Annotated in this window: 50 protein-coding genes (1 of these 50 running past the window's edge); 22 read left to right on the top strand and 28 right to left on the bottom strand. The window is 57.2% G+C overall.

Annotated elements, in window-relative coordinates:
• Window positions 1-1,893, top strand: partial view of a YccS/YhfK family putative transporter gene (locus QQF33_RS11575; RefSeq protein ID WP_285157852.1) — the 3' portion only. It extends 195 nt beyond the left edge of the window; only the last 1,893 of its 2,088 coding nucleotides appear in the window; the start codon falls outside the window, past its left edge; its stop codon occupies window positions 1,891-1,893.
• Window positions 1,894-1,926: 33 nt separating this feature from the next.
• Here QQF33_RS11575 and argD read toward each other — a convergent pair whose 3' ends face one another.
• From argD to ppiA, 5 genes are all read right to left on the bottom strand, one after another.
• On the bottom strand, window positions 1,927-3,150 hold the full coding sequence (gene argD, locus QQF33_RS11570; RefSeq protein WP_285157845.1) for a bifunctional acetylornithine/succinyldiaminopimelate transaminase: 1,224 nt from the start codon (window positions 3,148-3,150) through the stop codon (window positions 1,927-1,929).
• A gap of 86 nt (window positions 3,151-3,236) precedes the next feature.
• Window positions 3,237-3,800: an aminodeoxychorismate synthase component 2 gene (gene pabA, locus QQF33_RS11565; protein ID WP_285157844.1), complete on the bottom strand. Its 564-nt coding sequence runs from the start codon at window positions 3,798-3,800 to the stop codon at window positions 3,237-3,239.
• A gap of 32 nt (window positions 3,801-3,832) precedes the next feature.
• The gene (locus QQF33_RS11560; RefSeq protein WP_285154735.1) at window positions 3,833-4,435 is read right to left on the bottom strand and encodes a putative adenosine monophosphate-protein transferase Fic; all 603 of its coding nucleotides are present in this window, start codon (window positions 4,433-4,435) and stop codon (window positions 3,833-3,835) included.
• Window positions 4,425-4,592 (bottom strand): YhfG family protein, encoded by a 168-nt coding sequence (locus tag QQF33_RS11555; RefSeq protein ID WP_095283698.1) that lies wholly within the window; start codon window positions 4,590-4,592, stop codon window positions 4,425-4,427. The genes QQF33_RS11560 and QQF33_RS11555 overlap by 11 nt, the downstream gene beginning before the upstream one ends.
• A 106-nt stretch (window positions 4,593-4,698) precedes the next feature.
• Window positions 4,699-5,271 (bottom strand): peptidylprolyl isomerase A, encoded by a 573-nt coding sequence (ppiA, locus tag QQF33_RS11550; RefSeq protein WP_095283699.1) that lies wholly within the window; start codon window positions 5,269-5,271, stop codon window positions 4,699-4,701.
• 277 nt (window positions 5,272-5,548) lie between these two features.
• Here ppiA and tsgA point away from each other — a divergent pair, with 277 nt between their 5' ends.
• Complete coding sequence (gene tsgA, locus QQF33_RS11545; protein WP_285157843.1) at window positions 5,549-6,733, top strand: MFS transporter TsgA; 1,185 nt, start codon at window positions 5,549-5,551, stop codon at window positions 6,731-6,733.
• Between the two features lie 4 nt (window positions 6,734-6,737).
• On the opposite strand, the gene QQF33_RS11540 is transcribed toward tsgA, so the two are convergent.
• Window positions 6,738-8,054: a cytosine deaminase gene (locus QQF33_RS11540; protein ID WP_285157842.1), complete on the bottom strand. Its 1,317-nt coding sequence runs from the start codon at window positions 8,052-8,054 to the stop codon at window positions 6,738-6,740.
• Between the two features lie 240 nt (window positions 8,055-8,294).
• On the opposite strand from QQF33_RS11540, the gene nirB reads away from it, so the two are divergent.
• The 4 genes from nirB to QQF33_RS11520 all read left to right on the top strand — a co-directional run bounded on the left by nirB (window position 8,295) and on the right by QQF33_RS11520 (window position 12,997).
• Window positions 8,295-10,838 (top strand): nitrite reductase large subunit NirB, encoded by a 2,544-nt coding sequence (nirB, locus tag QQF33_RS11535; RefSeq protein ID WP_285157841.1) that lies wholly within the window; start codon window positions 8,295-8,297, stop codon window positions 10,836-10,838.
• Window positions 10,835-11,161 carry a nitrite reductase small subunit NirD gene (gene nirD, locus QQF33_RS11530; protein ID WP_285157840.1) on the top strand — a complete coding sequence of 109 codons (327 nt, stop codon included), beginning with the start codon at window positions 10,835-10,837 and terminating at the stop codon, window positions 11,159-11,161. Before nirB ends, nirD begins: the two co-directional genes overlap by 4 nt.
• Window positions 11,162-11,300: 139 nt before the next feature.
• A complete protein-coding gene (gene cysG, locus QQF33_RS11525; protein ID WP_282493508.1) occupies window positions 11,301-12,674 on the top strand; it encodes a siroheme synthase CysG in 1,374 nt (457 codons plus the stop codon).
• A 149-nt stretch (window positions 12,675-12,823) separates the two neighbouring features.
• Entirely contained in the window at window positions 12,824-12,997 is a 174-nt protein-coding gene (locus QQF33_RS11520; RefSeq protein ID WP_282493509.1) for a YhfL family protein, read from the top strand.
• Window positions 12,998-13,144: 147 nt separating this feature from the next.
• Here QQF33_RS11520 and trpS read toward each other — a convergent pair whose 3' ends face one another.
• The 12 genes from trpS to QQF33_RS11460 form a co-directional block, all read right to left on the bottom strand.
• Entirely contained in the window at window positions 13,145-14,149 is a 1,005-nt protein-coding gene (gene trpS / locus QQF33_RS11515) for a tryptophan--tRNA ligase (RefSeq protein WP_282493510.1), read from the bottom strand.
• Complete coding sequence (gene gph, locus QQF33_RS11510) at window positions 14,142-14,903, bottom strand: phosphoglycolate phosphatase (protein WP_285154731.1); 762 nt, start codon at window positions 14,901-14,903, stop codon at window positions 14,142-14,144. The genes trpS and gph overlap by 8 nt, the downstream gene beginning before the upstream one ends.
• Window positions 14,896-15,573: a ribulose-phosphate 3-epimerase gene (gene rpe / locus QQF33_RS11505; RefSeq protein ID WP_282493512.1), complete on the bottom strand. Its 678-nt coding sequence runs from the start codon at window positions 15,571-15,573 to the stop codon at window positions 14,896-14,898. The genes gph and rpe overlap by 8 nt, the downstream gene beginning before the upstream one ends.
• 41 nt (window positions 15,574-15,614) lie before the next feature.
• Window positions 15,615-16,430 carry an adenine-specific DNA-methyltransferase gene (gene dam / locus QQF33_RS11500; protein WP_285146163.1) on the bottom strand — a complete coding sequence of 272 codons (816 nt, stop codon included), beginning with the start codon at window positions 16,428-16,430 and terminating at the stop codon, window positions 15,615-15,617.
• A 67-nt stretch (window positions 16,431-16,497) separates the two neighbouring features.
• On the bottom strand, window positions 16,498-17,790 hold the full coding sequence (gene damX / locus QQF33_RS11495; RefSeq protein WP_285157839.1) for a cell division protein DamX: 1,293 nt from the start codon (window positions 17,788-17,790) through the stop codon (window positions 16,498-16,500).
• A 92-nt stretch (window positions 17,791-17,882) separates the two neighbouring features.
• Entirely contained in the window at window positions 17,883-18,971 is a 1,089-nt protein-coding gene (gene aroB, locus QQF33_RS11490) for a 3-dehydroquinate synthase (protein WP_285157838.1), read from the bottom strand.
• Window positions 18,972-19,028: 57 nt separating this feature from the next.
• Window positions 19,029-19,550, bottom strand: coding sequence for a shikimate kinase AroK (aroK, locus tag QQF33_RS11485; protein WP_010436374.1), 522 nt, complete (start codon window positions 19,548-19,550; stop codon window positions 19,029-19,031).
• 297 nt (window positions 19,551-19,847) lie between these two features.
• Window positions 19,848-21,047, bottom strand: coding sequence for a DNA uptake porin HofQ (gene hofQ, locus QQF33_RS11480; RefSeq protein WP_390888472.1), 1,200 nt, complete (start codon window positions 21,045-21,047; stop codon window positions 19,848-19,850).
• Window positions 20,998-21,402 (bottom strand): HofP DNA utilization family protein, encoded by a 405-nt coding sequence (locus QQF33_RS11475; RefSeq protein ID WP_285157836.1) that lies wholly within the window; start codon window positions 21,400-21,402, stop codon window positions 20,998-21,000. The genes hofQ and QQF33_RS11475 overlap by 50 nt, the downstream gene beginning before the upstream one ends.
• Window positions 21,392-21,853, bottom strand: a complete 462-nt coding sequence (locus QQF33_RS11470; protein ID WP_285157835.1) for a HofO family protein — start codon at window positions 21,851-21,853, stop codon at window positions 21,392-21,394. Before QQF33_RS11470 ends, QQF33_RS11475 begins: the two co-directional genes overlap by 11 nt.
• A 3-nt stretch (window positions 21,854-21,856) precedes the next feature.
• Window positions 21,857-22,354 carry a PilN domain-containing protein gene (locus QQF33_RS11465; RefSeq protein ID WP_285157834.1) on the bottom strand — a complete coding sequence of 166 codons (498 nt, stop codon included), beginning with the start codon at window positions 22,352-22,354 and terminating at the stop codon, window positions 21,857-21,859.
• Window positions 22,347-23,129, bottom strand: coding sequence for a type IV pilus biogenesis protein PilM (locus QQF33_RS11460; protein ID WP_285157833.1), 783 nt, complete (start codon window positions 23,127-23,129; stop codon window positions 22,347-22,349). Before QQF33_RS11460 ends, QQF33_RS11465 begins: the two co-directional genes overlap by 8 nt.
• A gap of 119 nt (window positions 23,130-23,248) precedes the next feature.
• Between QQF33_RS11460 and mrcA the strand changes: the two genes are divergently transcribed.
• On the top strand, window positions 23,249-25,807 hold the full coding sequence (mrcA, locus tag QQF33_RS11455) for a peptidoglycan glycosyltransferase/peptidoglycan DD-transpeptidase MrcA (RefSeq protein ID WP_285157832.1): 2,559 nt from the start codon (window positions 23,249-23,251) through the stop codon (window positions 25,805-25,807).
• An 89-nt stretch (window positions 25,808-25,896) separates the two neighbouring features.
• Here mrcA and nudE read toward each other — a convergent pair whose 3' ends face one another.
• A complete protein-coding gene (nudE, locus tag QQF33_RS11450; protein WP_285154723.1) occupies window positions 25,897-26,457 on the bottom strand; it encodes an ADP compounds hydrolase NudE in 561 nt (186 codons plus the stop codon).
• Between the two features lie 321 nt (window positions 26,458-26,778).
• Between nudE and QQF33_RS11445 the strand changes: the two genes are divergently transcribed.
• From QQF33_RS11445 to pckA, 5 genes are all read left to right on the top strand, one after another.
• Window positions 26,779-28,917 carry an intracellular growth attenuator family protein gene (locus QQF33_RS11445; protein ID WP_285157831.1) on the top strand — a complete coding sequence of 713 codons (2,139 nt, stop codon included), beginning with the start codon at window positions 26,779-26,781 and terminating at the stop codon, window positions 28,915-28,917.
• Between the two features lie 62 nt (window positions 28,918-28,979).
• The gene (yrfG, locus tag QQF33_RS11440) at window positions 28,980-29,663 is read left to right on the top strand and encodes a GMP/IMP nucleotidase (RefSeq protein WP_285157830.1); all 684 of its coding nucleotides are present in this window, start codon (window positions 28,980-28,982) and stop codon (window positions 29,661-29,663) included.
• Window positions 29,660-30,061: a ribosome-associated heat shock protein Hsp15 gene (gene hslR, locus QQF33_RS11435; RefSeq protein ID WP_282493525.1), complete on the top strand. Its 402-nt coding sequence runs from the start codon at window positions 29,660-29,662 to the stop codon at window positions 30,059-30,061. Before yrfG ends, hslR begins: the two co-directional genes overlap by 4 nt.
• Window positions 30,062-30,084: 23 nt before the next feature.
• Complete coding sequence (gene hslO, locus QQF33_RS11430; protein ID WP_100778598.1) at window positions 30,085-30,963, top strand: Hsp33 family molecular chaperone HslO; 879 nt, start codon at window positions 30,085-30,087, stop codon at window positions 30,961-30,963.
• A gap of 330 nt (window positions 30,964-31,293) precedes the next feature.
• Window positions 31,294-32,910 (top strand): phosphoenolpyruvate carboxykinase (ATP), encoded by a 1,617-nt coding sequence (gene pckA, locus QQF33_RS11425; protein ID WP_282493526.1) that lies wholly within the window; start codon window positions 31,294-31,296, stop codon window positions 32,908-32,910.
• Between the two features lie 151 nt (window positions 32,911-33,061).
• Here pckA and envZ read toward each other — a convergent pair whose 3' ends face one another.
• Complete coding sequence (envZ, locus tag QQF33_RS11420; protein WP_282493527.1) at window positions 33,062-34,408, bottom strand: two-component system sensor histidine kinase EnvZ; 1,347 nt, start codon at window positions 34,406-34,408, stop codon at window positions 33,062-33,064.
• Window positions 34,405-35,124 (bottom strand): osmolarity response regulator transcription factor OmpR, encoded by a 720-nt coding sequence (gene ompR, locus QQF33_RS11415; protein WP_001157751.1) that lies wholly within the window; start codon window positions 35,122-35,124, stop codon window positions 34,405-34,407. The genes envZ and ompR overlap by 4 nt, the downstream gene beginning before the upstream one ends.
• A 232-nt stretch (window positions 35,125-35,356) precedes the next feature.
• Between ompR and greB the strand changes: the two genes are divergently transcribed.
• The 5 genes from greB (at window position 35,357) to feoC (ending at window position 41,409) form a co-directional block, all read left to right on the top strand.
• Entirely contained in the window at window positions 35,357-35,830 is a 474-nt protein-coding gene (gene greB, locus QQF33_RS11410; RefSeq protein ID WP_285157829.1) for a transcription elongation factor GreB, read from the top strand.
• An 87-nt stretch (window positions 35,831-35,917) separates the two neighbouring features.
• Window positions 35,918-38,245, top strand: a complete 2,328-nt coding sequence (locus tag QQF33_RS11405; protein ID WP_285157851.1) for a Tex family protein — start codon at window positions 35,918-35,920, stop codon at window positions 38,243-38,245.
• A gap of 338 nt (window positions 38,246-38,583) precedes the next feature.
• A complete protein-coding gene (gene feoA / locus QQF33_RS11400; protein WP_282493529.1) occupies window positions 38,584-38,811 on the top strand; it encodes a ferrous iron transporter A in 228 nt (75 codons plus the stop codon).
• 30 nt (window positions 38,812-38,841) lie between these two features.
• Entirely contained in the window at window positions 38,842-41,160 is a 2,319-nt protein-coding gene (gene feoB / locus QQF33_RS11395) for a Fe(2+) transporter permease subunit FeoB (RefSeq protein ID WP_285157828.1), read from the top strand.
• 12 nt (window positions 41,161-41,172) lie between these two features.
• Window positions 41,173-41,409, top strand: a complete 237-nt coding sequence (feoC, locus tag QQF33_RS11390; RefSeq protein ID WP_285146150.1) for a [Fe-S]-dependent transcriptional repressor FeoC — start codon at window positions 41,173-41,175, stop codon at window positions 41,407-41,409.
• Between the two features lie 40 nt (window positions 41,410-41,449).
• On the opposite strand, the gene QQF33_RS11385 is transcribed toward feoC, so the two are convergent.
• Together QQF33_RS11385 and bioH are read right to left on the bottom strand one after the other, a co-directional pair.
• Complete coding sequence (locus tag QQF33_RS11385) at window positions 41,450-41,719, bottom strand: YdgH/BhsA/McbA-like domain containing protein (protein WP_100780800.1); 270 nt, start codon at window positions 41,717-41,719, stop codon at window positions 41,450-41,452.
• A 111-nt stretch (window positions 41,720-41,830) separates the two neighbouring features.
• Window positions 41,831-42,604: a pimeloyl-ACP methyl ester esterase BioH gene (bioH, locus tag QQF33_RS11380; protein ID WP_285157827.1), complete on the bottom strand. Its 774-nt coding sequence runs from the start codon at window positions 42,602-42,604 to the stop codon at window positions 41,831-41,833.
• A gap of 37 nt (window positions 42,605-42,641) precedes the next feature.
• Here bioH and gntX point away from each other — a divergent pair, with 37 nt between their 5' ends.
• The 3 genes from gntX to gntT all read left to right on the top strand — a co-directional run bounded on the left by gntX (window position 42,642) and on the right by gntT (window position 45,686).
• Window positions 42,642-43,325: a DNA utilization protein GntX gene (gntX, locus tag QQF33_RS11375; protein WP_282493533.1), complete on the top strand. Its 684-nt coding sequence runs from the start codon at window positions 42,642-42,644 to the stop codon at window positions 43,323-43,325.
• 61 nt (window positions 43,326-43,386) lie between these two features.
• Entirely contained in the window at window positions 43,387-43,962 is a 576-nt protein-coding gene (gene nfuA, locus QQF33_RS11370; protein ID WP_095283731.1) for a Fe-S biogenesis protein NfuA, read from the top strand.
• 407 nt (window positions 43,963-44,369) lie between these two features.
• Complete coding sequence (gene gntT, locus QQF33_RS11365) at window positions 44,370-45,686, top strand: gluconate transporter (protein ID WP_282493534.1); 1,317 nt, start codon at window positions 44,370-44,372, stop codon at window positions 45,684-45,686.
• A 139-nt stretch (window positions 45,687-45,825) separates the two neighbouring features.
• On the opposite strand, the gene malQ is transcribed toward gntT, so the two are convergent.
• Complete coding sequence (gene malQ / locus QQF33_RS11360; protein WP_285148693.1) at window positions 45,826-47,904, bottom strand: 4-alpha-glucanotransferase; 2,079 nt, start codon at window positions 47,902-47,904, stop codon at window positions 45,826-45,828.
• A 9-nt stretch (window positions 47,905-47,913) separates the two neighbouring features.
• Window positions 47,914-50,307, bottom strand: coding sequence for a maltodextrin phosphorylase (gene malP / locus QQF33_RS11355; protein ID WP_285148694.1), 2,394 nt, complete (start codon window positions 50,305-50,307; stop codon window positions 47,914-47,916).
• Between the two features lie 588 nt (window positions 50,308-50,895).
• On the opposite strand from malP, the gene malT reads away from it, so the two are divergent.
• Window positions 50,896-53,601 (top strand): HTH-type transcriptional regulator MalT, encoded by a 2,706-nt coding sequence (gene malT, locus QQF33_RS11350; RefSeq protein ID WP_282493537.1) that lies wholly within the window; start codon window positions 50,896-50,898, stop codon window positions 53,599-53,601.
• Window positions 53,602-53,653: 52 nt separating this feature from the next.
• On the opposite strand, the gene QQF33_RS11345 is transcribed toward malT, so the two are convergent.
• The 3 genes from QQF33_RS11345 to glpE are packed head-to-tail and all read right to left on the bottom strand — an operon-like array spanning window position 53,654 to window position 55,639.
• Window positions 53,654-54,412, bottom strand: coding sequence for a DeoR/GlpR family transcriptional regulator (locus QQF33_RS11345; RefSeq protein ID WP_282493538.1), 759 nt, complete (start codon window positions 54,410-54,412; stop codon window positions 53,654-53,656).
• A gap of 16 nt (window positions 54,413-54,428) precedes the next feature.
• Window positions 54,429-55,259 (bottom strand): rhomboid family intramembrane serine protease GlpG, encoded by an 831-nt coding sequence (glpG, locus tag QQF33_RS11340; protein WP_282493539.1) that lies wholly within the window; start codon window positions 55,257-55,259, stop codon window positions 54,429-54,431.
• 47 nt (window positions 55,260-55,306) lie between these two features.
• Window positions 55,307-55,639 (bottom strand): thiosulfate sulfurtransferase GlpE, encoded by a 333-nt coding sequence (glpE, locus tag QQF33_RS11335; RefSeq protein ID WP_282493540.1) that lies wholly within the window; start codon window positions 55,637-55,639, stop codon window positions 55,307-55,309.
• A 320-nt stretch (window positions 55,640-55,959) separates the two neighbouring features.
• On the opposite strand from glpE, the gene glpD reads away from it, so the two are divergent.
• Window positions 55,960-57,468, top strand: coding sequence for a glycerol-3-phosphate dehydrogenase (gene glpD, locus QQF33_RS11330; protein WP_285146143.1), 1,509 nt, complete (start codon window positions 55,960-55,962; stop codon window positions 57,466-57,468).
• The last annotated feature ends 203 nt before the right edge of the window (window positions 57,469-57,671 follow it).

Genomic DNA, 57,671 nt, shown 5'->3' with positions numbered 1-57,671 from the left:
GGCGGCTGCCTGTTTGCCGGATGCAGCCTCGCCGTGCAGCTGCTGCTGGCGCGCGATATCCCGCTGCCGCTCATTCTGACCGTGCTGGCGATGACGCTGGGCGTCACGGCGGAGATCAGCGCGCTTCACGCCCGCCTGCTGCCCGCATCGCTCATTGCCGCCATTTTCACGCTGAGTCTCGCCGGAAATATGCCCGTCTGGGAGCCGCTGCTGATCTATGCCGCCGGCACGCTGTGGTACGGGCTGTTTAACTGGTTCTGGTTCTGGATGTGGCGAGAGCAGCCGCTGCGCGAATCCCTGAGCCTGCTCTACGTCCAGCTCGCCGAATATTGCGAAGCCAAATATACCCTGCTGACGCAGCACGCGGACCCGGAAAAGTCCCTGCCGCCGCTGCTGTCGCGCCAGCAAAAAGTGGTCGATCTCATCAGCCAGTGTTATCAGCAACTGCACATGCTGGCGGCCAATAAAAATCATGAATACAAACGCCTGCTGCGCGTCTTCCAGGTCGGGCTGGATCTGCAGGAGCATATCTCCGTCAGCCTGCATCACCCGCAGGAGGTGCAAAAGCTGGTGGAGCGCAGCCACGCCGAGGCGGTGATCCGCTGGAACGCCCAGACGGTCGCGACTCGCCTGCGCGTGCTGGCGGACGATATTCTGTATCACCGCTACCCGACGCGCTTTACCATGGATAAGCAGCTGGGAGCGCTGGAGAAAATCGCGCGCCAGCATCCGGATAACCCGGTCGGACAGTTCTGCGCATGGCACTTTAGCCGCATCGCGCGCGTGCTGCGCACCCAGCGTCCGCTCTACTCCCGCGACCTGATGGCCGATAAGCAAAAACGTCTGCCGTTGCTGCCTGCGCTGAAAAGCTATCTGTCGCTGAAATCCTCCGCCCTGCGCAACGCCGCACGCATCAGCGTGATGCTAAGCGTGGCGAGCCTGATGGGCGTCGCCCTGCACTTACCGAAGCCCTACTGGATCCTCATGACCGTGCTGTTTGTCACCCAGAACGGCTATGGCGCCACGCGAGTGCGCATTCTTCACCGGGCGCTCGGGACTTTTGCCGGGTTAGTGATTGCCGGGGTGACGCTGCACTTCCACGTTCCCGACGGCTACACCCTCGCGGGAATGCTGGTGATAACGCTGGTGGGCTATCTGATCATCCGTAAAAACTACGGCTGGGCGATGGTCGGGTTTACGGTGACGGCGGTATATACCCTGCAGCTCCTGACGTTGAACGGCGAGCAGTACATTGTCGCGCGGCTGGTGGATACGCTGATTGGCTGTCTGATCGCCTTCGGCGGCATGGTCTGGCTGTGGCCGCAGTGGCAAAGCGGCTTATTACGCCAGAACGCCCACGACGCGCTCGAAGCCGATCAGCAGGCGATTCGTTTGATACTGAGCGACGATCCCAAAGCCTCGCCGCTGGCCTATCAGCGCATGAAGGTCAACCAGGCGCACAACGCGCTGTTTAACTCCCTTAACCAGGCGATGCAGGAGCCGGGCTTTAACTCGCACTATCTGGCGGATATGAAGCTGTGGGTGACGCACAGCCAGTTTATCGTCGAGCATATCAACGCCATGACCACGCTGGCGCGCGAGCATACGATGCTGACGCCGGATCTGGCGCAGCGGTATTTGCAGTCGTGTGAAATTGCGTTGCAGCGCTGTCAGCAGCGTCTGGAATATGACGCGCCGGGAGAATCGGGGGATTCAAACATTCTGGAAGCGCCAGAGACGCTGACCCACGGGCCGATGAGCACCCTCGAGCAGCATTTACAGCGGGTATTAGGGCATTTGAACACCATGCACACCATTTCGTCGGTGGCATGGCGTCAGCGTCCGCATCACGGGATTTGGTTGACGCGGATTTTGCGGCGCAAAGAGTCGTGAGTTTTGCCGGGTGGCGGCTTCGCCTTACCCGGCCTACAAAACCTGAACGATCTTCTTCACCGCACTCGCAAAACGGTTCATGCCGTCGTCGATATCCTGGCTCTCCACCACCAGCGACGGCGCAAAGCGCATCACATCCGGCCCCGCATTAAGCACCATCACCCCTTCGTGGGCGGCGGCGTGGAGGAAATCACGCGCGCGGCCTTTGTACTGCGGTTTCAGCTCCGCACCCACCAACAGCCCCATGCCGCGAATATCACTGAACACATCATACTGGGCGTCGATCTGCTGAAGATGCTGCACAAACTGCTCGCGCTTCGCGCTCACACCGTTCAGTACTTCAGGGGTATTGATGATATCAAACGCCGCCCCGGCGATAGCGCACGCCAGCGGGTTGCCGCCGTAGGTGGAACCATGCGAACCGACGTGGAAGGCCGACGCGATCTCCTGCGTGGTCAACACTGCGCTGACAGGGAAACCGCCGCCGAGCGCTTTGGCACTGGTGAGAATATCCGGCGTCACGCCGTAGTGCATATAGGCGAACAGATCGCCGGTACGCCCCATGCCGCTCTGCACTTCATCAAACACCAGCAGCGCCTGATGTTCGTCGCACAGCTCGCGCAGGCCTTTCAGGAACTCCGGCGTCGCGGCCATCACGCCGCCCTCGCCCTGGATTGGCTCAACCACCACCGCGCAGGTGTGATCGTCCATCACCGCTTTCACTGCATGCAGATCGTTAAACGGCACGTGGATGATATCAGCTGGTTTCGGGCCGAAACCGTCGGAATACTTCGGCTGCCCGCCTACGGAAACGGTGAAAAGCGAACGACCATGGAAGGCGTTATGGAAGGCGATGATTTTGGTTTTGTACGGACTGTGACGTGTGGAGGCGTAGTAGCGCGCTAGTTTGAAAGCCGTTTCATTGGCTTCGGTGCCGGAGTTCATGAACAGCACGCGCTCGGCAAAGGTGGCGTCAATGATCTTACGGCCCAGGCGGAGCGCCGGTTCGTTAGTGAACACGTTGCTGGTGTGCCACAGGGTTTTACCCTGGGTTTTCAGGGCTTCCACCAGCACCGGATGACAGTGTCCCAGCGCCGTCACCGCAATCCCGCCCGCGAAATCAACGTACTCTTTGCCCTGTTGATCCCAAACCCGACTGCCTCTCCCTTTCACCGGGATAAACTCCGCCGGTGCATAAATCGGCAGAATCACTTCATCGAATGTTGCGCGCGTAATTGCAGGTTGTTCAGTTGCCATGTCATGCCCGTCCGTTTTATGTCACATTGATTGTGAAAATATAATCACAAAATATGCATAAAAAATCACAGCAAGGCAATAAAAATTCAGCGATGGAGGAAATTGGCCAGAAGCTGGTGACCCTGCTCGCTCAGAATGCTCTCCGGGTGGAACTGCACCCCTTCGAGATCCCACTCGCGGTGGCGAATGCCCATGATCTGTTGGGTGTCGCTCCAGGCGGTGACTTCAAAACAGTCGGGAAGCGTGGGCGGGTCGATGACCAGAGAGTGATAGCGGGTGACCGTCAGCGGATTATTCAGTCCGCGAAACACGCCGGTTCCGGTGTGCGTGACAGGCGAGGTTTTGCCGTGCATCACCCGTTCGGCACGGACGATGGTCGCCCCGAACACCTGAGCGATAGCCTGATGCCCCAGACAGACGCCGAGGATCGGCAGTTTTCCGGCGTAGTGGCGGATGACATCAAGCGAAATGCCCGACTCATCGGGCGTGCAGGGTCCCGGTGAAATAACGATTTTCTGCGGGGCCAGCGCGTCGATATCAGCAAGCGTAATGTCGTCGTTGCGCCGGACGATCACCTCTGCCCCCAGTTCACAAAAGTACTGGTAAAGGTTCCAGGTAAAGGAATCGTAGTTATCAATCAGCAGGATCATGGCGGCTCCGGGACAAAAATAGCCGCCCTATTCTACTCAGTTTCCCGCGCTTCGCTCACTACTTTGGCAAAGATGGCGGTGAGCGCGGTCAAATCGCCCATCGCCCCGCTCTGGTTAGCCGCTGCCCATTCGTCCGGGTCGATGCCTCGCCAGCTCAGCTGATAGCCCGCGTGGATCGCCAGTTGCTCGAAGAAGACGCGCTGGGCGATGCCGTTGCCAATCCGGAACGGGTGCAGGACGTTGATCTCACAATAGTAGTGGCTGAGGCGGGCAATGAACTCCTCACGATCGAGACCCACCAGGTAGCCTTCCTCTTCCAGGTCCTGCATCAGGGCGTTGCCCTCTTTTTCGATGTAGGCAAAGTGGCAAAAACGGGTGTCGCCCTGGTAGATATCGACCTCACGAATAGCCCCGGCCCAGCTGAAAATATCCTGATAGAGATGGCGATGAATGGCGCAGAGATGCGGCAAACCGCGCGCCGGAGGGCCGAGAGGCAGCGTGGCGGCACGTAGCGCCGTCAGTTCGTAAGAGGCCTGCGCCAGTCGCTCCGCCTGGCGGATACTGAGCGCATTGCGCATCACATTCAGGCCGGGATAGAGGTACGGGTCGCGGTCGTCGCCAATTTTATCGCTCATAGTGCCTCCTGAGTTCCTCAAGACGCACTTCAGCTTCCTGCGCGCTGAGCGTGACTAACGGGCTGTCGACCCCTTCGAGGCGTCGGCTGGCCTGGAAATTGGCATTTCGCTGTTGCTCCCAGAGACGGGACTTTTGTTTATCGGTGAGTTTTTTCACTTAACGCCTCCCTGAATATGTCCGTTTGCCACAAGTATAAGCAGCAAACTGCGCTTTCGCAGGGAGGAGCAAGCAATGCGGGCGAGGAGACCCGCAGAGGAGAAACTTACGGCAGCACTTTTGCGGAGAGGATAACGACCGGTTTTGTCGGAACATTTTGGTATGGACCGACGTCATGGGTCTGCACCTGAGAGATCTTGTCAGCCACGTCCATCCCTTTCACAACTTTACCGAATACCGCATAACCAAAATCACGCTGGCCGTGATCGAGGAAGGCGTTGTCGGCCACGTTCAGGAAGAACTGGCTGGTCGCGCTGTCTTTATCCGCGGTGCGCGCCATAGAGATGGTGCCACGGGTATTGCGCAGGCCGTTGTCGGCTTCGTTTTTAATCGGCGCGTTAGGCTGTTTCTGCTGCATCTGCTCGTTGAAGCCACCGCCCTGGAGCATAAAGCCCGGGATCACGCGGTGGAAAGTGGTGTTGTTATAGAAACCACTGTTCACGTAGTCGAGGAAGTTCTTCACAGAAACAGGAGCTTTCTGGCTGTTCAGTTCCAGCTCAATATTCCCGGCAGAGGTTGTCAGCAAAACATGGGGATCACCTTTCGCTGCCAGAACAGCAGGAGAGACAGCAGAAAGTGCAAACACAGCTGCGACAGCCGCCAGAGTTGATTTGAGCATGAGAATTCCTTAAGAAAGCGCAGTAAATAAGGCAAGTGCCTTGATTCTAAAGAGCAGTATGGACGGAGGCCAGCCTTTTACCTAATTTTACGAATTTGAAACAGTTGTAACCGGCCAATCAGTTGAATCCAGGGGGTAAAAAGGTGATTTACCTCATAAGAAAAATTGCAACGAGGATCATAATTTTCAGAAAAGATTTAAATAGATCACTTTAATGACTAAAATCTGCCCGCACTCGGCGCGGTCAACGCGCTTTACGTACCTAAATAAGGCAGACATGACTAACAGCAATCGCATCAAGCTCACATGGATCAGCTTCTTCTCCTACGCCCTCACCGGCGCACTGGTGATCGTCACCGGGATGGTAATGGGCAATATTGCCGATTATTTCCAGTTACCGGTTTCCAGCATGAGCAATACCTTTACCTTCCTGAACGCCGGGATCCTGATCTCTATCTTCTTAAACGCCTGGCTGATGGAAATCGTGCCGCTGAAAACGCAGCTGCGTTTCGGCTTTGTGCTGATGGTCGCCGCCGTGGCGGGTCTGATGGTCAGCCACAGCATCGCCCTGTTCTCGGCGTCGATGTTCGTACTCGGCCTGGTCAGCGGGATCACCATGTCCATCGGGACCTTCCTGATTACCCATATGTATGAAGGCCGCCAGCGCGGCGCGCGTCTGCTGTTCACCGACTCATTCTTCAGCATGGCGGGGATGATCTTCCCGATGGTTGCCGCCGTTCTACTGGCGCGCAGCATCGAGTGGTACTGGGTTTATGCCTGTATCGGCCTGGTGTACGTGGCGATCTTTATTCTGACCTTCGGCTGTGACTTCCCGGTGCTGGGCAAAAAAGCCGAGCAGAGTGCCGAGCCGGTGGTGAAAGAGAAATGGGGCATCGGCGTGCTGTTCCTCTCCGTTGCGGCTCTGTGCTACATCCTTGGCCAGCTGGGCTTTATTTCCTGGGTGCCGGAATACGCCAAAGGTCTGGGCATGAGCCTGAACGACGCGGGCAAACTGGTGAGCGATTTCTGGATGTCGTACATGTTCGGCATGTGGGCATTTAGCTTCATCCTGCGCTTCTTCGATCTGCAGCGCATCCTGACCGTGCTGGCAGGCCTGGCGACCGTGCTGATGTATCTGTTCATCAACGGATCACCGGAGCATATGCCATGGTTCATCCTGACCCTCGGCTTCTTCTCCAGCGCGATTTACACCTCGATCATTACGCTCGGCTCCCTGCAAACCAAAGTGGCCTCGCCGAAGCTGGTCAACTTCGTGCTGACCTGCGGGACCATCGGCACCATGCTGACCTTCGTGGTGACCGGCCCGATCGTCGCCCACAGCGGTCCGCTGGCGGCCCTGCACACGGCGAACGGCCTGTACGCGGTAGTGTTCGTGATGTGTCTGATTCTGGGCTTTGTGACCCGCCACCGTCAGCACAATACGGTAGCGGCTTCTCACTAAGTCTCTACGCCCCTTTGCTACCGGCAAAGGGGCTGTTTCGGGTAAAGTTCACTTCCTCTCCCCCGCTATCCGTCTGGATCCACGTCTGCGCCAGCTGCGTGGTGGCAATGACTCTTCCCTGACGAATCGACCAGCGTACCGGCACCTGGCAGCGCACCGCTTCAAACCCACTCTCCGCAGGCAAAATAATCAGGTTCGCCGGATTGCCCGTTTCGATCCCGTAATCCTTCAGGCCAAAGGTTCTGGCGCTGTTGTGGGTGATCAGGTTGAGACCGCTGTCGATCTGCCCATAGCCCATCATCTGACAGACGTGCAGCCCCATGTGCAACACCTGCAGCATATTGCCCGTACCCAGCGGATACCACGGGTCAAAGACGTCATCGTGACCGAAGCAGACGTTGATGCCCGCCTCCTGCAGCTCCTTCACGCGGGTGATACCCCGACGCTTCGGATAGTCGTCAAAACGTCCCTGCAGATGAATATTCACCAGCGGGTTAGCGACAAAGTTGATGTTGGACATCTTCAGCAGGCGGAACAGGCGCGAGGTGTACGCCCCGTTATAAGAGTGCATCGCCGTGGTATGGCTGGCGGTCACGCGATGGCCGATGCCCGCCTCGTACGCCAGAGTGGCGACGGTTTCAACGAAGCGCGACTGCTCGTCGTCGATCTCATCGCAGTGAATATCCAGCGGACGGTCGTATTTTTTCGCCAGCTCGAAAGCAATGTGCAGGGACTGGACGCCATACTCGCGGGTGAATTCAAAGTGCGGGATCGCCCCGACCACATCCGCGCCCAGTTTTAATGCCTCTTCCAGCAGCGCCGCGCCGTTGGGATAAGAGAGAATTCCCTCCTGCGGGAAGGCCACGATTTGCAGCGTCACCCAGGGCGCGACTTCCTGTTTCACCTCCAGCATCGCTTTCAGGGCGGTGAGCGTCGGGTCGGAGACATCCACGTGGGTGCGCACGAACTGGATGCCGTTGGCAATTTGCCATTTCAGCGTCTTCCACGCGCGGGCTTTCACGTCTTCGTGACTCAGCAGCGCCTTACGCTCCGCCCAGCGCTCGATGCCTTCAAACAGCGTGCCGGACTGGTTCCAGCTCGGTTCGCCCGCAGTCTGGGTCGTATCGAGATGAATATGCGGCTCGATAAACGGCGGGATCGCCAGCCCGCCGCGGGCGTTGAGCACTTCGTAGCTTTCGTCGTGCGCGTCGCTCATCGGGGTGATCTCAGCAAAACGGCCATTCTCAATGCCGATCTGCCATAACCCTTCCCGGCCCGGTAACCGAACATTCTGAACGAGCCAAAGCGGTGTTGTCGTCATACCTTTCTCCCGAAAAACGCGGCTGAAATTAAGGGGTACGTCATCTTAATCATTAGGCCCCTAATTTGTATAGAAAATAGACGCTCGCGAAAAGCGTGCTATTTCCGAGACTTATAAAAATCCTGACAAATCAGCGATATACCCACTAAGGAGTAGTTAAAGGCGTATTTGATTTGTATCAATAAGTGCCCCTGCTGAATCGTTAAGGTAGGCAGTAATAGAAAAGAAATCGAGGCAAAAATGAGCAAAGTCAGACTCGCTATTATTGGTAACGGCATGGTCGGCCACCGCTTTATTGAGGATCTTCTCGATAAAGCTGACGCTGCCCAGTTCGATATTACCGTCTTCTGTGAAGAACCCCGTCAAGCATACGATCGTGTCCACCTCTCTTCCTACTTCTCCCATCACACCGCTGAAGAACTTTCTCTGGTGCGTGAAGGTTTCTACGAGAAGCATGGCGTCAAAGTGCTGGTGGGCGAACGCGCTATCACCATCAACCGCCAGGAAAAGGTGATCCACTCCAGTGCCGGACGTACCGTTTTTTACGATAAGTTGATCATGGCGACTGGCTCTTACCCGTGGATCCCGCCTATCAAGGGCTCAGAAACACAGGATTGCTTCGTTTATCGTACCATTGAAGACCTCAAAGCGATCGAATCCTGCGCGCGTCGCAGTAAACGCGGCGCGGTCGTCGGCGGCGGTCTGCTCGGCCTCGAAGCGGCAGGCGCGCTGAAAAACTTAGGCGTCGAAACCCACGTCATCGAATTTGCCCCGATGCTGATGGCCGAACAGCTCGACCATATGGGCGGCGATCAGCTGCGCCGTAAGATCGAGAGCATGGGTGTGAAAGTTCACACCAGCAAAAATACCAAAGAGATCGTTCAGGAAGGCACCGAAGCGCGTAAAACCATGCGCTTCGCCGACGGCAGCGAGCTGGAAGTGGACTTCATCGTCTTCTCCACCGGTATCCGTCCACGCGACAAAATGGCGACCCAGTGCGGTCTGGCCGTGGCGCAGCGCGGCGGGATCATGATTAACGACTCCTGTCAGACCTCCGACCCGGACATCTACGCCATCGGCGAATGCGCCAGCTGGAGCAACCGCGTGTACGGCCTCGTGGCACCGGGCTACAAAATGGCGCAGGTCGCCGTGGACCACATCCTCGGTAACGAAAATGCCTTCACCGGCGCGGACATGAGCGCCAAGCTGAAACTGCTCGGCGTAGATGTTGGCGGGATCGGCGATGCCCACGGCCGCACGCCGGGCTGTCGCAGCTACGTGTACCTCGACGAAAGCAAAGAGGTCTACAAACGTCTGATTGTCAGCCAGGACAACAAAACCCTGCTGGGTGCGGTGCTGGTGGGCGATACCACGGATTTCGGCAACCTGCTGCAGCTGGTCCTGAACGCCATCGAGCTACCGGAAAACCCGGACGCGCTGATCCTGCCTGCTCATGCCTCCAGTGGCAAACCGTCTATCGGCGTGGATAAACTGCCGGACAGCGCGCAGATCTGCTCCTGCTTCGACGTGACCAAAGGCATGCTGATCTCCGCGATCAACAAAGGCTGCCACACCGTTGCGGCGCTGAAAGCCGAAACCAAAGCCGGGACCGGCTGCGGCGGCTGTATTCCGCTAGTCACTCAGGTGCTGAACGCCGAACTGGCGAAACAGGGCATCGAAGTGAACAACAACCTCTGTGAGCACTTCTCTTACTCACGTCAGGAGATTTACCACCTAATCCGCGTGGAAGGCATCAAAACCTTCGACGAGCTGCTGCAAAAACACGGCCAGGGCTACGGGTGCGAAGTGTGTAAACCGACCGTCGGTTCCCTGCTCGCCTCCTGCTGGAACGACTACATTCTGAAGCCAGAGCACACGCCGCTGCAGGACACCAACGACAACTTCCTCGCCAACATCCAGAAAGACGGCACCTACTCAGTGATTCCACGCTCTGCCGGTGGCGAAATCACCCCGGAAGGTCTGGTGGCCGTGGGCCGCGTGGCGCGCGAATTTAACCTGTACACCAAAATTACCGGTTCCCAGCGTATCGGTCTGTTTGGTGTGCAGAAAGATGATCTGCCGGAAATCTGGCGTCAGCTGATCGAAGCGGGCTTCGAAACCGGTCACGCGTATGCCAAAGCGCTGCGTATGGCGAAAACCTGCGTGGGTAGCACCTGGTGCCGTTACGGCGTGGGCGACAGCGTGGGCTTCGGCGTTGAGCTGGAAAACCGCTACAAAGGTATTCGTACCCCGCACAAAATGAAGTTCGGCGTCTCCGGCTGTACCCGTGAATGTGCGGAAGCGCAGGGCAAAGACGTGGGAATTATCGCCACCGAGAAAGGCTGGAACCTGTACGTCTGCGGTAACGGCGGGATGAAACCGCGTCACGCCGACCTGCTGGCCGCCGATCTTGACCGCGAAACGCTGCTGAAATACCTCGACCGCTTCATGATGTTCTACATCCGTACCGCCGACAAACTGACCCGTACAGCCTCCTGGCTGGATAACCTGGAAGGTGGCATCGAATACCTGAAATCGGTCATCATCGACGACAAACTCGGTCTGAACGAGCATCTGGAAGAAGAGATTGCCCGCCTGCGCGAGGCGGTGATTTGCGAGTGGACGGAAACCGTCAACACGCCAGCCGCACAGGTGCGCTTCAAACACTTTATCAACAGCACCCAGCGCGATCCGAACGTCCAGGTGGTGCCTGAGCGCGAACAGCATCGTCCGGCCACGCCGTACGAGCGTATTCCGGTGACTCTGGTGGAGGAAAACGTATGAGCCAGTGGGTAAACATCTGCAAAATCGACGACATCATTCCGGCAACCGGCGTCTGTGCGCTGCTGGGCAACGAGCACGTGGCAATCTTCCGCCCGCGCCACGACGAACAGGTTTTCGCCATCAGCAACATCGACCCGTTCTTTGAGGCCAGCGTGTTGTCTCGCGGCCTGATCGCTGAACATCAGGGCGAACTGTGGGTTGCCAGCCCGCTGAAAAAGCAGCGTTTCCGTCTCACCGACGGGCACTGCATGGAAGATGATAGTCATTCCGTGAAGCACTACGACGTCCGCGTCAAAGACGGCCAGGTGCAGCTGAAAGGCTAACTCCTCACGGGAGGCGCAACGCCTCCCGTGAGCGTCACCAATTTCTGTATGACTTTTGTCGTTACGGGTATGCTACTCAAAAAGCGGAGCGTCCGACTCCGGTAATCATCGCAACTGTTCACCCCTGAGAGGTAATGTCGTGGATCACCTGCCGATTTTCTGTCAATTACGCAACCGCGACTGCCTGCTGGTGGGCGGTGGCGATGTCGCTGAACGCAAAGCGCGCCTGCTGTTAGAGGCCGGTGCCCGACTGACGGTGAACGCCCTCGCCTTCGACCCGCAGTTTACCGTCTGGGCGCAAGAAGGGATGCTCACGCTGGTGCAGGGCGAGTTCGACGAAACGCTGCTCGACACCTGCTGGCTGACCATCGCCGCGACGGATAATGACGCAGTGAACCAGCGCGTCAGCGATGCCTGCGAAACCCGCCGTATATTCTGCAACGTGGTGGATGCGCCAAAAGAAGCCAGCTTTATCATGCCGTCGATTATCGACCGCTCGCCGCTGATGGTGGCCGTATCCTCCGGCGGGACCTCCCCGGTGCTGGCCCGTTTGCTGCGCGAAAAACTGGAAGCGATTTTGCCTCAGCATCTTGGTCAGGTCGCTCACTACGCGGGGCAGCTGCGTTCACGAGTGAAGAAAACCTTCGCCACCGTGGGAGAACGCCGCCGCTTCTGGGAAAAATTCTTCGTCAACGATCGCCTGGCGCAATCGCTGGCGAATCAGGATCAGAAAGCGATTGAAGAGAGCACCGAGCGTCTGCTGACCGAGCCGCTGGACCATCGCGGTGAAGTGGTGCTGGTCGGCGCAGGGCCGGGTGACGCGGGTTTACTGACCCTGAAGGGGCTGCAGCAGATCCAGCAGGCGGATATCGTGGTCTACGATCGCCTGGTCTCCGATGACATTATGAATCTGGTGCGCCGCGACGCCGATCGCGTCTTCGTCGGCAAGCGCGCCGGATATCACTGCGTACCGCAGGAGGAGATCAACCAGATCCTGCTGCGCGAAGCGCAAAAAGGGAAACGCGTGGTGCGCCTCAAGGGTGGCGATCCCTTTATCTTTGGACGCGGTGGCGAAGAGCTGGAAACCCTGTGTAACGCGGGTATTCCTTTCTCCGTCGTTCCCGGTATTACCGCCGCTTCTGGCTGCTCGGCCTACTCCGGCATTCCGCTGACACATCGTGATTACGCCCAGAGCGTGCGCCTGGTGACGGGCCACCTGAAAACCGGCAGCGAGCTGGACTGGCATAACCTGGCCGCGGAAAAACAGACGCTGGTGTTCTACATGGGGCTGAACCAGGCGGCGACCATTCAGGAAAAACTGCTGGAACACGGGATGCAAAGCGATATGCCGGTGGCGCTGGTGGAAAACGGCACCGCCATCAAACAGCGCGTCGTGAGCGGCGTGCTGACAGAATTGGGCGAACTGGCGCAGCAGGTCGAAAGCCCGGCGCTGATTATTGTCGGCCGCGTGGTCGAGCTGCGCGAGAAGCTGAACTGGTTCTCAAACCATTAATTTCTCTGCATAATCTCTCTTCAAAGAGTAGTCCTTAACTGGACTACTCCCGTCTTACGCCTGCCGATAACATACCGCCTGCGCAATGGATTTTTCCATTATTCCCTCGTTGTACATCCAAAAGAAATGCTCCATTACAAGGAAAGTGTATGTTTAAACTGGCAAAGGCCGCGGTTTTAGTGGGCCTGTTATCGACTTTGACGGCTTGCACCGGTCACGTTCAAAACACCAAAAACACCTGTAGCTACGACTACTTCCTGCACCCTGCGATCTCGATCTCTAAAATGATCGGCGGCTGCGGCCCGGCGGCGGAACAGCCGTAAGTCTTTTGCAGGTACAAAAAAACCGGGAAATTCCCGGTTTTTTTATGGGTGGGGTGCGGTTTTTATGCCGGGTGGCGGCTACGCCTTACCCGGCCTACCTATGTGTTTCGTAGGCCGGGTAAGCGCTAGCGCCACCCGGCAATAGCATTAAGGCTTACCCACAAACCCAATCGCCTGGTACACCGCTTTCAGGGTTTCAGACGCACGTGCGCTGGCTTTGTCCGCGCCGTCGCGCATCACCTGGTTCAGGAAAGCTTCGTCATTACGGAAACGGTGATAGCGCTCCTGCAGGTCGGTCAGCATGCCGGAAACGGCGTCAGCCACTTCACCCTTCAGATGACCATACATTTTGCCTTCGAAGTGCTGCTCGAGCTCAGGAATGCTCTGCCCGGTGACACCGGAGAGGATATCCAGCAGGTTGGAGACACCCGCTTTGTTCTGCACGTCGTAGCGCACGACAGGCGGCTCATCGGAATCGGTCACCGCACGTTTGAGCTTTTTAACCACCGCTTTCGGATCTTCCAGCAGGCCGATCACGTTGTTGCGGTTATCGTCAGACTTGGACATCTTCTTGGTCGGCTCAAGCAGAGACATCACGCGCGCGCCGGATTTCGGAATGAACGGCTCTGGCACTTTGAAGATATCGCCATAAATGGCGTTGAAGCGCTGGGCGATATCGCGGCTCAGCTCAAGGTGCTGTTTCTGGTCTTCACCCACCGGCACCTGGTTGGTCTGATACAGCAGAATGTCAGCCGCCATCAGCACCGGGTAGTCAAACAGACCGGCGTTGATGTTTTCGGAGTAGCGTGCGGATTTGTCTTTGAACTGGGTCATGCGGCTCAGCTCACCGAAATAGGTGTAGCAGTTCAGTGCCCAGCCCAGCTGAGCATGTTCCGGCACGTGAGACTGTACGAAGATGGTGCTTTTCTCAGGATCGATACCGCAGGCCAGGTACAGCGCCAGCGTATCCAGCGTCGCTTTGCGCAGTTTTTCCGGATCCTGACGCGCGGTAATCGCGTGTAAATCCACGATGCAGTAGATGCAGTGATAATCATCCTGCATGTTGACCCACTGACGTAACGCACCCATGTAGTTACCAATGGTCAATTCACCTGAAGGCTGTGCGCCACTAAATACGATGGGCTTAGTCATTTTTCGATTCCTGATGTTCACTGTGCGAAAGCCCGAGTGCGGGCAGTAAATCTTTGAAGTGATCGAACACCACGTCCGGCTCACTCAGCGTGATGGCTTCCCCGTAGTTGTAGCCGTAGGTTAAGCCAACGGAAGGAGACCCTGCCGCTTTGGCCGCCAGAATATCATTACGCGAATCGCCGACAAAGAGCAGCTGTTCAGGCGCTAATGACAGTTTTCCGGCCACCAGTAAGATCGGTTCCGGGTGCGGCTTTTTGTTCTGGACGTCATCGCCACCGACGATCACGGAGAAGTACTTCGCGATGTCGAGCGCTTCAAGCAGCGGGGCGACAAACGGCGTTGGTTTGTTGGTCACCAGCGCCAGCGGCATACCGTTGGAATGCAAGGCGCTAAGCGTTTCGACCACGTCCGGAAACAGGAAACTGCCCTCTTCTACCGTCTCTTCATAGTAACGGTTGAACAACTTACGCAGGACGCGCAGCTGTTCGTCCTGCGGGATATCCGCATGGTCAACGCCGGGTTTGCCCTGCGCAGAGCGCAAAATCGCCCGCTCCTGTCGCGCCCATGTCAGGGCACGTTCCATCAGTACGTCTGCGCCGTTACCGATCCAGGTTACCACGCGTTCTTCACCGGCGACCGGCAGTTCCAGCGCATACAGCGCCTGATCCACGGCACTGGTTAAACCTGGCGCGCTGTCTACCAGCGTACCATCGAGGTCAAACGCCACACCCCGAATTGCCTGCAACTTATTCATGACTTACCTTTGCCAGTTCACCGCGCATTTCATCGATGACTTTTTTGTAATCCGGTTGGCCGAAAATCGCTGAGCCGGCCACGAACATATCCGCGCCCGCTGCCGCGATTTCGCCGATATTATCCACCTTCACGCCGCCATCCACTTCCAGGCGAATGTCATACCCAGAAACATCAATACGACGGCGCACTTCGCGAAGTTTCTCCAGCGTCTGAGGAATGAAGGACTGGCCGCCGAAGCCTGGGTTCACGGACATCAGCAGGATCACATCGAGCTTATCCATCACGTAATCGAGATAGCTGAGCGGGGTCGCCGGGTTAAACACCAGGCCCGCTTTACAGCCGCTTTCTTTAATCAGCTGCAGCGTGCGATCGACGTGCTCGGAGGCTTCGGGATGGAAGGTAATGATGCTGGCACCGGCTGCGGCAAAATCCGGCACGATGCGATCGACCGGCTTCACCATCAGGTGAACGTCAATCGGAGCGGTGATGCCGTAGTTACGCAGCGCTTTCAGGACCATCGGGCCGATGGTCAGGTTAGGCACGTAGTGGTTGTCCATCACGTCGAAGTGGACCACATCCGCGCCCGCGGCTAACGCTTTGGCCGTGTCTTCACCCAGGCGGGCAAAATCGGCCGACAGAATTGAGGGAGCAATCAAAAACTGTTTCATCCGCATCTCCTTGAAATGTAGTTACCGGCGGGCGAAACGGCTCAGGGGCGATAAAGCGCCAGCAGTTCGTCCACCTTTTTACGCGTGCCGCCGTTGCTGCTGATGCTGCGCCGCACTTTAAGCTGAATACGATCGTTCGCCGCTTTGTACCACTCGCGGGTATCCGGCGTGTCGTGGTTCGAAATTAACACCGTGATTTGCTTACTGACCAGCTTTTCCGCCATTTCTGCCAGATGCGCCTGCTCTTTCGGGCTAAAGCTGTTGGTGTGATAGGCGGTGAAGTTCGCGGTCGCCGAGAGCGGGGCATACGGCGGATCGCAATAGACCACGGAGTCCGCGTTGGCCATTTCCATGCACTTCTCATAAGAGATGCAGTGGAATTCCGCTTTCTGCGCTTTTTCGGCGAAGTGCTGCAACTCGGCCAGCGGGAAGTATGGGCGCTTGTAGCGACCAAACGGCACGTTGAACTCACCCTTCAGGTTGTACCGGCACAGGCCATTGTAGCCATGACGATTCAGATACAGGAACAACTGCGCCCGGCGGAAAGTATCCGTGCTCTGGTTAAACTCGGCGCGATACTGATAGTAAGCGTCCGGGTTGTTGTTCTCTGGGGTAAAGAGCTCACGCGCCGCATCGATGTACTCATCGGTCTGAGTCTTAACGATGTTGTAGAGGGTAATGAGATCGCTGTTGATATCCGCGAGGATATAGCGAGAAAAGTCGGTGTTCAGGAACACCGACCCAGCGCCCACGAAGGGCTCGATAAGACACTCGCCTTTCGGCAGGTGTTTATTAATGTCGTCGAGCAGGGGGTATTTCCCCCCTGCCCATTTTAGAAAAGCGCGATTTTTTTTCATGCTGACTAACTGATTACACCTTCTCCGGCTGTGGAAAAAGCTCCGACAGCATCCTGCGCTTTAACCATTACTTCAAATCAGCCTGAACCTGATGAATCGGTTTCGCCCACGGGTTTTTCGCCTGAACATCCGCAGGTAACGTCGCTACTGCGCGCTTCGCTTCGTCTTTCGAGGCGTACACGCCGCTTACCAGCACATACCAGGGTTGTCCGTTACGGGTCGTCTGATAAACCACATAGTTTTTCAGATTGGATTTCTTAGCCCAGCCGTTCAGGTTGTCGTAGCTCGACGAGCTGCTCAACTGAAGCGTGTAGTTGCTGGATGGCGCAGATTTCAGTGAACCGACGTTGCCCGCCGTTTTACCGGCTGTCGCCGCGCTGGCCGTTGCCGTCGCCGCTGGTGCGGTGGTCGCTGCTGGCGCGGTGGTGGTAGCCTTCGGAGCCGTCGTCGTCGTCGCAGGCGCTTTCACGGCTGCGGTTTCGGTCTGCTTAGGCTGAGCAACAGGTTTGGTTTCTGGTGCTTTCGCGACTGCCTGCGGTTTGGTTTCACGCTTCGGCTCAATCACAGCCTGTTTGCGTTCCTGACGCGGCGCGGTTTGGGTCTGAGTCTGACGCGGTTTGGTTTCCGTTGCTGCGGTTTGCGGTTGTGCCGCACCGCCGCGAATCGGAGCCACGGTTGCAGGCTCGGTTGGCAGCGTGGAGCTAGCCACCACGTTGTTCACCTGATCCTGGCTCTGAGGCTGAGTCAGCGCGTTATTCAGGTCACCCTGAACTTCAACACGCTGCTGGCCTTCCGGCGCGGCAGGAGCCTGGCCCTGAGTTGGCGTCGAGGAAACCGGCGGCAAGGAGACATCCTGCGGCGCATTAGCGGTCTGACCCGCAGTCTGCTCAGCAGAAGTCGTACCCGGCGCAGGCTGCGCGCCATTGGCCTGATCGGCAGCATCATTCCCCGAAAGACTAATGCTCTTTTCGGCGGAAGGTGTCTGCTCAGTGGAATTCGTTGACGGTGCTTTGAGCGCGGAACCGATGCCGATAATCAACAGCAGCAGAACAAACACGCCAAGGCCCATCATGATGTACTGACGGGAAGCCGGTTTTTTGGCTACCGCTTTACGTTTGCGCGGGCGACGCTCTACAGGCTCTTCGTCCATTGAATCTTCTTCGGACTCATAACCCTCTTCTTCTTCTCGCTCATCACGCGCATTGCGGCTACGTGACGGACGACGATCGTCTGCATCCAGGTCAACATCGTCAAAGTTGATCTGCGGCTCGTTATCACGTTCTGAAGATTGACGAGAACGACCAGTACGACGATCGCTGGGATCGGGTTTCAGCTCGTCTTCTGGTTTGAATTCATCCATTTAACACCCCACTCAAAGGCTCATGCTTACGACGTTGCATTGCACCTGAATCTAAATAGCTACCTTTGACAGTAGCCAGACCTTTCTAGTTGTTACGCCTGCTGGCAATCAGCAATCGCGCCAAGAACCACTTCGTGCGACACTCCGCCGCGCATTTCACTCTTCCCTATTGCCAGCGGGAGAATCAACCGCATCTCGCCAGCCAATACTTTTTTATCACGCATCATGTGGGGTAAATACGCCTGCGAAGACATTTCGCGTGGTCCCGTCACCGGTAAACCCGCGCGCTCCAGCAGCGTGATGATACGTTGAGTCTCTTCTTTGGTGAACTGACCCAAACGTTCGGATGTGCGAGCAGCCATCACCATGCCTGCAGCAACCGCTTCACCGTGAAGCCAGTTGCCGTAGCCCATTTCGGCTTCAATCGCGTGCCCGAACGTATGCCCCAGATTCAGTAAAGCACGTAAGCCGGTTTCCCGCTCGTCTGCTGCAACGACTTCTGCTTTCAGCTCACAACAACGGCGGATGCAGTACGCCAGTGCCTGACCGTCGAGGTTCAGCAGCGCATCCATGTTCTTTTCCAGCCAGGCGAAGAACTCACCGTCCAGAATAATGCCGTATTTGATCACTTCTGCCAGCCCGGAGGCCAGCTCGCGTTTTGGCAGGGTTTTCAGACAGTCGAGATCCACCACCACCGAAGCCGGCTGGTAGAACGCGCCAATCATGTTTTTGCCAAGCGGGTGATTGACGGCCGTTTTGCCGCCAACAGAGGAATCGACTTGCGATAATAGCGTGGTAGGAATTTGAATAAAACGAACACCACGCTGATAACTTGCCGCGGCAAAACCCGTTAGATCGCCAACAACACCACCGCCTAAGGCAAGGAGTGTCGTATCGCGACCATGCGGTTTTTGCAGTAATGCGGTAAAGACGGTATCGAGTACCGCCAGGCTTTTATACTGCTCGCCATCAGGCAGAATCACACTGTCGACCTTCACACCTGCCTGTTCCAGCAGATGACGAATCTTGTCGAGATAAAGCGGAGCCAAAGTCTCGTTGGTGACAAGCATAGCCTGATCACCCGCTTTCAGTGGTAAGAAGGAAGCTGGATCGTTAAACAAGCCAGCCGCGATGGTGATAGGGTAACTACGTTCCCCGAGAGTAACTGTAATCCTCTCCATGACGCGACATCCACCTTAAATGCTTATACCCGTGGGCGAGTGTATATAAAGCCAGAATCAGTTGCTTTCCAGCATATGAATAATCTGGTTTGCAACCACTTTAGCGCTCTGATCGTCGGTACGAATGGTCACATCCGCAATCTCTTCGTACAGTGGATTGCGTTCACCGGCTAATGCTTCCAGAACTTCACGTGGAGGCGTTTCAACCTGCAGTAACGGGCGCTTTTTATCGCGCTGCGTACGTGCCAGCTGTTTTTCGATGGTCGTCTCAAGATAGACCACAACGCCGCGGGCGGAGAGACGGTTACGAGTTTCGCGAGATTTTACAGAACCGCCGCCCGTTGCCAGTACGATGCCCTGTTTTTCCGTAAGTTCATTGATAACTTTTTCTTCACGGTCACGGAAACCTTCTTCGCCTTCTACATCGAAGACCCAGCCCACATCAGCTCCGGTTCGTTTCTCAATCTCTTGATCAGAATCGTAAAATTCCATATTGAGTTGTTGAGCCAACTGGCGCCCAATAGTGCTTTTGCCGGCACCCATAGGCCCAACCAGAAAGATATTGCGTTTCTCTGCCATTTTTTCGGTACTACTAAGACTATTCGTTAATGGTAATCCCCGCTGCGCAGACACTCAGCGTAGCAGGACATGAACTGAAACCTCATATGCGATAGTGCGAGAGTCAGACTAAAAATTATCTCAGTAGTCCTGCTTGTTTGGCAACTGATTAAATCACCACGCCAGATGCTTAAAGCAACAAGAGGTAAGATTAGGAGAAGCTGAAACTCAAATCGGTACTCCTTGTATGCTAATTCATGCCTCACGTCAAACATCTGCAACAAACTGGATGCAAAATCCTCGCGGGGATCGTTTCCATTATTGAATGCCAATCAGACGCGGCGTGATGAATACCACCAGCTCGCGCCGCTCATTATCCTTGCCATCGTGGCGAAAGAGCTGCCCCACCCAGGGAATTCGCCCGAGCCCTGGAATCGCGTCACTGCCCGTTTTATTCTTTTGCGAGAAAATTCCGCCCAGCGCCAGCGTTTCACCGCTTTTGACTTCCACCTGCGTTTCAATTTCTTGTTTATCAATCGCCAGCGTTTCGCCATCTGCCTGCTGTAAAACCTGGCCCGGCATGTTTTCGCTGATGTGCAGTTTGAGCCGCACCCGGCCATTCGGCAGAACCACGGGCGTCACTTCCATTCCCAGAACCGCCTCTTTGAACTCCACGGAGGTCGCCCCGCTTTCGCCGCTGGACACCTGATACGGAATTTCACTGCCCTGCTTGATGCTGGCGGGCTGCATATGCGACGCCAACAGCCGCGGGCTGGCGATGATCTCAAGCTGCTGCTTTTGCTCAAGCGCCGAGAGCTCCAGATCTAACAGTCGCCCGTTGATCCGCCCGATGTTGAATCCGACGTGGCTGGTGGCATCCGCAACGGAAACATCCGCCCCCAGCGTGGTGATCTGCCCGGGCGAGCCCGCGCTGCTCGCCTCGGCCAGATTCCATTTCACCCCCAGCTCTCGCAGACTTTTTTCATTAATCGTCACGATATGCGCCGCCAGCTCCACCTGCGCCACAGGGAGATCCATCTGCTCGGCCCAGTGCTGCAGACTGTCCAGCACGCCGGGGATATCGCGCACCAGCAGGCGGTTAGTGCGTTTGTCGACGGAGAGGCTCCCCTTAGGGCTCAGCTGTTTTTCCGCGGCTTTTTGCAGCTCGGTGGCATCGGCATAGGCAAAAGAGAGCGCGCGTGAGGCCAGCGGCACGTTCAGTTTCTGCCGGGTTTGCTCTTCTTCTTTTTGCGTCTGCTGTTCCCGCGCCCACGTAGCCGTATTGATGTAAAAAATACCCCCCTCTTCCCGCAGCACCAGCCCGGCGCTGGTGGTGACGATTTGCAGCGCCTGCCGCCAGGGAACGCGCGTGAGATGCAGCGACAGCGTGCCGGTGACATCGGGCGAGACAATCAGATTACGATTCTCAAGCTCCACCAGGGACTGCAAAATTTGAACAACGGGTACGTCATCCACCGCCAGGGTGACGGGTTTTGGCGCGACGGCCCATGTCGGCATGCTGAGTATCATCAACAGGACGATTCGACTGACTATTTTCATGCTTCGTTCCCTCTCGTGGCCATCGCCACTCTTTCGGCTCGCATCCTTCGCCGAGCCCGATAACCATTTCCGTTTCATTAACAGCCAGCACCTGCCAGCCCGCTGGCAGCCGCTCTTCCAGCCGGACACGATGCCAGCGCTGCTGTTCATCTTTGACGATGCCTACGGCGCTGTCGCCCTGGAGCATTCCCTGATACCGCCACTGGCCGAGCGCGCCTGTTGCGCAGCGGTCGTCCGGAGGGCGAAAGGGGTCACGCATTCCGATAATGAGGAGCAGTGAACACACCAGCAATACGCGCAGTTCAGTTCGCATTTTGTCTCTCCACCTGCACAATCAGCTGGAGCCGCGCCCCCTCTGGCATCACGGAAAAACCGCTGATGTCCATTCCGCAGCGCGTAAGCCGCGAGAACAGCGGCGGGATCTGCATCCAGTCGGCATTCAGGGTTAACTCTCCGCCCTTCTCGCCGGGCAGCCAGTGAACCAACCGCACGCCACCTGTCTGAAAATCCAGCGGCGAAAATGGCAACGTGACGGGCACAACAGATTCCGCCGGAACCGGGTGCGGATGCGCCTCGCTCACCCAGAGCGCGGCACGGGCCGACGCTGATTGGCTGCGCGAAGATTCAAGCAGCAACCGCTTTTGGATCACCGGGCGCGCCAGCGTCAGATACGCCCCCAGCAGCACCACGCACGAACCCAGCCCCCAGCAAAGAACCCGAGTGCGTAAGCGAAACGCATGCCAGCGTTCAGAGAAGATACGCACGCTTCACCCCTGACTCGTGAGGGTAAAACTGAACGTCCAGCGCCCCTGGGTGTCCTGCTGCATTTCCCCCGCAGGTCCAATCATAAAACCGGGCAGCAGCTTGAGTGATTCCGCCAGCGCCGAGAGCGCCGACGGTGTCGCGGCAAACCCCGTTAATGTCAGGCGCGGCGGTTGATAACGAAGCTGCGTCAGCCACGCCTGCTCCGGCATGGCCGACGCCAGCGAAACCAGCGCCGGTTGCCAGTCACGCAATACCTTCTGCGGGTTTTGCAAAGGCGCAGCCTGTCGCGCTTGCCACCGCGCGCGGTGGGCGCTCAGCTGCTTTTGTATCGCGGTGTCACTGGCCAGAAGCGTCTCAAGCGCACGCGCCTTTAGCCCATAGCCGGAACGCAGGCTGTACGTTGCCACCAGAGCGATCAGCACCGAGCCGACAAAGAGCAACATCCAGAGTCGCCAGCAGGATTGCTGTCGCTGGTGTCGCCACGGCAGAAAGTTAGTCATGCAACTCCCCCATCGCGAGGGCCAGCGCAACCGTGAAATCCGCGCTGTACTGGGGCAGCGGCGGCTGACAGCGCGCAAGCAAGCTAAAAGGATCGTGCACCCCGACCGCAAAGAGCGCGATGTCATCCGGACTCAGCGCTAACAGGGCCGCCAGCTCCGCCACATTCTTCGCTTCATCGGCGCGTTTTCGCCCCCACTGGTGTCGCATCGCCCAAAGCCAGTGCTGCCCGTCGCGCCAGGCCATGCAGTGAGCGGGAGGGTCAAGAAGCGGCAGGAAGTTCGCCAGCGCCGCGGCATCCGGCGTAATGGCAGCCACGTGCAGGCGCAGCGTTTCCGCGAGCGTTAACAGCGCCGCCACCTCTTTGTTTTGCGCCGCCGTCACGTGAAACGAGCGGCTAAAGGTGTCCTGTACGTAGTCAAAGCAGAGTGCATCCGGGGCCATTTCGAGCTCGCGGGACATCGCCGACGCAATCCACGACGCCTGCTCGCTGTCGCGCAACGTCAGCGCCGGAGCGGGCAGCGTCTTTTGCAGCGTGCGAGCAGCCGGAAACGCCATAAAGATGCGGTGGTAATGGGGCAGCGTCTGGCTCCACTCGCTGAGCGCGGCAACCAGTTGTTGTGGATGGATTATTTGCCCGTCGCGGATGATTCCCGCGGCCAGCGGGATCTGCCACCAGCGGCGCAGATACCACCCGGTGCGCTCCTGGGTTATTGAGACGGCCAGAACACTATCTTGTTGAATGTGAACGCCTGTTCGCCATGTTTTAAAAGCCATGCTTTACGATCTCCTTATCGCCCGTCAGGTGACGGCTCTATCAATGCTTCAGGCTTGCCTTTATACTACCGCGCGATTGTTTAGAAACTGCCCAAGTGAAACTAAATGGGAAATCTCCAGTGAAGTTCGTAAAGTATTTATTGATCCTTGCAGTCTGTTGCATTCTGCTGGGAGCAGGCTCGATTTATGGTTTGTACAAATACATTGAGCCGCAACTACCCGATGTCGCCACACTGCGTGATGTGCGACTCCAGATCCCAATGCAGGTCTATAGCGCCGATGGCGAGTTGATCGCCCAGTACGGCGAAAAACGACGTATCCCGCTGACCCTTAACCAGATTCCTCCGGTGATGGTGAAAGCCTTTATCGCCACGGAAGACAGCCGTTTCTATGAGCACCACGGGGTCGATCCTGTGGGGATTTTCCGTGCCGCCAGCGTCGCGCTGTTCTCGGGTCACGCTTCGCAGGGTGCGAGTACCATCACTCAGCAGCTGGCGCGTAACTTCTTCCTGAGCCCGGAAAAAACCCTGACCCGTAAGATCAAAGAGGTGTTCCTTGCCATTCGCATCGAACAGCTCCTGAGTAAAGACGAGATCCTCGAGCTTTACCTCAACAAGATCTATCTGGGCTATCGCGCGTACGGCGTGGGCGCCGCGGCGCAGGTCTACTTCGGTAAACCTGTTGAACAGCTGAGCTTAAGCGAGATGGCGACTATCGCCGGTCTGCCGAAAGCCCCGTCAACGTTCAACCCGCTCTACTCTCTCGACCGGGCGACTGCGCGTCGTAACGTGGTGCTGTCGCGCATGCTGAGCGAAGGCTATATCACTCAGACCCAGTTCGATCAGGCGCGTAACGAAGCGATCGACGCTAACTATCACGCGCCGGAAATCGCCTTCTCCGCTCCGTATCTGACGGAAATGGTCCGCCAGGAGATGGTGAGCCGCTACGGCGAGAACGCGTATGAAGATGGGTATCGCATCACCACCACCATCACCCGCAAAGTGCAGCAGGCGGCACAGCAGGCGGTGCGTAACAACGTGATGGATTACGACATGCGCCACGGCTACCGCGGCCCGTCGAACGTGCTGTGGAAAGTGGGCGAAAGCGCATGGGATAGCAAAAAAATCATCGACTCCCTGAAAACGCTGCCGACCTACGGGCCGCTGTTGCCTGCGGTGGTGACCAGCGCTGATCCGCAGGAAGCGACGGCGATGATGGGCGACGGCACCTCCGTGTCGCTGCGGATGGACGGCATGCGCTGGGCGCGACCGTATCGCTCCGATACGGCGCAAGGCCCGACGCCGCGTAAAGTCACCGACGTCGTCCAGACTGGACAACAAATCTGGGTCCGTCAGGTGAACGACGCCTGGTGGCTGGCGCAGGTTCCGGACGTGAACTCCGCGCTGGTCTCCATCAATCCGCAGAACGGGGCCGTGATGGCGCTGGTCGGTGGTTTTGATTTCAACCAGAGCAAATTCAACCGCGCCACTCAGGCGCTGCGTCAGGTCGGGTCGAACATCAAACCGTTCCTGTACACCGCGGCGATGGATAAAGGGCTGACGCTGGCGAGCATCCTCAACGATGTGCCGATTTCACGCTGGGATGCGGGTGCCGGTTCTGACTGGCAGCCGAAAAACTCCCCGCCGGAGTATTCCGGTCCAATCCGTTTACGTCAGGGTCTGGGACAGTCGAAAAACGTGGTGATGGTCCGCGCGATGCGCGCGATGGGCGTCGATTACGCGGCAGAGTATCTGCAGCGCTTCGGCTTCCCGGCGCAGAACATTGTGCATACGGAATCCCTGGCCCTCGGCTCGGCTTCCTTCACACCGCTACAGGTGGCGCGCGGTTATTCCGTGATGGCCAACGGCGGTTTCCTGGTCGATCCGTACTTCATCAGCAAGATTGAAAACGATCAGGGCGGCGTGCTGTTTGAGGCGAAACCGAAAATCGCCTGTCCGGAATGCGATATTCCAGTGATTTACGGCGATACGCCAAAATCAAACGTGCTGGAAAACAAAGACATGGAAGATGTGGCTCAGTCGCAGGAGCAGCAGAACACCGCCGTTCCGCAGCCGCAGCCGCAGCTGGAGCAGGCCAACCAGGCGCTGGTCGCTCAAAGCGGTGCGCAGGAATATGCGCCGCACGTGATCAACACCCCGCTGTCGTTCCTGATTAAGAGCGCCCTGAACACCAACATCTTTGGTGAACCGGGCTGGCAGGGTACGGGCTGGCGTGCGGGCCGCGATCTGCAGCGCCACGATATCGGCGGCAAAACCGGGACCACCAACAGCTCGAAAGACGCCTGGTTCTCCGGCTACGGCCCTGGCGTGGTGACGTCCGTGTGGATTGGCTTCGACGATCATCGTCGTGATTTAGGCCGTACGACGGCATCCGGGGCGATTAAAGATCAGATTTCCGGCTACGAAGGCGGCGCGAAGAGTGCTCAGCCAGCCTGGGACGCTTACATGAAAGCGGTTCTCGAGGGCGTACCGGAACAGCCGCTCACCCCGCCGCCAGGCGTGGTAACGGTGAATATCGACCGCAGCACCGGCCAGTTAGCCAACGGTGGCAACAGCCGCGCGGAATTCTTCATTGAGGGCACGCAGCCTACGACACAGGCGGTGCATGAAGTGGGAACCGAGTTGATTGATAACGGCGAGACGCACGAGCTGTTCTAAGTTAAAAGCAGAACGGCAACGCAAGTTGCCGTTCTTATTGTTTTCTCCCTCTCCCCGTGGGAGAGGGTCGGGGTGAGGGCATCAGGCCGCTACAATCTACCCTGCCCTTTCAACCACTCCCGCACCAGGAACAGCGCACTCACATTACGCGCTTCGTTAAAATCGGGCTCTTCCAGCAGATCCATCAGATGCGCCAGCGGCCAGCGTACCTGCGGCAGCGGCTCAGGCTCATCCCCTTCCAGCTTCTCCGGATAGAGATCTTCTGCCAGCACGATATTCATTTTGCTGGAGAAATAGGACGGGGCCATGCTCAGTTTTTTCAGGAAAGTCAGGTCATGAGCGCCGAAGCCAACCTCTTCTTTCAGCTCGCGATTCGCGGCTTCAAAAACGGTTTCACCCGGATCGATAAGCCCCTTCGAGAAACCCAATTCATAAGATTCGGTACCCACCGCATATTCACGGATCAGGATCAGGTGATCGTCCACAATGGGGATAATCATCACCGCTTCGCGCGTGGATGGGCGCATACGTTCATAGACGCGACGCACGCCGTTGCTGAACTCCAGATCGACACTTTCCACGGTAAACAGACGTGATTTGGCGACGGTTTCAACATTCAGAATGGTGGGCTTTTGTAAGGGTTTGCTCATCTTGACGGGTCTTTGCTGTGTGAACTGAGTGCATTGTGCGATATGCCGCACGGTTTCGGCAATGTCAATCGCTGTTTATTTACATTTTTGCAACGTATCGTGAGTTAATCCTCATTTCCAGTCAAAAGTCAAGAGCTTGAAATAACTCCAGGAATTTGCTGATATCCCGCCTTCGTTGCCTTTGCTATTATCTCCGGTCACTGGGATGCGCTTCAAAACGCTCAAGTTCGACTCCATACTTGCCGATAGCCAACCACAGAGACTCATTCACGGTAAAAGGTGCAACTGACAACACCTGAAGATAAGTAAGATGGGGAAAGCATGAGCACCATTTTGATAATTTTCGCTGCTATGCTGGCCTGCGTATTGATCGCAGGGTGGTTGTACAGGCGTCGGGCGCAACAGCGATATCGACTGCCTTTTTTAAACGCCTTTGCCGGTGCGACTACGCGCAAACTCGCGCCTGAAGAACGCAATGCGATCGAAAATTACCTCGAGACGTTGAACCGTGTCCAGCAGACGCCTGGCCCGACCGGCGCGACCGCCGCCCCTGTTTTCCTGAAGCTCAACGCCCAAAGCGATACCGTGCTGTGCGTCACGCGCTCGATTACCCGCTATGGCATTACCACCGACGATCCCAACAAGTGGCGCTACTATCTCGACTCGGTCGAGGTGCATCTCCCGCCGTTCTGGGAACAATACATTAATGACGAAAATAGCGTTGAGCTGATCCATACGGATTCCATCCCGCTGGTCATCACCCTGAATGGTCATACCCTGAGCGAATATGTTCAGGAAGCGCCGCGCTTTGCGCTGGAACGCACCAGTTCCACACAGGCGTCGATCCGCGGTGAAGAGACCGAGCAGATTGAGCTGCTCAACATTCGCCAGGAGACGCACGAAGAGTACGCCCTGAGCCGCCCGGACGGGATCCGCGAAGCAGTTCTGATCGTCGCCGCCTTCCTGCTCTTTTTCTTCTGCCTGATGACGCCAGACGTTTTTGCGCCGTGGCTCGCCGGCGGTGCCGTTCTGCTGCTGGCCGCTGGCCTGTGGGGATTGTTCGCCAAACCGGCCAAAACCACGCTGCGTGAAATCCACTGCCTGCGCGGCACGCCAAAGCGCTGGGGTCTGTTCGGTGAGAACGATCAGGAGCATATCAACAACATCTCCCTCGGGATTATCGATCTCATCTATCCGCGCCACTGGCAGCCGTGGATTGCCCAGGATTTAGGGCAAAAAACCGATATTGATATCTATCTCGACCGCCACGTGGTGCGGCAGGGGCGTTTCCTGTCCCTGCACGATGAAGTCAAAAACTTCCCGCTCCAGCACTGGTTGCGCAGTACCGTCATCGCCGGTGGCGCTGCCCTGGTGCTGGCGATGCTGATCCTGCTGGTGCCGCTCGATATGCCGATTAAATTTACCCTGTCGTGGATCAAAGGCGCGCAAACCGTTGAAGCCACCAGCGTTAACCAGCTGGAAGAGGCCGGCGTGCGCGTGGGCGATACTCTGAAGCTGAAAGGTACGGGCATGTGTAACATCCATGCGCCGGGCACCTGGAACACGCGTCAGAACTCGCCGTTTACGCCGTTTGATTGCTCGCAAATCATCTGGAACGACGCCCCGCCTCTGCCGCTGCCGGAGTCCGATACGGTCAGTAAAGCCACGGCCCTGACCCAGGCGCTGAACCGCCAGCTGCACCCCAAACCGGAAGACAACGCCCGCGTGAGCCAGTCTCTGCGCGCGGCGATTCAGAAATCGGGCATGGTGCTGCTGGATGATTTTGGCGACATCGTGATGAAAACGCAGGATTTGTGTTCCGCCGAAGATGAGTGTGTGCGGCTCAAAAATGCGCTGGTGAATCTCGGGAACAGCAAAGACTGGGAGGCGCTGGTGAAACGCGCCGACGCGGGTCGACTCGACGGGGTGAACGTTCTGCTGCGCCCGGTCAGCGCCGAATCGCTGGAGAACCTGGTCGCCACCTCAACTGCGCCTTTCGTGCAGCGTGAAACCACTCGCGCGGCCCAGGCGTTAAACAGCCCGGCTCCCGGCGGGTTTGTGATTGTCAGCGACGAGGGCAGCGATCTGGTCGATCAGCCTTATCCGCCGGTGGCGCTGTATGATTACCCGGCCCAGGAGCAATGGGGCGAGTTCCAGCGTCTGGCGCAAATGCTGATGCAGACGCCGTTCAGCGCCGAAGGGATTGTGACGGGGATCTTTACGGATGCCAACGGCACCCGCCACGTCGACCTGCACCGCATGCCGGACAGCGCCGGACTGTGGCGGTACATCGGCACCACCCTGCTAATGCTGGCGATGCTGGTGTGCATTGTCTGGAACGGTATCGCCGCCCTGCGCCGCTATCAGCGCTCGCGTACGCGTCTGACCGACATCCAGCAGTACTACGACAACTGCCTCAATCCTAAACTCATCTCCGCACCTGAAAGCCTGATCGGATAATACCGCTGCGCGACAGTTATGCTACCCTGTCGCGCACGTTTTCTGGCTGGAGAGTTCCCCTCATGCATCTTGATATCGCCTGGCAGGACGTTGATACCGTCCTGCTGGATATGGATGGCACGCTGCTCGATCTCGCATTTGATAATCACTTCTGGCAAAAGCTGGTGCCTGAGACCTATGGCGCGCAGCAGGGCATCACTCCGGCAGAAGCACAGGATTATATTCGCCAGCAGTATCACGCCGTGCAGCATACGCTAAACTGGTACTGCCTGGATTACTGGAGCGACAAGCTCGGCCTGGATATTTGCGCCATGACCACCGCGCAAGGGCCGAATGCGGTGCTGCGTGAAGATACGGTGCCTTTTCTCGATGCCCTGAAAGCGAGCGGCAAGCGCCGTATTCTGCTGACTAACGCGCATCCGCATAACCTGGCCGTGAAGCTCGAAAATACCGGGCTCGCGTCGCACCTTGATTTATTACTTTCCACCCACACATTTGGTTATCCGAAAGAGGATCAGCGATTGTGGCAGGCGGTGGCAGAAGAGACCGGTTTGCAGCCAGAAAGAACCCTGTTCATTGACGACAGTGAACCGATTCTGGATTCGGCGGCAACCTTCGGTATTCGCTATTGCCTGGGCGTGACGAATCCTGATTCCGGCCTGGCGGATAAAAGCTATCTGCGGCATCCGGCGCTGAACGACTATCGCCGAATGATCCCCTCACTCAACGTGAAGGAGACGCCATGAAAGACAAGCCCTCCGATGGGGTAAGACTGGACAAATGGCTGTGGGCCGCCCGTTTTTATAAAACGCGCGCCCTGGCCCGCGAAATGGTCGATGGCGGTAAGGTGCATTACAACGGGCAGCGCAGCAAGCCCAGTAAACTTGTCGAACTGAATGCCACGCTGACTCTGCGTCAGGGTAACGATGAACGCACGGTGATTATCAAAGCCGTTACCGAACAACGTCGCCCGGCAACCGAAGCGGTCCTGATGTATGAAGAGACGACCGAGAGCGTTGAAAAGCGCGAGAAAGTGGCGCTGGCACGCAAGATGAATGCCCTGACCATGCCGCATCCGGACAGGCGACCGGATAAAAAAGAACGTCGCGACCTGATGAAATTTAAACACGGCGAACATGAGTAATCGCCGTTCGAAGAGAGAAAATTATGTCCCAACACGACCAATTACATCGCTATCTGTTTGAGCAATTTGCCGTTCGCGGCGAGCTGGTGACGGTATCCGAAACCTGGAAACAGATCCTCGAAAACCACAGCTATCCTCAGCCGGTGAAAAATATTCTCGGCGAACTGCTGGTCGCAACCAGCCTGCTGACGGCGACGCTGAAGTTCGCAGGTGACATCACCGTGCAGCTGCAGGGCGATGGCCCGATGACCCTGGCGGTGATCAACGGCAACAACCAGCAGCAAATGCGCGGTGTGGCGCGCGTGCAGGGTGAGGTGCCGGAAGGTGCCGATCTGAAAACCCTGGTCGGCAACGGTTTCCTGGTGATCACCATTACCCCGGAAGAGGGCGAGCGCTATCAGGGCGTGGTGGGTCTGGAGGGCGATACGCTGGCCGCCTGCCTGGAAGATTACTTCCTGCGCTCCGAACAGCTGCCAACGCGCCTGTTTATCCGCACCGGCGAAGTGGACGGCCAACTGGCGGCGGGCGGTATGCTGCTGCAGGTTCTGCCGGCGCAGAATGCTCAGGGCAATGACTTCGAGCACCTGGCGACGCTGACCGAAACCATCAAAGCGGAAGAGCTGTTCACGCTCCCGGCGAACGAAGTGTTGTGGCGTCTGTATCACGAAGAAGAGGTCACGCTGTACGATCCGCAGGACGTCGAATTCAAATGCACCTGCTCCCGTGAACGCTGTGCGGGCGCGCTGCGCACCCTGCCGGATGAAGAGATCGACAGCATTATGGCTGAAGATGGCGAAATCGATATGAACTGTGATTACTGTGGTTCTCACTACGTGTTCAACTCGATGGATATCGCCGAGATCCGCAACAACGCCTCCCCGGCGGATCCGCAGGTTCATTAATGCCCCTCCCCTCACTTCCGGTGAGGGGAAATTTCCCCGTTTAGCTGAATCGTTTTTCGTAATGTAACCCTTACGTAACTTTCTTACATGTATGCGATTACATTCACATTCTTCCGGTTAAATGCTCCAGGATTTAACCTTTTGAGAACATTTCCCCCCACAAAAAAGCGAATCCTGCGATAATCCGCCCTGCTTCGTGACAGGAGTCACAGCGTTTTCCGTCAGGAAGGGTTTTGTCCAGATACGTAAATCTATGAGCCCCGTCGCGGTTAACATCCTAAGAAAAACCCTACAATTTCAGGCAGTACATATTGGCTAAGGAGCAGTGACATGCGCGTTAAAGATTTAACCCCGCAAGATCTCAAGGCTTATGGTATCAACGACGTCCAGGAAATCGTCTACAACCCCGATTACGATACGCTGTATCAGGAAGAGCTCAATCCAGCACTGGAAGGATACGAGCGAGGTGTGTTGACGAACACTGGTGCTATCGCCGTGGACACCGGGATTTTCACCGGCCGTTCGCCGAAAGATAAGTATATCGTCCGTGACGACACCACCCGCGACACGCTGTGGTGGGCAGATAAGGGCAAAGGGAAGAACGACAACAAACCGCTCTCCCAGGAGACCTGGCAGCATCTGAAAGGACTCGTCACGCATCAACTCTCCGGCAAGCGTCTGTTCATTATTGATGCCTTCTGTGGCGCCAATGCCGACACCCGTCTCTCCGTTCGCTTTGTGACCGAAGTCGCCTGGCAGGCGCATTTCGTGAAGAACATGTTTATTCGCCCGACCGATGAAGAGTTACAGGATTTCGAGCCTGATTTTATCGTGATGAACGGCGCGAAATGCACCAACCCGCAGTGGAAAGAGCAGGGCCTGAACTCGGAAAACTTCATCGCCTTCAATCTGACCGAGCGCATCCAGCTCATTGGCGGTACCTGGTACGGCGGCGAAATGAAGAAAGGGATGTTCTCAGTGATGAACTACCTGCTGCCGCTGCAGGGCATCGCCTCCATGCACTGCTCCGCCAACGTCGGCGAAGAGGGTGACGTGGCGGTGTTCTTTGGTCTCTCCGGCACCGGCAAAACCACCCTGTCCACCGATCCTAAGCGCCGTCTGATTGGCGACGATGAACACGGCTGGGACGATGACGGCGTGTTTAACTTTGAAGGTGGCTGCTACGCCAAAACGATCCGTCTGTCGGCAGAAGCGGAACCGGACATTTACGGCGCCATCCGTCGCGATGCGCTGCTGGAAAACGTCACCGTGCTCGCCGATGGCACCGTCGATTTTGACGATGCGTCGAAAACCGAAAACACCCGCGTGTCGTATCCGATCTATCACATCGATAACATCGTGAAGCCGGTGTCGAAAGCGGGCCATGCGTCGAAAGTGATCTTCCTGACCGCCGATGCCTTTGGCGTGCTGCCACCGGTCTCTCGCCTGACGGCCAGCCAGACGCAGTATCACTTCCTGTCGGGCTTTACCGCCAAACTGGCCGGTACCGAGCGCGGTGTGACCGAGCCAACCCCAACCTTCTCCGCCTGCTTCGGCGCGGCATTCCTGTCGCTGCACCCGACGCAGTACGCCGAAGTGCTGGTGAAACGCATGCAGGCCGCTGGCGCGCAGGCGTATCTGGTGAACACGGGCTGGAACGGAACGGGCAAACGCATCTCCATCAAAGATACGCGCGCGATTATCGACGCGATCATCGATGGCTCGCTGGACGATGCGGAAACCTTCACCCTGCCGATGTTCGATCTGGCGATCCCAACGGCGCTGCCTGGCGTGGATACCCATATCCTCGACCCGCGCAACACCTACGGTTCTCCGGAGCAGTGGCAAGAGAAGGCCGAAACGCTGGCGAAGCTGTTTATTGAAAACTTTGAGAAGTATACCGATACGCCAGCGGGTGCGGCGTTGGTGAGTGCGGGACCAAGGTAAAAGCAAAAAGGTAACCCAAGGGTTACCTTTTTTTATGTTTTCTCCCTCTCCCTGTGGGAGAGGGCCGGGGTGAGGGCATCAGCGTACGCCTTTCCCCCTCACCCTAACCCTCTCCCTCAAGGGAGAGGGGACTGTTCGGTGCGGCTTGTTTTTAACTCTCTTTCACCTGCCCACGCGTCACCGGAACCGGCAGCCACGCGCGAATACACAACCCGCCCCGCTCGCTGGTTCCGATCTCCAGCAGACCGTTATGGTTATCAACAATACGCTGCACAATCGCCAGCCCTAATCCGGTGCCGCTGGTGCTGCGAGCGCTGTCGCCGCGCACGAACGGCTGGAACAGATGCTTACGCTGCTCAGGCTTGATCCCTGGGCCGTCATCTTCCACCTGGAACCAGGCGCGATTGAGTTCGGAGCCACTGCTGACTTTAATCCAGCCGTTGCCGTAGCGCGCAGCGTTGACCACCATATTGGCGACCGCGCGTTTGATAGAGAGCGGGTGCATGCGAACCTGAATCTCACCCGCCTGCAGCGCCGTATCAATTTCACGTTCGTAGCCGCTTTCCGCTGCCACCACTTCGCCCAGCACGCCGTTAAGATCCGCCATCTCCATTGGCATCTCCTGACCGGTGCGCAGGTAGTCGATAAACTGCTCGATGATGGCGTTACACTCTTCGATGTCCTTGTTGATGGACTCCGCAAGATACCCGTCCTCTTCGCCCATCATCTCTGTCGCCAGACGAATACGCGTCAGCGGTGTGCGCAGGTCGTGGCTCACACCCGCCATCAGCAGCGTACGGTCGTCGGCCAGCTGCTTCACGCCCGCCGCCATGTGGTTGAACGCCCGCGTCACCGAACGCACCTCGGACGCGCCATATTCTCGCAGCGGAGGCGGAATAATACCTTTCCCCACCTGTAGGGCCGCATGCTCAAGATCGACTAAGGGTCGGTTTTGTATTCGGATAAACAGCCACGCGCCGCCGATCGCCATCAGCATGATCGCCAGGGTGTAGCGGAATAACGGCGAGAAGTCGCCCTGATGGATTTCCGTCAGCGGGACGCGCACCCAGATGTTGGGTGACAGCCAGGTTTTCAGCCAGACGACCGGCGAGCTTTTGTTGACCTCAACGCGCACTTCCGTTGGGCCGCCGAGCTGCTGCGCCATCTGCTGGCTTAAGAATTCGTAGTGTTGCGCCCAGCGCAGACCGGCATCTTCCGCCGCCTCGTTGGAGTACAGGGAAATGCCCAGCTCGCGGTAAATCTCGCGCCGAAACGCAGGAGGCACCACCAGTTGCGTGCCGTCCTCCAGCTGCAGTTTGTCGGTCATCAGCATACGTACTTCGTAGGCTAAGACTTTATTGAACTGCTGGAGGCTTGGCAGAATCGCAAAGTTCAGCACCACCAGATACGTCGTCACCAGGCTGACGAACAGCAAGGTGACGATCAGTAACAGAGTGCGGGCAAACGAGCTGCGCGGTGAAAAGCGCATTCGCCTCATGCTTTAGAACCGTCCGGCACGAATACGTAGCCCAGACCCCAGACGGTCTGAATATAGCGAGGATGTGCAGGATCTTCTTCGACCATGCGGCGCAGACGGGAGATCTGGACGTCGATGGAACGCTCCATGGCGGAGTATTCGCGACCGCGCGCCAGGTTCATCAGCTTATCGCGCGACAGGGGCTCACGCGGGTGGCTCACTAGCGCTTTCAGAACCGCGAATTCACCGCTGGTCAGCGGCATCGGCTCATCTTCACGGAACATTTCGCGCGTACCCAGGTTCAGCTTGAACTTACCGAAAGCGATAACAGCCTCTTCCTGAGAGGGTGCGCCCGGCAGTTCATTGGCCTGACGGCGAAGGACTGCGCGAATACGCGCCAGCAGTTCACGAGGGTTGAATGGTTTTGGAATGTAGTCGTCGGCGCCAATTTCCAGGCCCACGATACGGTCAACTTCTTCCCCTTTCGCCGTCACCATAATGATCGGCATCGGGTTACTTTGACTGCGCAGACGGCGGCAGATGGAAAGACCGTCTTCGCCAGGAAGCATTAAATCGAGCACCATGAGGTGGAACGATTCACGGGTAAGCAGGCGATCCATTTGCTCGGCGTTCGCCACGCTTCGAACCTGGAAGCCCTGCTCGGTCAGATAACGCTCCAGCAGCGCACGCAGGCGCATGTCGTCATCCACGACCAGAATTTTATAGTTCTCTTGCATTGTATGTACTCCCAAAGGCCCGGATAGTATTTCAGTACGTATTCTAAAAAAGTACGCGTCTGCGACCAGCTAAATCTGGTATAAATTCTAGTCGAAATTGTTACAAAGCATATTTAACAGGAGCTTATCTGCACATTTCATCACATAACTCATTATTAATCCTGTCTGTTAAGCTATGTGGTACGTAATGTGCCTAATGCCAGTCATTGAGTAGAGTCTTAAAGGTCACACCATGAAAACGCCGCTGATCACCCGCGAAGGGTACGAAAAACTCAAAAAAGAGATGGATTACCTCTGGCGCGAAGAACGTCCGGAAGTGACCAAAAAAGTCACCTGGGCGGCCAGCCTCGGCGACCGCAGCGAAAACGCTGACTATCAGTATAATAAAAAACGCCTGCGTGAGATTGACAGGCGCGTCCGTTATCTCACTAAATGCCTTGAAAACCTACGAATCGTTGATTATTCCCCGCAGCAGGAAGGCAAAGTGTTCTTCGGCGCGTGGGTAGAAATCGAGAACGACGACGGCAATACCCGACGTTTTCGCATCGTCGGCTACGATGAAATTTTTGGTCGTAAGGATTACATCTCCATCGACTCGCCGATGGCCCGCGCGCTGCTGAAAAAGGAAGTCGGCGATTTAGCCATCGTCCAGACGCCCGGCGGAGAAGCCAGCTGGTACGTCAACGAAATTGAGTACGTTAAATAGTCCGAGAGCACCCTCCACGGCTGGCATTTTCGCGTGTCAGCCCGTATAACTATCCCCCTGTTTTTCGACAAACCAGATGACAAAGCCATGATGAAAGATTCGCTCTGCCGCATTATTGCGGGTGAACTTCAGGCCAGAGCCGAACAGGTAGAAGCTGCCGTTCGCCTGCTTGATGAAGGGAACACCGTGCCGTTTATTGCACGTTATCGTAAGGAAGTCACCGGCGGTCTGGATGACACGCAGCTGCGCAACCTGGAGACCCGTCTGGGCTACCTGCGCGAGCTGGAAGACCGTCGTCAGGCCATTCTCAAATCCATCGGCGAGCAGGGCAAACTGACCGATGCGCTGGCAGGTGCCATCAACGGCACGATGAGCAAAACCGAGCTCGAAGACCTCTATCTGCCGTATAAACCGAAGCGCCGCACCCGCGGGCAGATTGCGATTGAAGCAGGCCTTGAGCCGCTGGCCGATCTGCTGTGGACCACGCCGTCGCACGATCCGGAAACGGAAGCCGCGAAATTTATCGACGCGGACAAAGGCATCGCCGACACCAAAGCGGCCCTCGACGGCGCGCGCTATATTCTGATGGAGCGTTTCGCCGAAGACGCCGCGCTGCTCTCCAAAGTGCGTGATTATCTGTGGAAAAATGCCCACATCGTCTCGACCGTGGTGAGCGGTAAAGAAGAGGAAGGCGCGAAATTCCGCGATTACTTCGACCATCACGAACCGATCTCCACCGCCCCGTCGCACCGCGCGCTGGCGATGTTCCGCGGTCGCAACGAAGGCGTCTTGCAGCTCTCTCTCAATGCCGACCCGCAGTTCGACGAGCCGCCGAAAGAGAGTTACTGCGAGCAGATTATTACCGACCATCTAGGCCTGCGCCTGAACAACGCCCCGGCAGATAGCTGGCGCAAAGGCGTGGTGAGCTGGACCTGGCGCATCAAGGTGCTGATGCACCTCGAAACTGAACTGATGGGCACCGTGCGCGAACGCGCGGAAGACGAAGCGATCAACGTTTTCGCCCGTAACCTGCACGATCTGCTGATGGCCGCCCCGGCGGGCCTGCGCGCCACCATGGGTCTCGATCCGGGTCTGCGTACCGGCGTGAAAGTGGCCGTGGTCGACGGCACCGGCAAACTGGTCGCGACCGACACCATCTATCCACACACCGGCCAGGCCGCGAAAGCTGCCGTGGTGGTCGCCGCCCTGTGTGAAAAATACAACGTCGAGCTGGTGGCGATCGGTAACGGTACCGCATCGCGCGAAACCGAACGCTTCTTCCTCGACGTGCAAGCGCAGTTCCCGAAAGTCACCGCTCAGAAAGTGATCGTCAGCGAAGCCGGTGCGTCGGTTTATTCCGCGTCCGAACTGGCGGCGCTGGAGTTCCCGGATCTCGACGTTTCCCTGCGCGGTGCGGTCTCTATCGCCCGTCGTCTGCAGGATCCGCTGGCAGAGCTGGTGAAAATCGATCCCAAATCCATCGGTGTGGGCCAGTATCAGCACGACGTCAGCCAGACTCAGTTGGCGCGCCGTCTGGATGCGGTAGTGGAAGACTGCGTGAACGCCGTCGGCGTGGACCTGAATACCGCTTCCGTTGCGCTCTTAACCCGCGTGGCGGGCTTAACCCGCATGATGGCGCAGAACATCGTCGCCTGGCGCGATGAGAACGGTCAGTTCCAGAACCGCCAGCAGCTGCTGAAAGTGAGCCGTCTGGGGCCGAAAGCCTTCGAGCAGTGCGCGGGCTTCCTGCGTATCAACCACGGCGATAACCCGCTGGACGCCTCAACCGTCCACCCGGAGGCTTACCCGGTGGTGGAGCGCATTCTGGCCGCCACGCAGCAGGCGCTGAAAGATCTGATGGGCAACAGCACCAATCTGCGCGACCTGCGCGCCGTTGACTTCACCGACGATAAATTCGGCGTGCCGACCGTCACCGACATCATCAAAGAGCTGGAAAAACCAGGCCGCGACCCGCGCCCTGAGTTTAAAACCGCGAAATTCGCCGAAGGCGTTGAGACGATGAAGGATCTGCAGCCGGGCATGGTGCTGGAAGGCGCGGTCACCAACGTCACCAACTTTGGTGCCTTTGTCGATATCGGCGTGCATCAGGATGGTCTGGTTCATATCTCGTCGCTGGCCGATAAGTTCGTGGAAGACCCGCACACGGTGGTCAAAGCGGGCGATATCGTGAAGGTGAAAGTGCTGGAAGTGGATATGCAGCGTAAGCGCATCGCCCTGACCATGCGCCTTGACGAGCAGCCGGGCGAAACCAACGCTCGCCGCAGCAACAGCGGTGGTGCACGCGATCAGTCCCGTCCGGCAGCCAAAGCCGCGAAACCCCGCCCTCAGGCCCAGCCTGCCGGTAACAGCGCGATGATGGATGCGCTGGCCGCCGCAATGGGCAAGAAACGCTAATGTCCCGCGCGTTTGCCCGGCCAATTCGTAGGCCGGGCAAACGCAGTGCCGCCCGGCAGCCAGACCGCACCCTTCAAAATAAATAAGAACGTACTCACTCATTTAATATGAATCAGGGAACCGATTTCATATCCATATTTAAACCATCGTTTATCACTTAGTTAACAAATTAATTTTTCAAACCTCATTCACCATCTCAATAAATATTGAGCAAGGTCAAACAGTCCTCGAATTAATGTCCATATGAACATCCCGTCACATTTTAAATATTGCTGATAGAAACCATTCTCATTATCATGAATCTGTCGATTATTTAACCTTCGGTCAAAGTGGTCTCTATGCAATTCACACCAGACAGTGCCTGGAAAATTACCGGTTTTGCCCGCGAAATTAGCCCGGCGTATCGTCAGAAGCTGCTGTCACTAGGCATGCTGCCAGGATCCTCTTTTCAGGTTGTGCGCATCGCGCCGCTGGGCGATCCCATCCATATCGAAACCCGTCGCGTCAATCTGGTATTGCGTAAGAAAGACCTCGCGTTATTAGAAGTCGAAGCTTTAGTCCGATAAACCGCCAGCTGTTAGACCGAGTCTAAAACAATGAAAAAATTAACCATTGGCTTAATTGGTAATCCTAATTCCGGCAAGACAACCTTATTTAATCAGTTAACGGGCGCACGTCAGCGCGTCGGTAACTGGGCCGGTGTGACCGTTGAACGCAAAGAAGGTCAATTCTCCACGACCGACCATCAGGTCACCCTTGTAGATCTTCCCGGCACTTATTCGCTCACAACGATTTCGTCGCAGACCTCTCTCGATGAACAGATTGCCTGTCACTATATTCTGAGCGGCGATGCGGATTTACTGATTAACGTCGTCGACGCCTCCAATCTCGAGCGCAACCTGTACCTGACGCTGCAACTGCTGGAGCTGGGCATTCCGTGCATCGTGGCGCTGAACATGCTCGATATTGCCGAGAAGCAAAAAATTCGCATCGACATCGATGCGCTTTCCGCACGCCTTGGCTGCCCGGTGATCCCGCTGGTCTCAACCCGCGCACGGGGCATTGATGCGCTGAAACTGGCCGTCGATCGCCATACGGGCAATACGGATCTCGAACTGGTGCATTATCCGCAGCCGCTGGTGCGCGAGGCCGGCATTCTGGCGCAGGAGATGGCCCACGCCATGCCGCAGAAACAGCGCAACTGGCTCGGGCTGCAAATGCTGGAAGGCGATATCTACAGCCGCAGCTACGCGGGCGATGCGGCGCAGAAGCTGGATATGTCGCTGGCGCGCCTGAGCGAAGAGCTGGACGATCCGGCCCTGCACATCGCCGATGCGCGTTATCAAAGTATCGCCGCCATCTGCGAAGTGGTCAGTAACACCCTGACTGCCGAGCCGAGCCGCTTCACCGCCGCCGTCGATAAAATCATTCTCAACCGTTTCCTCGGTTTGCCGATCTTCCTGCTGGTGATGTACCTGATGTTCCTCCTCGCCATCAACATCGGTGGCGCACTGCAGCCGCTGTTTGATGTCGGCTCGGTGGCGATCTTCATTCACGGTCTGCAATGGCTGGGCTACACCCTGCACTTCCCGGAATGGCTGACGATTTTCCTCGCCCAGGGGCTGGGTGGCGGCATCAACACCGTCCTGCCGCTGGTACCGCAGATCGGCATGATGTATCTGTTCCTCTCCTTCCTTGAGGATTCCGGCTATATGGCCCGCGCGGCCTTCGTGATGGACCGCCTGATGCAGGCCCTCGGTCTGCCGGGTAAATCCTTCGTCCCGCTGATTGTCGGCTTTGGCTGTAACGTCCCGTCGGTGATGGGCGCACGAACCCTCGATGCGCCGCGTGAACGCCTGATGACCATCATGATGGCGCCGTTTATGTCCTGCGGCGCGCGTCTGGCGATCTTCGCGGTCTTCGCAGCGGCGTTCTTCGGCCAGGAGGGCGCGCTGGCGGTCTTCTCCCTGTACCTGCTGGGTATCGTGATGGCGATTTTGACCGGCCTGATGCTCAAACACACCATCATGCGCGGCGAAGCGTCGCCGTTTGTGATGGAGCTGCCGGTCTACCACGTCCCGCACATCAAAAGCCTGCTGATCCAGACCTGGCAGCGCCTGAAAGGCTTCGTTCTGCGCGCCGGTAAGGTGATTGTGATTGTCAGCATTTTCCTGAGCGCTCTGAACAGCTTTACCCTCAGCGGCCAGGCGGCGGATAACATCAACGACTCGGCGCTGGCCTCCGTCAGCCGCGTCATCACCCCGCTGTTCAAGCCGATTGGCGTTCACGAAGATAACTGGCAGGCGACCGTCGGACTGTTCACCGGCGCGATGGCGAAAGAGGTGGTGGTCGGTACGCTGAATACGCTCTATACGGCTGAAAATATTCAGGAAGAGGAGTTTAATCCGGCGGAATTCCATCTCGGTGACGAACTGCTGAGCGCGGTGGATGACACCTGGCAGAGCCTGAAAGACACCATCAGCCTGAGCGTACTGGCCAACCCGATCGAAGCCAGTAAAGGCGACGGGGAAATGGCGACCGGCGCGATGGGCGTGATGAGCCAGAAATTTGGCAGCGCGTCGGCGGCCTATAGCTATCTGATCTTCGTCCTGCTCTACATTCCGTGCATTTCCGTGATGGGGGCGATTGCCCGCGAGTCCAGCCGCGGCTGGATGGGCTTCTCGGTCCTGTGGGGGCTGAACATCGCTTACTCACTGGCGACGGTTTTCTATCAGGCGACCAACTTCAGCACTCACCCCCGCTACAGCCTGGTGTGCATTCTGGCGGTGGTGTTGTTTAACGTCGTACTCATCGGCCTGTTGCGTCGGGCGCGAAGCCGCGTGGACGTTAATCTGCTGGCGACCAATAAAACTGCGGCAAGCTGTTGCAACAGCCCGGCTGGCGACTGCCACTAAGAGGTGAATGCGATGGCATCGATGATTCAGCTTCGTGATTTACTGGCACTGCAGGGACGAATGGAGGCCCGACAGCTGAGCCAGTCCCTGCACACGCCGCAGCCGATGATCGATGCCATGCTCGAAAGAATGGAAGCGATGGGCAAAGCCGTGCGGATTCAGGAAGAAGCGGATGGCTGTTTGTCAGGGAGCTGCAAAAGCTGCCCGGAAGGGAAAGCGTGTCTGCGGGAGTGGTGGGCACTGCGGTAACAAAGCTTGCCGGGCAGGCAGATGCTGCCCGGCAGGGGTATTATTTATACACTTCCGCCGTTGCATGAACGGTTTTCTCGCCTTTATTCGCGCTGGTTACCACATAATACGTACCGCCCAGCTCATCCGCTTTTTTCGACAGCTCTTTACGGGCATCCATTGGCGCAGTGGTTTTCGAGGTCGTAATCTCACCAATCTTAGTCAGATTCATCTCTTTAACTTTGTCTTTTTCCAGCTCTTTCGCTGCAAACACGCCAAATGACAGAGACCCAATAACCAGTGATGTAACAATTCCTGTAACAAGTTTCATAACCATTACTCTCCATAGGTTTGTTGTTTTGATTATCGTAGGCTCAACCGCCGCAACGACACTTGAAGTATTGTTGCGGCATGAAACTTTTGCCAGTGGATTAGAAAATAATCAGTTTAAACGTTGACTTAACGCAGTCAGCGCCGCGCAAAAGGCCGCCGGATGCGACACGAAAGGCGCGTGCGCGGCCTTCGCAATGACCAGCGATTCACTCTGCGGCCACAGTTCATCCAGCATCGGCACCACTTTGCGCGGCACCAGTCCATCGAGATACCCGTAGATCCGCAGATGCGGCACGCTAAGCCCGGCGAGCGGTTCGCGCAGGTCGACGGTTTTCAGGATCTCCAGCCCGCCGTTGAGCACCTCGACGTCTGGCATCGGAAGCGCCAGCACCGCACTTTTGAGCATCCGCGCATCCTGGCGTGCCGTTTCAGTGCCCATGGTTTGCAGCGCCAGAAAGCGCTCGACCGTGCGTTTAAAATCTTCACTCAGCTGTTGCTGGAACCCGGCTAACACTTCCGGCTTGATGCCGGGCCATTCATCCTGCGCCGCAAAGCATGGCGATGACGACACCGTCACCAGCGCCTGAACGCGCTCCGGATGCGTGAGGGCAATCTGGCTCGCGACCAGCCCGCCGAGACTCCAGCCGAGCCAAATCGCCTTTTGCGGCGCGCGTTCCAGAACCGCCTGCGCCATCTCGTCGAGCGGCATCGCGCCAAAGCCGTGGCTGCGGCCAAATCCAGGCAGATCAACCAGATGCAGCCTAAATTGCGAGGCCAGTTCCTCCTGAATGCAATGCCAGACTTCGGCGTTCAGCCCCCATCCGTGCAGCAGCACAAGATCAACATTTCCCGTGCCCGTGGTCTGCCACCAAAGATTGTTCATCGGTTAGGATTCTCTTTTTTCAACAAGGAAGTTGCCCATGCTATCAGTGCCTGGCTTGTGCTGGCTATGCCGAATGCCGCTCAGAATGAGCCACTGGGGGATCTGCTCCGTTTGCACGCGCGCGTTCGCGCGCCGTTCGCCCTGCTGCCCGCAGTGCGGTTTACCGGCGATGAGTGTCGACCTCCCCTGCGGGCGATGCCTGCAAAAACCGCCGCCGTGGAGTGCCCTGGTGGCGGTCGATAATTACGTTCGGCCCTTAAGCGGCTTGATTCATAAGCTGAAGTTTTCCCGCCAGTGCCAGCTGGCGGTGCCGCTTGCACGTCTGTTAGTGCTCGCGGTTTTGCAGGCCCGGCGCACGCGGGATTTACCGGCTGTGGATCTGCTGATCGGCGTGCCGCTGCACCGACGTCGACACTGGCGTCGCGGCTACAATCAGAGCGATCTGTTATGCCGTCCGCTGGCCCACTGGCTGCGCTGTAGCTGGCAGCCGGAAGCGCTGAAACGCATCCGAACCACGGCGGTGCAGCATCAGTTGAGCGCCCGATCGCGCAAAAGGAATCTTAAAAACGCCTTTCGCCTTGAATTAGCGGTCAAGGGCCGCCATATCGCGATTGTGGATGATGTCGTCACGACCGGCAGCACCGTGGCAGAGCTTTCCCGACTGCTTTTGCAAAGCGGCGCAGCGACGGTTCAGGTATGGTGTTTGTGTCGCACCTTGTAGCCCTTTTCCGATGGGCGTATTATTATACCCAGGTAATTTAGTCAACTATTAGGCCAAAGCTATGATCCGTATTTCCGATTCTGCACAATCACACTTTGCCAAACTGCTGGCAAATCAGGAAGAAGGGACGCAGATCCGCGTGTTTGTGATAAATCCAGGCACTCCGAATGCAGAATGCGGTGTCTCTTATTGTCCTCCGGACGCTGTGGAAGCATCTGACACTGCCCTGAAATTTGAGCAGCTCACCGCCTATGTCGATGAGTTAAGCGCGCCATATCTTGATGACGCAGAGATCGATTTTGTTACCGATCAGCTGGGTTCTCAGCTGACGCTGAAAGCACCGAACGCGAAAATGCGCAAAGTGTCCGACGATGCGCCGCTGATGGAGCGCGTGGAGTATCTGCTGCAGTCGCAGATCAACCCGCAGCTGGCTGGCCACGGCGGTAAAGTAACGCTGATGGAAATCACCGATGACGGTTTGGCGATCCTGCAGTTTGGCGGCGGCTGTAACGGTTGTTCCATGGTCGATGTAACCCTGAAGGAAGGGATCGAGAAGCAGATGCTGAACGAGTTCCCTGAACTGAAAGGTGTGCGCGATCTGACCGAACACCAGCGCGGCGAGCACTCTTACTACTAAGTTCCCGTCTGTCTTTGCCGGGTGGCGGCTTCGCCTTACCCGGCCTACAGTTCGAGGCTTTTGTAGGCCCGGTAAGCGTAGCGCCACCGGGCAAATAACCGCACAGAACATCCAGGCCGGGTACGGCGTAGCCGCCACCCGGCTTTTGTTTGCCCGCTCCTCCCCTCCCCATATGTTGACCTGCGTCTCATAATTCAAATTTTGCCCGCCCAGGTGATTCTCAATCTGTGTATGTTACCCGTATCATTCTCATGGGCACTAAGCATCCTCATAACAGCCGACTAAACTCAATAGTTTTGCAGGCAATCAGTATTAGTGCCGTTAATTCTCTGTTCCCAGTTGGGACAATCGGAAATTGTCGTCGAAACAATGACGTTACCCATAACAATTGAAAGGCCAGGTCAATCATGCCATTAGTTATCGTCGCTATCGGTGTTGTCTTATTACTGCTCTTGATGATCCGTTTCAAACTGAACGGCTTCATCGCTCTGGTTCTGGTGGCACTTGCAGTCGGTCTGATGCAAGGGATGCCGCTGGTGAAAGTCATCAGCTCAATCAAAGCGGGTGTGGGCGGAACGCTCGGCAGCCTGGCGCTGATCATGGGCTTCGGTGCCATGCTCGGCAAAATGCTGGCAGACTGCGGGGGCGCGCAGCGCATCGCGACCACGCTGATTGCCAAATTTGGTAAACAACACATTCAGTGGGCAGTAGTGTTAACCGGTTTTACCGTCGGTTTTGCGCTGTTCTATGAAGTCGGCTTTGTGCTGATGCTGCCGCTGGTCTTCACCATCGCAGCTGCGGCGAATATTCCGCTGCTGTACGTGGGCGTGCCGATGGCCGCTGCGCTGTCCGTGACTCACGGCTTCCTGCCGCCGCACCCGGGCCCAACCGCTATCGCGACCATCTTCCACGCGGATATGGGTAAAACCCTGCTGTTCGGTACGATTCTGGCGATTCCAACGGTTATTCTGGCCGGCCCGGTGTTTGCGCGCTGCCTGAAAGGTATCGACAAGCCAATTCCTGAAGGTCTGTACAGCGCAAAAACCTTCAGCGAAGAAGAGATGCCAAGCTTTGGCGTTAGCGTCTGGACTTCTCTGGTGCCGGTCGTGCTGATGGCGATGCGCGCCGTGGCCGAAATGGTGCTGCCAAAGGGTCACGCGTTCCTGTCTGTCGCGGAGTTCCTCGGTGACCCGGTGATGGCGACGCTGATTGCCGTCCTGATCGCCCTCTTCACCTTCGGTCTGAACCGCGGTCGTAATATGGATCAGATCAACGAAACCCTCGGCTCTGCCATCAAAATTATCGCCATGATGCTGTTGATCATCGGCGGTGGCGGTGCGTTCAAGCAGGTTCTGGTGGACAGCGGCGTGGACAAATACATCGCTTCCATGATGCATGAAACCAACATCTCGCCAATTCTGATGGCCTGGTCGATTGCCGCCGTGCTGCGTATTGCGCTGGGTTCTGCCACCGTTGCGGCGATAACCGCGGGCGGGATCGTGGCACCGCTGATTGCGACCACCGGCGTGAGCCCGGAGCTGATGGTTATCGCGGTGGGTTCCGGTAGCGTGATTTTCTCCCACGTGAACGATCCAGGTTTCTGGCTGTTCAAGGAGTACTTCAACCTGACCATCGGTGAGACCATCAAGTCCTGGTCGATGCTGGAAACGATTATCTCCGTGTGCGGCCTGATTGGGTGTCTGCTGTTGGGGATGGTGGTTTAAGGTAAAAAAGCCGGGTGGCGGCTGCGCCTTACCCGGCCTACAAGGTAAATGCAAAACGGCAACCAAAGGTTGCCGTTTTAAATGTTTTCGGCCTCTCCCGGTGGGTGAGGGCATCAGAACGCACCCGCCGGGCTTTTTCTCACTTCTTCGCTTTTCTGCGCTTATCTAAATCCTTAATCAGCTTGTTCACGCCGTCGTCGGCAAACATCTTCTCAAGGGTGGTAGACAGTTTGCGCCGCCAGTTTTTGTACTGATAGCTGGTGCCCGGAATGTTCACCGGCTCCGCCATCCCCAGCCAGTCTTCCGGCTGCAGGCCAAGCAGGGCGCTATTGCTGTCGGCAATATAGCGCTGCATCCCGCGATTGAGGGTCGCCGTCATCGCCATCAGCGAGGCTTTATGTCCGGTGCGTTTTGGCAGGCAGCCGTGCTTGTGCAGCGCGTCCAGCAACCCCTGTTTTGCCAGCTCGCGGTCCTGATACAGCCCGCGCAGCACCACTTCATCCGGATACAAACCTAGCGTTTTGCCAAGCGTGAGATCGCCACTTTCCCAATAGCCTCGCAGCGTAGGAAGATCATGCGTTGTCGCGACAGCCATTGATTGTTCAGGATACGCTTTCGGCGAACGGAACGTCTTCTCATGGTCACTTTCGAAATAGAGTACTTTGTATGAATAAACGCCACTCTCGCGTAATTTGCTGACGATTTCAACCGGCACGGTGCCGAGGTCTTCGCCAATCACCATGCAGCTGTGACGCTGACTTTCCAGCGCAAGAATCGACAGCAGATCGTCCACCGGATAATGCACGTAGGCCCCGTGATCCGCCGTTTCGCCATACGGAATCCACCACAGGCGCAGCACGGACATCACGTGGTCGATACGCAGCGCCCCGCAGTTTTGCATATTGGCGCGCAGCAGATCGATAAAAGGTTCGTACCCGCGCGCAGCCATCACGTGCGGGTCCATCGGCGGCAGGCCCCAGTTCTGGCCCAGCGGGCCGAGGATATCCGGCGGTGCACCCACAGAGGCTTTCAGGCAGTACAGCTCGCGGTCGCACCAGGTTTCGGCTCCCCCTTCCGCCACGCCCACCGCCAGATCGCGATACAGACCGATCGGCATGTCGTAGCCCTGGCTCTCCTGCCAGCAGGCAGCAAACTGGCTGTAGGCCAGCCACTGCAGCCACAGGAAGAAATCCACTTCGTCGGCGTGTTTTTTGCAAAAGGCTTTCACCTCCGGAGAATCCACCGACTGATACGCTTCCGGCCACACCGGCCAGCCCCAGCGCATTTCGTCCTCTTTCACCTGATACGCATGCAGGGCGTCGAACGCCGCCTGCCAGTAAAGGCTGTCGCCTTCCTGGGCGACGAACTGACGAAACGCGTTCATCTGTTCGTCCGTGCGCTTAGCAAAGCGTTTCCAGGTCATGCGCAGGGCGGCCATTTTCAGGGCGGTAACCGTCGCGTAGTCGACCCAGTCGGCGTCGCGCGCCTGTTTCAGGGTGTGCTGAGTGGTGCTCATCTTCCACCACTCCTGCGCCTCTTTACTGTTTTTGAAATCGTCCAGCGCGTTGACGTCGATATAAATCACGTTCAGCCAGCGGCGGGACGACGGGCTGTACGGGCTGGCGCTTTCCGGGTTAGCCGGATAGAGGGCGTGGATGGGGTTGAGGCCGATAAAGGCCCCGCCACGCTTGCCCACGTCCGCCAGCATTTTTTTCAGATCGCCGAAATCACCGATCCCCCAGTTGTCGTCCGAACGCAGCGTATAGAGCTGCACGCAGGCGCCCCACAGCTTTTTGCCTTCGATCAGCGCCTGCGGCTCATAGCAGCGTTTCGGCGCGATGATCACCCGGCAATGAAAACGGTGGTCGCCCTGATTCAGCGTCAGGGTGTGATAACCCTGCGGCAGTTTCGCCGGAAGGTTGAGCGCTTTCCCACCCGTGGCATGGCCTTTGTGCTGCTGGCCCTCTTCGGTGGTTAACAGCCAACTGAACTCGCCGCTGCCTTCAACCGGCAGCGACATTTTCTTGCCCGCGGTGAACACTTTCACCCCAGGAACTGGCGCTCCCGCCGCTTTCCCGACGGGCGTGGCCTTGTGCATGGCATCCAGCAAACGTCTTTTGGTTTCAGCGCCAATTGACTGCGGTTTGCCGTGAGCATTGATGTAACTGGGGCTGATCCCCGCCGCCAGCGCGGCATTATCCAGACGTTTGCTCTCCATCGCGCTTCCTTAGCGTTTTGCCTGCCAGATACGGGCCTGATAATCACGAATTGAACGGTCAGAGCTGAACATCCCGCAGCGGGCGGTATTCAGAATGCACGCGCGCGTCCAGGCGTCCTGATCGCGGTAGAGCACGTCGACCTGCTTCTGCGCTTCCACGTAGGCGGTGAAGTCCGCCATCACCAGATACGGGTCGCCGCCCTGTTTGCCGATGCTGTGCAGCATCTGGTCGAAGGCGTGTTTGTCGCCATCGCTGTATTTGCCGCTTTCCAGCTCTTTGAGCACTGCATCCAGCACTTTGTCTTTCTTGCGCCATTTGACCGGGTCGTAGCCTTTGGCTTTCAGGGCTTTCACCTGCTCGACGGTGTGACCGAAGATAAAGATATTCTCCTCGCCCACCTGCTCGGCGATTTCGACGTTCGCGCCGTCCAGGGTGCCGACGGTTAACGCGCCGTTCAGGGCCAGCTTCATGTTACCGGTGCCGGACGCCTCTTTACCCGCCGTCGAAATCTGCTCGGAGATATCCGCCGCCGGGATCAGCATTTCCGCCGCCGACACGCAGTAATCCGGCAGGAACACCACTTTCAGCTTATCGCCGACCTTCGGATCGTTGTTCACCGCTTCGGCCACTTTGTTGATGGCGAGGATGATGTTCTTCGCCAGGTAGTAGCCAGGCGCCGCTTTAGCACCGAACAGGAACACGCGCGGCACGCGGTCGGCGTTCGGGTTCTCGCGGATCTCTTTGTACAGCGCCAGAATGTGCAGCAGGTTCAGGTGCTGACGCTTGTACTCGTGCAGGCGTTTGATCTGGATATCAAAAATCGCGTTCGGGCTGATTTCAATCCCGGTACGCACTTTCACGAACGCCGCGAGGCGTACTTTGTTCTCTTGTTTGATGGCCTGATATTTCTGACGGAACTTCGCGTCGTCAGCCTGTTTTTCCAGGTTGATCAGCTGGTCGAGATCGTTGGCCCACTCTTTCTTGAGGGTTTTATCCAGCAGCGCGGCCAGCGCCGGGTTGCACTGTTTGATCCAGCGGCGCGGCGTAATGCCGTTGGTGACGTTATGGAATTTGTTCGGCCACAGCTGGTGATATTCCGGGAACAGATCTTTGACCACCAGATCTGAGTGCAGCGCCGCCACACCGTTCACCGCAAAACCGCTGACCACGCACATGTTCGCCATGCGCACCTGTTTGTCGTGCACAACGGCCAGTTTCGCCCAGACCGCTTTGTCGCCCGGCCAGGTTTTGCTCACCAGCACTTTGAACTGGTCGTTGATCTGATTGATGATCTGCATGTGGCGCGGCAGGAGCGTTTTCACCAGTTTCTCGTCCCAGCACTCCAGCGCTTCTGGCATCAGAGTGTGGTTGGTGTACGCGAAGGTACGGCTGGTGATCGCCCAGGCCGCATCCCAGCTCAGCTGGTGCTCGTCGAGGAGCACGCGCAACAGTTCGGGTATGGCGATGGTCGGGTGAGTGTCGTTCAGCTGAATCACCTCGTAATCCGCCAGCTCAGAGAGCTTACGGCCCGCCAGATGGTGGCGACGCAGGATATCCGCCACCGAACAGGCGCACTGGAAATACTGCTGCATCAGGCGCAGCTTTTTGCCCGCCAGATGGTTGTCGTTCGGGTAGAGAACTTTAGTCAGCTTCTCGGCGTCGATGCCCTGCTGCTCGGCACGCAGGAAATCGCCGTCGTTAAATTTGGTCAGGTTGAACGGGTGGGCGTGCTTCGCCTGCCACAGACGCAGGGGCTGCGCGACGCCGTTACGATAGCCCAGCACCGGCAGATCCCAGGCTTCACCGGTGATGACAAAACCCGGCTCCCAGTGGCCTTGCTTAGACACTTTCCCGCCAATGCCTACGTGGACGTCGAGCTGCGCATTATGGCGGAACCACGGATAGCTGCCGCGATGCCAGTCGTCCGGCGCTTCAATCTGATGGCCGTCGTCAAAGGACTGGCGGAACAGGCCGTACTGATAGTTCAGGCCATAGCCGATGGCGGATTGCCCCACCGTCGCCATCGAATCGAGGAAACAGGCCGCCAGACGCCCCAGCCCGCCGTTGCCCAGGCCTGGGTCAGTCTCTTCCTCCAGCAGATCGGTCAGGTTCACGTTGTGCTCATTCAGCACGTCACTCACCTCCTGATACCAGCCGAGGTTCAGCAGGTTGTTGCCGGTCAGGCGACCAATCAGGAATTCCATCGAGATGTAGTTCACATGACGCTGGTTTTTCACCGGCTTCGCCGCCGGCTGCGCGCTGAGCAGTTCGGCCAGCGCACCGCTCACGGCTTGCCACCACTGATGAGGGGTCATCTCCTCTGCGGCGTGCAAACCAAAACGCTGCCACTGACGCGTCAGGGCAGCCTGGAACTGAGCTTTGTTGAAGGTAGGCTGTGACATAGGGAATCGGCATCCTGTAGAGAAAGAAAAAATATTGGCGCTAGTGTGCCAGGCTCATTCCCCCTCTTCCTCCTCCTGTCGGGGATTAGACAGGGAGGAGTAGCGGGGATGAGCGTAAAAGTGTGATCAAGGCCACTCTTGAGCATAGATCGAGTGTGCCTTTATGGCGCGAGGATAAACGGGAAGAGTGTCAAATAAATGAAATGCAGTTTCGGATGAAATTAACATCAGCAGAAATGATTGCTTACCAGGAATAATATTTCTCTGTTTTAGGCCTTTCTCAGAGGGTTATTTTCCCGGCACAACTATACCGGATATTTATTAACTTTGTGGTGAGAATCGCCTTATGAAACCAGTTTCAGGATAAGCGCACCAAATGCATACAAGCCAGCATCCATGCGGGATATAGGGCATCTCAGAAAGTTCCCGGTCAATGAGAAATAATTTTGTGACAGAGTGCAAATTAAGGGACATAAAAGTCGGACATAACTTGCAATAGTTCCTGTTCTGGCCGACCTTATATCTATTATTACGAAGCGCAAAAAAAATCGTCTTTCCTCGTTTCCCCACAGTGAAGTGAAAAAACTTATGTTGATTCCGTCCAAATTAAGTCGCCCGGTTCGTCTTGACCATACTGTGGTCCGCGAACGTCTGTTGGCGAAACTTTCCGGCGCGAATAATTTCCGACTGGCGCTGGTTACGAGTCCTGCAGGCTATGGCAAAACAACGCTCATCTCACAGTGGGCCGCAGGCAAAAGCGATTTAGGCTGGTACTCCCTCGACGAGGGCGATAACCAGCAGGAGCGCTTTGCCAGCTACCTGATCGCTGCCATTCAGCAGGCGACCAACGGGCATTGCGTCACCAGTGAAGTGATGGTGCAAAAGCGGCAGTACGCCAGCCTCTCCTCCCTGTTCGCCCAGCTGTTCATTGAGCTTGCCGAATGGCATCGCCCGCTGTTCCTCGTGATTGACGATTACCACCTGATTACCAACCCGGTGATCCACGAATCGATGCGCTTCTTCCTCCGCCATCAGCCGGAAAATCTCACCCTGGTGGTGCTCTCGCGTAACCTGCCGCAGCTGGGGATTGCCAACCTGCGCGTGCGCGATCAGCTTCTCGAAGTGGGCAGCCAACAGCTGGCCTTTAACCATCAGGAGGCGAAACAGTTCTTTGACTGCCGCCTGAGCTCGCCGATTGAAGCCTCCGAGAGTAGCCGCCTGTGCGACGACGTGGCCGGCTGGGCAACCGCGCTACAGCTCATCGCCCTCTCCGCCCGACAAAATAACAGCCCGACGCACCAGTCCGCGCGCCGCCTGGCAGGCATCAACGCCAGCCATCTGTCCGATTACCTGGTCGATGAAGTGCTGGACAGCGTTGACCCCGCGACTCGTCAGTTCCTGCTGAAAAGCTCGCTGCTGCGCTCGATGAACGACGCGCTGATTGTGCGCGTGACTGGCGAAGACAACGGCCAGATGCGCCTGGAAGAGATCGAACGCCAGGGGTTGTTCCTGCAACGCATGGACGACTCCGGGGAATGGTTCAGCTTCCACCCGCTGTTTGGCAACTTCCTGCGCCAGCGCTGCCAGTGGGAAATGGCCACCGAATTACCCGACGTTCACCGCTCCGCCGCCGAAAGCTGGATGGCGCAAGGTTTCCCGAGCGAAGCGATCCACCACGCGCTGGCCGCCGGTGACGCGAATATGCTGCGCGACATCCTGCTTAACCACGCCTGGGGCCTGTTCAATCACAGTGAACTGACGCTGCTCGAAGAGTCGCTCCGCGCCCTGCCGTGGGAAAGCCTGCTGGAAAATCCGCGTCTGGTGCTGTTGCAGGCGTGGCTGATGCAGAGCCAGCACCGCTACAGCGAAGTGAATACCCTGCTGGCCCGCGCCGAACAAGAGATGAAAGGCGAGATGGACGGCACGCTGCACGGCGAGTTTAACGCCCTGCGCGCGCAGGTGGCGATCAACGACGGCGACCAGGAAGAGGCTGAACGTCTGGCGATGATCGCCCTCGACGAGCTGCCGCTGGCGAACTATTACAGCCGCATCGTGGCCACGTCGGTTCACGGCGAAGTGCTGCACTGCAAAGGCGATCTCACCCGCTCCCTGTCGCTGATGCAGCAGACGGAGCAGATGGCCCGCCGTCATGACGTCTGGCATTACGCCCTGTGGAGCATGATCCAGCAGAGCGAAATTTTATTTGCTCAGGGGTTCCTGCAAGCCGCCTGGGAGACTCAGGAAAAAGCGTTCCAGCTGATTCAGGATCAGCACCTCGAACAGCTGCCGATGCACGAATTCCTGCTGCGCATCCGCGCGCAATTGCTGTGGGCCTGGGCGCGTCTGGATGAGGCCGAAGCCTCTGCCCGTCACGGCGTGGACGTGCTTTCTACCTTCCAGCCGCAGCAGCAGCTGCAATGCCTGGCTCTGCTGGTGCAGTGCTCGCTGGCACGCGGCGATCTGGATAACGCCCGGAATCACCTGAACCGCCTCGAAAACCTGCTCGGCAACGGTCAGTACCATAGCGACTGGGTTTCCAACGCCGATAAGGTGCGGGTGATTTACTGGCAAATGATCGGCGATAAAAAGTCCGCCGCCAACTGGCTGCGCCAGACGCCAAAACCGGAATTCGCCAATAACCACTTCCTGCAAAGCCAGTGGCGCAACATCGCCCGCGCGCAGATCCTGCTGGGTGAGTTCGAGCCTGCGGAAATTGTGCTGGAAGAGCTGAACGAGAACGCCCGCAGCCTGCGTCTGATGAGCGATCTGAACCGCAACCTGCTGCTGCTCAATCAGCTTTACTGGCAGGCCGGACGTAAAAACGACGCCCAGCGCGTGCTGCTGGAAGCACTCCAGCTGGCGAACCGCACCGGGTTTATCAGTCATTTTGTGATTGAAGGCGAGACGATGGCGCAGCAGCTGCGCCAGCTGATTCAGCTCAATACGTTACCGGAACTGGATCAGCACCGTGCCCAGCGCATTCTGCGCGAGATTAACCAGCATCATCGCCACAAGTTCGCGCACTTCGACGAGAACTTTGTCGAACGTCTGCTGAACCACCCGGAAGTGCCGGAACTTATTCGCACCAGCCCGCTCACCCAGCGTGAGTGGCAGGTTCTGGGGCTGATTTACTCGGGCTACAGCAACGATCAGATTGCGGGCGAGCTGGCGGTCGCAGCGACCACCATCAAAACGCACATTCGTAATTTGTATCAGAAACTCGGCGTGGCGCATCGTCAGGACGCGGTGCAGCATGCCCAGCAGCTGTTGAAGATGATGGGGTATGGCGTGTAATTCATTGCCCGGTGGCGCTACGCTTACCGGGCCTACGGTTATGTTTGGCCGCTCAACACAACTCTAACTGTAAATTGTTATCCTTAATCACCTGCAACACCCCCGCCGGTGGCATGACGTCGGTGTACACCGCATTCACCATACTGATGCTGCCCATGTTCACCATCGCGTTACGGCCAAACTTCGAGTGATCCACCACCAGCATCACGTGGCGGGAGTTCTCGATAATCGCCCGCTTGGTGCGCACTTCGTGATAGTCAAACTCCAGCAGCGAACCATCGCTGTCGATGCCGCTGATCCCGAGGATGCCGAAATCGAGGCGGAACTGAGAGATAAAGTCGAGCGTCGCTTCGCCGATGATCCCCCCGTCACGACTGCGCAGTTCGCCGCCCGCCAGAATGATGCGGAAATCTTCTTTCTGCATCAGGGTATTTGCCACGTTGAGGTTGTTGGTCACCACGCGCAGGTTTTCATGGTTGAGCAACGCATGGGCTACCGCTTCCGGCGTGGTGCCGATATCAATAAACAGCGTCGCGCCGTTGGGGATTTGGCTCGCCACTTTCGCCGCGATACGCTCTTTCTCTGCGGTTTGCGTCGCCTTACGGTCGTGCCATGAGGTGTTCACAGAGCTCGACGGCAACGCCGCGCCGCCGTGGTGGCGCAGAATGCGGTTCTGATCGGCCAGGTCGTTGAGATCGCGACGAATGGTCTGCGGGCTGACGGCGAACTGCTCGACCAGCTCTTCGGTGCTGACGTATCCCTGCTTTTTAACCAGTTCGATAATGGCGTCATGACGTTGCGTTTGTTTCATGAAATATCCCTGGGAATTATGTTCGTTTTCGCGCATTCAGCGTATCGGCAAACGCCATCGCCAGCCCTACGGCCAGCCCGGCGACGTGTGCGCCGTTGGCGATAGACATACCAAACAGATCAAACCATCCGGCAATTAGCCATATTAACGCAAAGGTTATTAAACCACGTTGCAGATAGATGCCGCTTTCGGGGTCACGTTCGCCGCGCAGCCAGACGTAGCCCATTAATGCGTATACCACACCCGACAAACCACCGAACCACGGACCGCTAAACTTGTGCTGCACATAGCCGCTTAACAGGGCGCTGATCACGGTGATGACAATGAGTTTCCCGGTGCCGAGACGCTTCTCCACCGCCCCGCCGAGATACCACCACCACAGCAGGTTAAAGAGAATATGCAGCACCGAAAAGTGCATCAGGGCGTGGCTGAAATAGCGCCAGACGTCAAACTGCACCGAGGCGTCATACGGCCAGGCGAGAGCAATCATCACCTGCTGGTCGCCGACCACGTTCATGATGATAAACACCAGAATACAGGCCGCCATCAGCAGCAGGGTAAAGGGCCCGGCGCGCTCGCGCACGGTGGCTAAGAAAGGGAAACGCTGATAATGCAGCCCGCTGTCCGTGTGGCCGGAGGTCCAGCTGGCCGCCAGATAGCGCGGGTCGGCAGGGTTTTCCAGAAAACGCGCCAGCTCTGTGTTGACGAAATTCGCCTGGCTCTCATCAGCCAGCCAGACGTCGGTCTGCGTATGCTGTTGAATCGTCAGGATCACACCCTGCGTCGCCATGTAATCGACAAACGCCTGAGCGACGCGCGGGTTGGTAAAAGAGGTAATCATCAGCATGGGCGGCAGTCGCTTATTTCCGTACAAAAGAAAACAGTATAACGATCTCAGCCGCCAAAGGCGTGTTCAACTTCCGCCGGGAAATGCCGATGCCAGGCGTCAAAGCCGCCGTCGACGCTGTAGACCGCGTCATAGCCCTGCTGGAGCAGATACTGCGCGGCACCTTTGCTGCTGTTGCCGTGATAGCACATCACCATCACCGGGGTTTCAAAGTCGTTATCGCGCATAAACGCGCCCAGGGTGTCGTTGGTCAGATGAAACGCGCCCGGCGTGTGGCCCATCGCATAGCTTTGCGGGTCGCGAATATCCACCAGCACCGCCTTTCCCTGGTGCATCTTCTGGTGGGCTTCTTCTACATTAATGCATTCAAACTGTTCCATTTTGCTCTCTTTCTTTTCATTTATCTGGTGCGGCCTGGAGCCCTCACCCCGGCCCTCTCCCACAGGGAGAGGGAGCAAACACCAAAAACGGCAACCATGTTGCCGTTTTGCTTTTACCTCGGCCTCACCCCGGCCCTCTCCCACGGGGAGAGGGGGAAAACTATTTTACCGCGTAGTGTACGTCGTCGCGGCGGCGAAACGCCATTATGTTATCTCTATCACTCAAAATTGTTTTTTTGATGTTACCAAAAGCGCGTTCGTTTGCTATTATGAGCGATATCGAACATTTCTGAGCTTTAACGAAAGTGCGTGAGGGTGACATGGAAACCAAAGATCTGATTGTGATAGGCGGGGGCATTAACGGTGCCGGTATTGCGGCAGATGCCGCAGGACGCGGATTATCTGTACTGATGCTGGAAGCCAACGATCTCGCCTGCGCGACCTCGTCCGCCAGCTCCAAACTGATCCACGGCGGCCTGCGCTACCTGGAACACTACGAATTCCGCCTGGTCAGCGAAGCGCTCGCCGAGCGCGAAGTGCTGCTGAAAATGGCCCCTCATCTGGCGATCCCGATGCGTTTTCGTCTGCCTCATCGCCCGCATCTGCGTCCGGCGTGGATGATCCGAATTGGTCTGTTTATGTACGATCACCTGGGGAAACGAACCAGTCTGCCGAGCTCGACTGGTTTGCGTTTTGGCTCAGAATCGGTTCTGAAACCGGAAATCGTGCGCGGTTTCGAATATTCTGACTGCTGGGTGGACGATGCGCGCCTGGTGCTGGCGAATGCCCAGATGGTGGTGCAGAAGGATGGCGAGGTGAAAACCCGCACTCGCGCCACCGCCGCACGCCGTGAAAACGGGCTGTGGATCGTCGAAGCGGAAGATATCGATACCGGCGAGAAGTTTAGCTGGCAGGCGCGCGGTCTGGTCAACGCCACCGGCCCGTGGGTGAAACAGTTCTTTGACGATGGCATGAAACTGCCTTCGCCGTACGGTATCCGCCTGATCAAGGGCAGCCATATCGTGGTGCCGCGCGTGCATACGCAGAAGCAGGCGTACATTCTGCAAAACGAAGATAAGCGCATCGTGTTTGTGATCCCGTGGATGGATGAGTTTTCGATCATCGGCACCACCGACGTGGAGTACAAAGGCGATCCGAAGAACGTCGAAATCGACGAGAGCGAAATCGGCTATCTGCTGAAAGTCTATAACGCGCACTTTAAGAAACAGCTGGGGCGCGATGACGTGGTCTGGACTTATTCCGGCGTGCGTCCGCTGTGCGATGACGAATCCGATTCACCGCAGGCGATCACCCGCGACTATACGCTGGATATTCATGACGTTGACGGTCAGGCACCGCTGCTGTCGGTGTTTGGCGGCAAGCTGACGACCTATCGTAAGCTGGCGGAAAGTGCGATGGAAAAACTGACGCCGTACTACAAAGGCATCGGCCCGGCTTGGACCAAAGGCGCGACGCTGCCTGGCGGCGATATCGGTAGCGATCGCGATGACTTCGCGGCAAAACTGCGCCGTCGTTATCCGTTTATTACCGAATCCATGGCCCGCCATTACGCGCGCACTTACGGCAGCAATACGGACTTAATCCTGGGTGATGCCAAAACGCTGGCCGATCTCGGGGAACATTTTGGTCATGAGCTGTACGAAGCCGAGCTGCGTTACCTGGTGGAGCACGAGTGGGTGCGCCGTCTGGACGATGCGATCTGGCGTCGTACCAAAGAAGGGATGTGGCTGGATGCGGAACAGCAATCGCGCGTGGCGCAATGGCTGGTGCAAAATGCGGGAAAGCGTGAGTTGTCGTTAGCGTCGTGAGTTTAAGTGAGAACACCGAACGGTCCCCTCTCCCTTGAGGGAGAGGGTTAGGGTGAGGGGGAAAAGTGCGCGCTGGTGCCCTCACCCCGGCCCTTATGTCTTGATCTTCTCCGCTTCTGCGGAGAAGATCCCCGACTGATCATCGGGAGGTTACCGGTGAGCATCACCCGGCCCTGGTGCCACTGAGCCCGTGGGAGAGATTA

This window comes from Lelliottia wanjuensis (assembly GCF_030238365.1).
GTDB lineage: Bacteria > Pseudomonadota > Gammaproteobacteria > Enterobacterales > Enterobacteriaceae > Enterobacter > Enterobacter wanjuensis.
Note: the sequence above shows the minus strand (reverse complement) of the source record. Positions and strands in the feature narration are given on the sequence as shown.

Bases quoted from the DNA above. Each gene is read 5' to 3' on its own strand.
- argD (WP_285157845.1), bottom strand. From the start codon at position 3,150: ATGGCAACTGAACAACCTGCAATTACGCGCGCAACATTCGATGAAGTG.
- pabA (WP_285157844.1), bottom strand. From the start codon at position 3,800: ATGATCCTGCTGATTGATAACTACGATTCCTTTACCTGGAACCTTTAC.
- QQF33_RS11560 (WP_285154735.1), bottom strand. From the start codon at position 4,435: ATGAGCGATAAAATTGGCGACGACCGCGACCCGTACCTCTATCCCGGC.
- ppiA (WP_095283699.1), bottom strand. From the start codon at position 5,271: ATGCTCAAATCAACTCTGGCGGCTGTCGCAGCTGTGTTTGCACTTTCT.
- tsgA (WP_285157843.1), top strand. From the start codon at position 5,549: ATGACTAACAGCAATCGCATCAAGCTCACATGGATCAGCTTCTTCTCC.
- QQF33_RS11540 (WP_285157842.1), bottom strand. From the start codon at position 8,054: ATGACGACAACACCGCTTTGGCTCGTTCAGAATGTTCGGTTACCGGGC.
- nirB (WP_285157841.1), top strand. From the start codon at position 8,295: ATGAGCAAAGTCAGACTCGCTATTATTGGTAACGGCATGGTCGGCCAC.
- nirD (WP_285157840.1), top strand. From the start codon at position 10,835: ATGAGCCAGTGGGTAAACATCTGCAAAATCGACGACATCATTCCGGCA.
- QQF33_RS11520 (WP_282493509.1), top strand. From the start codon at position 12,824: ATGTTTAAACTGGCAAAGGCCGCGGTTTTAGTGGGCCTGTTATCGACT.
- trpS (WP_282493510.1), bottom strand. From the start codon at position 14,149: ATGACTAAGCCCATCGTATTTAGTGGCGCACAGCCTTCAGGTGAATTG.
- gph (WP_285154731.1), bottom strand. From the start codon at position 14,903: ATGAATAAGTTGCAGGCAATTCGGGGTGTGGCGTTTGACCTCGATGGT.
- rpe (WP_282493512.1), bottom strand. From the start codon at position 15,573: ATGAAACAGTTTTTGATTGCTCCCTCAATTCTGTCGGCCGATTTTGCC.
- dam (WP_285146163.1), bottom strand. From the start codon at position 16,430: ATGAAAAAAAATCGCGCTTTTCTAAAATGGGCAGGGGGGAAATACCCC.
- damX (WP_285157839.1), bottom strand. From the start codon at position 17,790: ATGGATGAATTCAAACCAGAAGACGAGCTGAAACCCGATCCCAGCGAT.
- aroB (WP_285157838.1), bottom strand. From the start codon at position 18,971: ATGGAGAGGATTACAGTTACTCTCGGGGAACGTAGTTACCCTATCACC.
- aroK (WP_010436374.1), bottom strand. From the start codon at position 19,550: ATGGCAGAGAAACGCAATATCTTTCTGGTTGGGCCTATGGGTGCCGGC.
- hofQ (WP_390888472.1), bottom strand. From the start codon at position 21,047: ATGCCGACATGGGCCGTCGCGCCAAAACCCGTCACCCTGGCGGTGGAT.
- QQF33_RS11475 (WP_285157836.1), bottom strand. From the start codon at position 21,402: ATGCGAACTGAACTGCGCGTATTGCTGGTGTGTTCACTGCTCCTCATT.
- QQF33_RS11465 (WP_285157834.1), bottom strand. From the start codon at position 22,354: ATGACTAACTTTCTGCCGTGGCGACACCAGCGACAGCAATCCTGCTGG.
- QQF33_RS11460 (WP_285157833.1), bottom strand. From the start codon at position 23,129: ATGGCTTTTAAAACATGGCGAACAGGCGTTCACATTCAACAAGATAGT.
- nudE (WP_285154723.1), bottom strand. From the start codon at position 26,457: ATGAGCAAACCCTTACAAAAGCCCACCATTCTGAATGTTGAAACCGTC.
- QQF33_RS11445 (WP_285157831.1), top strand. From the start codon at position 26,779: ATGAGCACCATTTTGATAATTTTCGCTGCTATGCTGGCCTGCGTATTG.
- yrfG (WP_285157830.1), top strand. From the start codon at position 28,980: ATGCATCTTGATATCGCCTGGCAGGACGTTGATACCGTCCTGCTGGAT.
- hslR (WP_282493525.1), top strand. From the start codon at position 29,660: ATGAAAGACAAGCCCTCCGATGGGGTAAGACTGGACAAATGGCTGTGG.
- hslO (WP_100778598.1), top strand. From the start codon at position 30,085: ATGTCCCAACACGACCAATTACATCGCTATCTGTTTGAGCAATTTGCC.
- pckA (WP_282493526.1), top strand. From the start codon at position 31,294: ATGCGCGTTAAAGATTTAACCCCGCAAGATCTCAAGGCTTATGGTATC.
- envZ (WP_282493527.1), bottom strand. From the start codon at position 34,408: ATGAGGCGAATGCGCTTTTCACCGCGCAGCTCGTTTGCCCGCACTCTG.
- ompR (WP_001157751.1), bottom strand. From the start codon at position 35,124: ATGCAAGAGAACTATAAAATTCTGGTCGTGGATGACGACATGCGCCTG.
- greB (WP_285157829.1), top strand. From the start codon at position 35,357: ATGAAAACGCCGCTGATCACCCGCGAAGGGTACGAAAAACTCAAAAAA.
- QQF33_RS11405 (WP_285157851.1), top strand. From the start codon at position 35,918: ATGATGAAAGATTCGCTCTGCCGCATTATTGCGGGTGAACTTCAGGCC.
- feoA (WP_282493529.1), top strand. From the start codon at position 38,584: ATGCAATTCACACCAGACAGTGCCTGGAAAATTACCGGTTTTGCCCGC.
- feoB (WP_285157828.1), top strand. From the start codon at position 38,842: ATGAAAAAATTAACCATTGGCTTAATTGGTAATCCTAATTCCGGCAAG.
- feoC (WP_285146150.1), top strand. From the start codon at position 41,173: ATGGCATCGATGATTCAGCTTCGTGATTTACTGGCACTGCAGGGACGA.
- QQF33_RS11385 (WP_100780800.1), bottom strand. From the start codon at position 41,719: ATGAAACTTGTTACAGGAATTGTTACATCACTGGTTATTGGGTCTCTG.
- bioH (WP_285157827.1), bottom strand. From the start codon at position 42,604: ATGAACAATCTTTGGTGGCAGACCACGGGCACGGGAAATGTTGATCTT.
- gntX (WP_282493533.1), top strand. From the start codon at position 42,642: ATGCTATCAGTGCCTGGCTTGTGCTGGCTATGCCGAATGCCGCTCAGA.
- nfuA (WP_095283731.1), top strand. From the start codon at position 43,387: ATGATCCGTATTTCCGATTCTGCACAATCACACTTTGCCAAACTGCTG.
- gntT (WP_282493534.1), top strand. From the start codon at position 44,370: ATGCCATTAGTTATCGTCGCTATCGGTGTTGTCTTATTACTGCTCTTG.
- malQ (WP_285148693.1), bottom strand. From the start codon at position 47,904: ATGGAGAGCAAACGTCTGGATAATGCCGCGCTGGCGGCGGGGATCAGC.
- malP (WP_285148694.1), bottom strand. From the start codon at position 50,307: ATGTCACAGCCTACCTTCAACAAAGCTCAGTTCCAGGCTGCCCTGACG.
- malT (WP_282493537.1), top strand. From the start codon at position 50,896: ATGTTGATTCCGTCCAAATTAAGTCGCCCGGTTCGTCTTGACCATACT.
- QQF33_RS11345 (WP_282493538.1), bottom strand. From the start codon at position 54,412: ATGAAACAAACGCAACGTCATGACGCCATTATCGAACTGGTTAAAAAG.
- glpG (WP_282493539.1), bottom strand. From the start codon at position 55,259: ATGCTGATGATTACCTCTTTTACCAACCCGCGCGTCGCTCAGGCGTTT.
- glpE (WP_282493540.1), bottom strand. From the start codon at position 55,639: ATGGAACAGTTTGAATGCATTAATGTAGAAGAAGCCCACCAGAAGATG.
- glpD (WP_285146143.1), top strand. From the start codon at position 55,960: ATGGAAACCAAAGATCTGATTGTGATAGGCGGGGGCATTAACGGTGCC.